This window comes from Dyadobacter sp. CY312 (assembly GCF_021390535.1).
GTDB lineage: Bacteria > Bacteroidota > Bacteroidia > Cytophagales > Spirosomataceae > Dyadobacter.
The window spans coordinates 173,014-230,684 of sequence record NZ_JAJUXG010000008.1 but is presented as its reverse complement, the minus strand read 5'-3'; the positions used below and the strand labels follow the sequence as shown (position 1 = coordinate 230,684).

At 42.6% G+C, this 57,671-nt stretch carries 60 protein-coding genes (2 of these 60 only partly in view); 22 read left to right on the top strand and 38 right to left on the bottom strand.

The features are described from left to right. On the bottom strand, nt 1-582 hold the 5' portion of the coding sequence (gene mazG, locus LZG71_RS12385; RefSeq protein ID WP_233820834.1) for a nucleoside triphosphate pyrophosphohydrolase. Its footprint begins 249 nt before the window's first position; only the first 582 of its 831 coding nucleotides appear in the window; its start codon is at nt 580-582; the stop codon falls past the left edge of the window. A gap of 120 nt (nt 583-702) precedes the next feature. Between mazG and LZG71_RS12380 the strand changes: the two genes are divergently transcribed. Continuing rightward, nucleotides 703-2,550, top strand: coding sequence for an ABC transporter ATP-binding protein (locus tag LZG71_RS12380; RefSeq protein WP_233820833.1), 1,848 nt, complete (start codon nt 703-705; stop codon nt 2,548-2,550). Here the strand turns inward: LZG71_RS12380 and LZG71_RS12375 are convergent, their stop codons facing one another. Further along, nucleotides 2,551-3,021: a PaaI family thioesterase gene (locus tag LZG71_RS12375; protein ID WP_233820832.1), complete on the bottom strand. Its 471-nt coding sequence runs from the start codon at nt 3,019-3,021 to the stop codon at nt 2,551-2,553. 171 nt (nt 3,022-3,192) lie between these two features. Between LZG71_RS12375 and LZG71_RS12370 the strand changes: the two genes are divergently transcribed. After that, the gene (locus LZG71_RS12370) at nt 3,193-3,999 is read left to right on the top strand and encodes a phosphosulfolactate synthase (protein WP_233820831.1); all 807 of its coding nucleotides are present in this window, start codon (nt 3,193-3,195) and stop codon (nt 3,997-3,999) included. Nucleotides 4,000-4,044: 45 nt separating this feature from the next. Further along, the gene (locus LZG71_RS12365; protein ID WP_233820830.1) at nt 4,045-4,701 is read left to right on the top strand and encodes a DedA family protein; all 657 of its coding nucleotides are present in this window, start codon (nt 4,045-4,047) and stop codon (nt 4,699-4,701) included. A 139-nt stretch (nt 4,702-4,840) separates the two neighbouring features. Here LZG71_RS12365 and guaB read toward each other — a convergent pair whose 3' ends face one another. From guaB to mutY, 6 genes are all read right to left on the bottom strand, one after another. Then, the gene (guaB, locus tag LZG71_RS12360) at nt 4,841-6,316 is read right to left on the bottom strand and encodes an IMP dehydrogenase (protein ID WP_233820829.1); all 1,476 of its coding nucleotides are present in this window, start codon (nt 6,314-6,316) and stop codon (nt 4,841-4,843) included. 135 nt (nt 6,317-6,451) lie between these two features. Next, complete coding sequence (locus LZG71_RS30605; RefSeq protein ID WP_233820828.1) at nt 6,452-7,834, bottom strand: transporter associated domain-containing protein; 1,383 nt, start codon at nt 7,832-7,834, stop codon at nt 6,452-6,454. Nucleotides 7,835-8,059: 225 nt separating this feature from the next. Beyond that, the gene (locus tag LZG71_RS12350) at nt 8,060-8,524 is read right to left on the bottom strand and encodes a single-stranded DNA-binding protein (protein WP_233820826.1); all 465 of its coding nucleotides are present in this window, start codon (nt 8,522-8,524) and stop codon (nt 8,060-8,062) included. Nucleotides 8,525-8,590: 66 nt separating this feature from the next. After that, entirely contained in the window at nt 8,591-9,781 is a 1,191-nt protein-coding gene (locus tag LZG71_RS12345) for a Gfo/Idh/MocA family protein (protein WP_233820824.1), read from the bottom strand. 149 nt (nt 9,782-9,930) lie between these two features. Next, entirely contained in the window at nt 9,931-10,803 is an 873-nt protein-coding gene (locus tag LZG71_RS12340; RefSeq protein ID WP_233820822.1) for a phytanoyl-CoA dioxygenase family protein, read from the bottom strand. Between the two features lie 108 nt (nt 10,804-10,911). Continuing rightward, nucleotides 10,912-11,991 (bottom strand): A/G-specific adenine glycosylase, encoded by a 1,080-nt coding sequence (gene mutY / locus LZG71_RS12335; protein WP_233820820.1) that lies wholly within the window; start codon nt 11,989-11,991, stop codon nt 10,912-10,914. 159 nt (nt 11,992-12,150) lie between these two features. Between mutY and LZG71_RS12330 the strand changes: the two genes are divergently transcribed. The 3 genes from LZG71_RS12330 to LZG71_RS12320 all read left to right on the top strand — a co-directional run bounded on the left by LZG71_RS12330 (nt 12,151) and on the right by LZG71_RS12320 (nt 15,166). Next, on the top strand, nt 12,151-12,456 hold the full coding sequence (locus LZG71_RS12330) for an HU family DNA-binding protein (protein WP_015813879.1): 306 nt from the start codon (nt 12,151-12,153) through the stop codon (nt 12,454-12,456). Between the two features lie 30 nt (nt 12,457-12,486). Continuing rightward, nucleotides 12,487-13,332, top strand: a complete 846-nt coding sequence (locus tag LZG71_RS12325) for a tetratricopeptide repeat protein (RefSeq protein WP_233820818.1) — start codon at nt 12,487-12,489, stop codon at nt 13,330-13,332. A 271-nt stretch (nt 13,333-13,603) separates the two neighbouring features. After that, nucleotides 13,604-15,166 carry an Rne/Rng family ribonuclease gene (locus LZG71_RS12320; RefSeq protein ID WP_233820816.1) on the top strand — a complete coding sequence of 521 codons (1,563 nt, stop codon included), beginning with the start codon at nt 13,604-13,606 and terminating at the stop codon, nt 15,164-15,166. Nucleotides 15,167-15,289: 123 nt separating this feature from the next. Here LZG71_RS12320 and LZG71_RS12315 read toward each other — a convergent pair whose 3' ends face one another. The 5 genes from LZG71_RS12315 to aat all read right to left on the bottom strand — a co-directional run bounded on the left by LZG71_RS12315 (nt 15,290) and on the right by aat (nt 20,408). After that, nucleotides 15,290-16,117 carry an enoyl-CoA hydratase/isomerase family protein gene (locus tag LZG71_RS12315; protein WP_233820814.1) on the bottom strand — a complete coding sequence of 276 codons (828 nt, stop codon included), beginning with the start codon at nt 16,115-16,117 and terminating at the stop codon, nt 15,290-15,292. Nucleotides 16,118-16,195: 78 nt separating this feature from the next. Next, nucleotides 16,196-17,281 (bottom strand): M20 family metallo-hydrolase, encoded by a 1,086-nt coding sequence (locus LZG71_RS12310; RefSeq protein WP_233820812.1) that lies wholly within the window; start codon nt 17,279-17,281, stop codon nt 16,196-16,198. Between the two features lie 98 nt (nt 17,282-17,379). Beyond that, nucleotides 17,380-18,630 carry a glutamate-5-semialdehyde dehydrogenase gene (locus LZG71_RS12305; RefSeq protein WP_233820810.1) on the bottom strand — a complete coding sequence of 417 codons (1,251 nt, stop codon included), beginning with the start codon at nt 18,628-18,630 and terminating at the stop codon, nt 17,380-17,382. Next, entirely contained in the window at nt 18,630-19,661 is a 1,032-nt protein-coding gene (gene proB / locus LZG71_RS12300) for a glutamate 5-kinase (protein WP_233820808.1), read from the bottom strand. The genes LZG71_RS12305 and proB overlap by 1 nt, the downstream gene beginning before the upstream one ends. A 126-nt stretch (nt 19,662-19,787) precedes the next feature. Beyond that, entirely contained in the window at nt 19,788-20,408 is a 621-nt protein-coding gene (gene aat, locus LZG71_RS12295; RefSeq protein WP_233820807.1) for a leucyl/phenylalanyl-tRNA--protein transferase, read from the bottom strand. 379 nt (nt 20,409-20,787) lie between these two features. Between aat and LZG71_RS12290 the strand changes: the two genes are divergently transcribed. The 8 genes from LZG71_RS12290 (at nt 20,788) to hemH (ending at nt 28,085) form a co-directional block, all read left to right on the top strand. Further along, nucleotides 20,788-21,498: a GNAT family N-acetyltransferase gene (locus LZG71_RS12290; protein ID WP_233820806.1), complete on the top strand. Its 711-nt coding sequence runs from the start codon at nt 20,788-20,790 to the stop codon at nt 21,496-21,498. Nucleotides 21,499-21,634: 136 nt separating this feature from the next. Continuing rightward, entirely contained in the window at nt 21,635-22,834 is a 1,200-nt protein-coding gene (gene argG / locus LZG71_RS12285) for an argininosuccinate synthase (protein ID WP_233820805.1), read from the top strand. 78 nt (nt 22,835-22,912) lie between these two features. Beyond that, on the top strand, nt 22,913-23,149 hold the full coding sequence (locus LZG71_RS12280; RefSeq protein WP_233820804.1) for a DUF2281 domain-containing protein: 237 nt from the start codon (nt 22,913-22,915) through the stop codon (nt 23,147-23,149). Then, the gene (locus LZG71_RS12275) at nt 23,146-23,544 is read left to right on the top strand and encodes a type II toxin-antitoxin system VapC family toxin (protein WP_233820803.1); all 399 of its coding nucleotides are present in this window, start codon (nt 23,146-23,148) and stop codon (nt 23,542-23,544) included. Before LZG71_RS12280 ends, LZG71_RS12275 begins: the two co-directional genes overlap by 4 nt. 1 nt (nt 23,545) lies before the next feature. Then, nucleotides 23,546-24,529, top strand: coding sequence for an N-acetyl-gamma-glutamyl-phosphate reductase (gene argC, locus LZG71_RS12270; RefSeq protein ID WP_233820802.1), 984 nt, complete (start codon nt 23,546-23,548; stop codon nt 24,527-24,529). A 125-nt stretch (nt 24,530-24,654) separates the two neighbouring features. Continuing rightward, entirely contained in the window at nt 24,655-25,797 is a 1,143-nt protein-coding gene (locus LZG71_RS12265) for an aspartate aminotransferase family protein (RefSeq protein ID WP_233820801.1), read from the top strand. A 194-nt stretch (nt 25,798-25,991) separates the two neighbouring features. Beyond that, complete coding sequence (locus LZG71_RS12260) at nt 25,992-26,939, top strand: N-acetylornithine carbamoyltransferase (protein ID WP_233820799.1); 948 nt, start codon at nt 25,992-25,994, stop codon at nt 26,937-26,939. Between the two features lie 84 nt (nt 26,940-27,023). Beyond that, complete coding sequence (hemH, locus tag LZG71_RS12255) at nt 27,024-28,085, top strand: ferrochelatase (protein ID WP_233820797.1); 1,062 nt, start codon at nt 27,024-27,026, stop codon at nt 28,083-28,085. 53 nt (nt 28,086-28,138) lie between these two features. Here hemH and LZG71_RS12250 read toward each other — a convergent pair whose 3' ends face one another. The 5 genes from LZG71_RS12250 to LZG71_RS12230 form a co-directional block, all read right to left on the bottom strand. Further along, on the bottom strand, nt 28,139-29,287 hold the full coding sequence (locus LZG71_RS12250; RefSeq protein ID WP_233820795.1) for a cysteine desulfurase family protein: 1,149 nt from the start codon (nt 29,285-29,287) through the stop codon (nt 28,139-28,141). 2 nt (nt 29,288-29,289) lie between these two features. After that, entirely contained in the window at nt 29,290-30,693 is a 1,404-nt protein-coding gene (glmM, locus tag LZG71_RS12245) for a phosphoglucosamine mutase (protein WP_233821084.1), read from the bottom strand. Nucleotides 30,694-30,800: 107 nt separating this feature from the next. After that, nucleotides 30,801-31,643: a transglutaminase family protein gene (locus LZG71_RS12240; RefSeq protein ID WP_233820793.1), complete on the bottom strand. Its 843-nt coding sequence runs from the start codon at nt 31,641-31,643 to the stop codon at nt 30,801-30,803. Continuing rightward, complete coding sequence (locus LZG71_RS12235; protein ID WP_233820791.1) at nt 31,640-32,374, bottom strand: peptidase; 735 nt, start codon at nt 32,372-32,374, stop codon at nt 31,640-31,642. Before LZG71_RS12235 ends, LZG71_RS12240 begins: the two co-directional genes overlap by 4 nt. Before the next feature lie 52 nt (nt 32,375-32,426). Then, nucleotides 32,427-33,443 carry an alpha-E domain-containing protein gene (locus LZG71_RS12230; RefSeq protein WP_233820789.1) on the bottom strand — a complete coding sequence of 339 codons (1,017 nt, stop codon included), beginning with the start codon at nt 33,441-33,443 and terminating at the stop codon, nt 32,427-32,429. A 225-nt stretch (nt 33,444-33,668) separates the two neighbouring features. On the opposite strand from LZG71_RS12230, the gene LZG71_RS12225 reads away from it, so the two are divergent. Then, nucleotides 33,669-35,225, top strand: coding sequence for a helicase HerA-like domain-containing protein (locus LZG71_RS12225; RefSeq protein WP_233820787.1), 1,557 nt, complete (start codon nt 33,669-33,671; stop codon nt 35,223-35,225). Nucleotides 35,226-35,271: 46 nt separating this feature from the next. Here the strand turns inward: LZG71_RS12225 and LZG71_RS12220 are convergent, their stop codons facing one another. The 10 genes from LZG71_RS12220 to LZG71_RS12175 form a co-directional block, all read right to left on the bottom strand. Then, nucleotides 35,272-35,694 carry a DUF2141 domain-containing protein gene (locus LZG71_RS12220; RefSeq protein WP_233820785.1) on the bottom strand — a complete coding sequence of 141 codons (423 nt, stop codon included), beginning with the start codon at nt 35,692-35,694 and terminating at the stop codon, nt 35,272-35,274. Then, the gene (locus LZG71_RS12215) at nt 35,691-36,263 is read right to left on the bottom strand and encodes an acyl-CoA thioesterase (RefSeq protein ID WP_233820783.1); all 573 of its coding nucleotides are present in this window, start codon (nt 36,261-36,263) and stop codon (nt 35,691-35,693) included. The genes LZG71_RS12220 and LZG71_RS12215 overlap by 4 nt, the downstream gene beginning before the upstream one ends. 36 nt (nt 36,264-36,299) lie before the next feature. Beyond that, nucleotides 36,300-37,382: a Gfo/Idh/MocA family protein gene (locus LZG71_RS12210; RefSeq protein WP_233820781.1), complete on the bottom strand. Its 1,083-nt coding sequence runs from the start codon at nt 37,380-37,382 to the stop codon at nt 36,300-36,302. Nucleotides 37,383-37,499: 117 nt separating this feature from the next. Then, nucleotides 37,500-38,843: a neutral/alkaline non-lysosomal ceramidase N-terminal domain-containing protein gene (locus LZG71_RS12205; RefSeq protein WP_233820779.1), complete on the bottom strand. Its 1,344-nt coding sequence runs from the start codon at nt 38,841-38,843 to the stop codon at nt 37,500-37,502. A gap of 97 nt (nt 38,844-38,940) precedes the next feature. Continuing rightward, nucleotides 38,941-40,272 carry a DUF58 domain-containing protein gene (locus LZG71_RS12200; protein WP_233821083.1) on the bottom strand — a complete coding sequence of 444 codons (1,332 nt, stop codon included), beginning with the start codon at nt 40,270-40,272 and terminating at the stop codon, nt 38,941-38,943. A gap of 59 nt (nt 40,273-40,331) precedes the next feature. After that, a complete protein-coding gene (locus tag LZG71_RS12195) occupies nt 40,332-41,303 on the bottom strand; it encodes a MoxR family ATPase (protein ID WP_233820777.1) in 972 nt (323 codons plus the stop codon). A gap of 143 nt (nt 41,304-41,446) precedes the next feature. Next, nucleotides 41,447-42,634, bottom strand: coding sequence for a DUF4350 domain-containing protein (locus LZG71_RS12190; protein WP_233820775.1), 1,188 nt, complete (start codon nt 42,632-42,634; stop codon nt 41,447-41,449). A 38-nt stretch (nt 42,635-42,672) separates the two neighbouring features. After that, a complete protein-coding gene (locus LZG71_RS12185; protein ID WP_233820773.1) occupies nt 42,673-43,434 on the bottom strand; it encodes a DUF4129 domain-containing protein in 762 nt (253 codons plus the stop codon). A gap of 14 nt (nt 43,435-43,448) precedes the next feature. Continuing rightward, nucleotides 43,449-44,327, bottom strand: a complete 879-nt coding sequence (locus LZG71_RS12180; RefSeq protein ID WP_233820771.1) for a hypothetical protein — start codon at nt 44,325-44,327, stop codon at nt 43,449-43,451. 41 nt (nt 44,328-44,368) lie between these two features. After that, on the bottom strand, nt 44,369-45,328 hold the full coding sequence (locus LZG71_RS12175) for a stage II sporulation protein M (protein ID WP_233820770.1): 960 nt from the start codon (nt 45,326-45,328) through the stop codon (nt 44,369-44,371). A gap of 92 nt (nt 45,329-45,420) precedes the next feature. On the opposite strand from LZG71_RS12175, the gene LZG71_RS12170 reads away from it, so the two are divergent. Continuing rightward, on the top strand, nt 45,421-46,131 hold the full coding sequence (locus LZG71_RS12170) for an RDD family protein (protein ID WP_233820769.1): 711 nt from the start codon (nt 45,421-45,423) through the stop codon (nt 46,129-46,131). Nucleotides 46,132-46,159: 28 nt separating this feature from the next. Here LZG71_RS12170 and LZG71_RS12165 read toward each other — a convergent pair whose 3' ends face one another. The 3 genes from LZG71_RS12165 to LZG71_RS12155 form a co-directional block, all read right to left on the bottom strand. Further along, the gene (locus LZG71_RS12165; RefSeq protein WP_233820768.1) at nt 46,160-46,567 is read right to left on the bottom strand and encodes an HNH endonuclease; all 408 of its coding nucleotides are present in this window, start codon (nt 46,565-46,567) and stop codon (nt 46,160-46,162) included. Continuing rightward, nucleotides 46,564-46,797, bottom strand: coding sequence for a hypothetical protein (locus LZG71_RS12160; protein ID WP_233820767.1), 234 nt, complete (start codon nt 46,795-46,797; stop codon nt 46,564-46,566). The genes LZG71_RS12165 and LZG71_RS12160 overlap by 4 nt, the downstream gene beginning before the upstream one ends. Before the next feature lie 69 nt (nt 46,798-46,866). Then, a complete protein-coding gene (locus tag LZG71_RS12155; RefSeq protein ID WP_233820766.1) occupies nt 46,867-49,932 on the bottom strand; it encodes an efflux RND transporter permease subunit in 3,066 nt (1,021 codons plus the stop codon). 35 nt (nt 49,933-49,967) lie between these two features. On the opposite strand from LZG71_RS12155, the gene LZG71_RS12150 reads away from it, so the two are divergent. Next, on the top strand, nt 49,968-50,159 hold the full coding sequence (locus LZG71_RS12150) for a hypothetical protein (RefSeq protein ID WP_233820765.1): 192 nt from the start codon (nt 49,968-49,970) through the stop codon (nt 50,157-50,159). A gap of 4 nt (nt 50,160-50,163) precedes the next feature. Then, entirely contained in the window at nt 50,164-50,502 is a 339-nt protein-coding gene (locus LZG71_RS12145) for a type II toxin-antitoxin system PemK/MazF family toxin (RefSeq protein WP_233820764.1), read from the top strand. Between the two features lie 5 nt (nt 50,503-50,507). Here the strand turns inward: LZG71_RS12145 and LZG71_RS12140 are convergent, their stop codons facing one another. Genes LZG71_RS12140 through LZG71_RS12115 form a run of 6 tightly spaced genes read right to left on the bottom strand, consistent with a single transcriptional unit; the run spans nt 50,508 to nt 54,975 of the window. After that, on the bottom strand, nt 50,508-51,566 hold the full coding sequence (locus LZG71_RS12140) for an efflux RND transporter periplasmic adaptor subunit (protein WP_233820762.1): 1,059 nt from the start codon (nt 51,564-51,566) through the stop codon (nt 50,508-50,510). A 19-nt stretch (nt 51,567-51,585) separates the two neighbouring features. Continuing rightward, a complete protein-coding gene (locus LZG71_RS12135) occupies nt 51,586-52,002 on the bottom strand; it encodes a DUF3995 domain-containing protein (protein WP_233820760.1) in 417 nt (138 codons plus the stop codon). A 7-nt stretch (nt 52,003-52,009) separates the two neighbouring features. Continuing rightward, complete coding sequence (locus tag LZG71_RS12130) at nt 52,010-52,588, bottom strand: NAD(P)H-dependent oxidoreductase (protein WP_233820758.1); 579 nt, start codon at nt 52,586-52,588, stop codon at nt 52,010-52,012. Further along, nucleotides 52,585-53,949 (bottom strand): TolC family protein, encoded by a 1,365-nt coding sequence (locus LZG71_RS12125; protein WP_233820756.1) that lies wholly within the window; start codon nt 53,947-53,949, stop codon nt 52,585-52,587. Before LZG71_RS12125 ends, LZG71_RS12130 begins: the two co-directional genes overlap by 4 nt. 43 nt (nt 53,950-53,992) lie before the next feature. Further along, complete coding sequence (locus LZG71_RS12120; protein WP_233820754.1) at nt 53,993-54,346, bottom strand: DUF4260 domain-containing protein; 354 nt, start codon at nt 54,344-54,346, stop codon at nt 53,993-53,995. 5 nt (nt 54,347-54,351) lie between these two features. Continuing rightward, nucleotides 54,352-54,975 carry a TetR/AcrR family transcriptional regulator gene (locus tag LZG71_RS12115; RefSeq protein WP_233820752.1) on the bottom strand — a complete coding sequence of 208 codons (624 nt, stop codon included), beginning with the start codon at nt 54,973-54,975 and terminating at the stop codon, nt 54,352-54,354. 157 nt (nt 54,976-55,132) lie between these two features. Between LZG71_RS12115 and LZG71_RS12110 the strand changes: the two genes are divergently transcribed. Genes LZG71_RS12110 through LZG71_RS12100 form a run of 3 tightly spaced genes read left to right on the top strand, consistent with a single transcriptional unit; the run spans nt 55,133 to nt 56,355 of the window. Further along, entirely contained in the window at nt 55,133-55,315 is a 183-nt protein-coding gene (locus LZG71_RS12110; RefSeq protein ID WP_233820750.1) for a hypothetical protein, read from the top strand. Further along, nucleotides 55,305-55,778 carry an RNA polymerase sigma factor gene (locus LZG71_RS12105; RefSeq protein ID WP_233820748.1) on the top strand — a complete coding sequence of 158 codons (474 nt, stop codon included), beginning with the start codon at nt 55,305-55,307 and terminating at the stop codon, nt 55,776-55,778. The genes LZG71_RS12110 and LZG71_RS12105 overlap by 11 nt, the downstream gene beginning before the upstream one ends. Further along, a complete protein-coding gene (locus LZG71_RS12100) occupies nt 55,765-56,355 on the top strand; it encodes a hypothetical protein (RefSeq protein WP_233820746.1) in 591 nt (196 codons plus the stop codon). The genes LZG71_RS12105 and LZG71_RS12100 overlap by 14 nt, the downstream gene beginning before the upstream one ends. 69 nt (nt 56,356-56,424) lie before the next feature. Here the strand turns inward: LZG71_RS12100 and LZG71_RS12095 are convergent, their stop codons facing one another. Next, nucleotides 56,425-56,958 carry a YceI family protein gene (locus LZG71_RS12095; protein WP_233820744.1) on the bottom strand — a complete coding sequence of 178 codons (534 nt, stop codon included), beginning with the start codon at nt 56,956-56,958 and terminating at the stop codon, nt 56,425-56,427. 285 nt (nt 56,959-57,243) lie between these two features. Here LZG71_RS12095 and LZG71_RS12090 point away from each other — a divergent pair, with 285 nt between their 5' ends. Continuing rightward, nucleotides 57,244-57,671 carry the 5' portion of a transglutaminase family protein gene (locus LZG71_RS12090; RefSeq protein ID WP_233820742.1) on the top strand. The gene runs 373 nt beyond the window's last position, so the window shows 428 of its 801 coding nt (coding positions 1-428); it begins with the start codon at nt 57,244-57,246; the stop codon falls past the right edge of the window.

Below are 57,671 nucleotides of genomic sequence, written 5' to 3'. Positions count from 1 at the left end.
TATATCGAAATTGGCTTTAAATTCCTGCAATTCTTCTTCAACCTTTTCCCAAACCTGCTGCTTTTCATCCCAATCAAATCCTGCACCCCGGGCTTTTTCCTGAATGCGCATGGCTTTCACCAAAGCAGGCAACGAAGCAGGTACACCAGACAGTACTGACTTGTTACCTTCCTTCAATTTTAGTTTTTCCCAGTTTTGTTTTACAGCCTCTTCGGTATCCGCAACTGCATCTCCGTAAATATGTGGATGACGGGAAACCAGTTTGTCACAGATTGCATGCAGCACATCTTTTATATCAAATTGAATCTGATTCTCCTTCGGCTCCGAAGCTATTTTGGCATAGAAAACAATATGAAGCAGAACATCACCCAATTCCTTTTTGATTTCGGGCAGATCATTTTCCAAAATTGCATCTGACAATTCGTAAGTCTCTTCAATCGTCAAATGTCTCAGACTTTCCAGCGTTTGTTTACGATCCCAGGGACACTGCTCACGAAGCTCATCCATAATTGTCAAAAGCCTGTCAAACGCCATCAATTGCTGCTGTCTGCTTTCCGGTAAGGTATCAAAATTCTTTTCCATGGCGCAAAGATAAGAATCGGGCAAAGCATATTACCTCACTCCACATTTTCCATCAAAGAATTGGCGAACTTTTTAGACCAGAAAATCATTTATCAAACAACACTAATCAACATAATATCCTTGGGTAAAAAACCATTTAAAGAAACTACAAAAAACAACACTTCTAACCAGCAAACATTCCAAAAACGCTTCTCTGCGTTACAGAATCTCCCCCGTTTTTTCCGCCTGGTGTGGGAAACCAACAAACTTCTCACTGCCGGCAATGTCATTTTCAGGTTAATAAAGTCAGGGCTTCCTTTGCTCATGCTTTATGTAGGCAAAGAGATTATTGACGAAGTAATCCATATTATCGAAAACCCTCAGACATCACAGCAATATTTATGGATATTGGTAGGCGCCGAATTGGGTCTTGCTGTTTTATCTGATCTTCTGAATCGCTGTATCAATCTTTTCGACAGCCTGCTTGGCGATCTTGTCGCGAATAAAACCTCAGTGGAATTGGTTCATCACGCAGCAAAGCTGGATTTATACCAATTCGAAAATCCCGTGTTTTATGATAAACTGGAACGTGCCCGCCGGCAAACGTCAGGCCGAACCGTACTGCTCTCGCAAACATTGGCGCAGATGCAGGATATTGTCACCATCATTTCTCTGGGAGCTGGTCTGGTAATATTCAATCCTTGGTTAATTTTAATCCTGATCATAGCAGTGATCCCTTCTTTTCTTGGGGAAACGCATTTTAATGAGAAAACCTATTCGCTGACCCGCAGCTGGACACCCGAAAGAAGGGAGCTTGATTATCTCCGTTATCTTGGATCAAGTGCCGAAACGGCAAAAGAGGTGAAAGTCTTTGGTTTAGAAAACTACCTGGCTTCGCGTTTTAAAACACTTTCGGAAGAGTATTATCTCGCAAACCGAAAAATATCAATAAGCAGGGCTTCCTGGGGTTACCTCTTGTCAGCTATCGGGACTGTTGCGTATTACGGCGCTTATGTGTTTGTACTTACTCAAACCTTAATCGGGCTGATCACTGTGGGTACAATGACCTTCCTGTCAGGTTCATTTCAAAGGATGCACGGAATGCTGCAAAGTATTATGAGCCGCTTTTCGGGTATTGCCGAAAGTGCTTTGTACTTGCAGGATTTGTTTGACTTTTTCGAAATACAACCAACCATTCTGGCAAATGAAACGGGGAGAAACATTCCAAATCCTGTTTTGAAAGGAATAACATTTGAAAATGTTGGTTTCAAATACCCCGACAATGATTTCTGGGCATTACGCAACCTTTCCTTTTCTATTGCTCCCGGAGAGAAACTGGCACTTGTAGGAGAGAATGGTGCAGGAAAGACGACTTTGGTAAAATTGCTTGCCTGTTTGTACAAACCAACGGAGGGCAGGATTTTAATTGATGGAATTGATATTCAGGATTACAAACTCGCCGACCTTCGTGCCAATATTGGTATCATTTTCCAGGATTTTATACGCTACGAAATGTCGGTATCCGATAACATTGCCATGGGCGATGTAGCACATCTGGAAGACGCTGCTGCCATAGAAAATGCTGCCAATATGAGCATGGCAACCGAAGTGATTACCAAACTACCTAATAAATTTCAACAAGTTCTGGGCAAGAGATTTAAAGATGGCACCGAGCTGTCTGGTGGGCAGTGGCAAAAAATTGCGCTTGCTCGGGCCTACATGCGTTCGGCTCAACTCATTGTATTGGACGAACCTACGTCAGCATTGGATGCGCGGGCTGAGCACGAAGTTTTCAAACGTTTCACCGAACTGATTGAAGGTAAAATGGCAGTGCTTATCTCCCACCGTTTTTCCACAGTAAGAATGGCCGACAAAATACTCTTCCTCGAAAATGGAAAATTATTGGAACACGGATCCCACGATACACTTTTACGGCAAGATGGCAAGTATGCCGAGCTTTTCAACTTACAGGCAATCGGTTATCAATAATCACGAAGGAATTTTGAGGCTGGTTTGAATCAGATTACTGGTGCACTTGGCAATAATTTTGCCTTCGGCATTGGTAATCAATCCTTCCACGTGGATTATGTTCTTACCAGCCCTTATCACATTTGCGCTGGCTACAATAACATCATTGAGTCTGGCTGCATGTAAAAAATCGCAGTTCAGATTCACAGATGTATAGGCAAAATCACGTCCCAGAGCATACACCATTGTGCCTACGACATCGTCGAGTATGGTAGATGCGATTCCCCCGTGTAACACGCCCATTGGGTTCGTCATATCCTCGCGGACCACAAATTCAGCTTTCATATACCCCTCACTGATTTCTAACAATTTGCCATTGAGCCAGCGACCAACCGGAGAAATACTTTGTGTCGTATTGGCTCCGATATACTTTTTCAGAAAGGTAAGCCGCTTGTTTTCATTAGTTTGTTCTGTACTCCTCGAATCACTCATTTTAGTAGATATCGGTTATTTGTGGATGACGACAGGTATTAACATCGAAAAATAGTAATTATCATAGATATACCTATCAATTTGTGTCATTTATATGGATTTTATTACTATGTATCGTGGGAATTGCTACCTTTGCCCGAGTTTTTGCCAGAGATAAACGTTTACGCATATATGAATTTTACGCTGTCACAAGTTCCTTCCCGTACAGAAAAACCACGTGAAAAGGGAGTAACCATGGTTATGGATAAGGGACTAAGCATCAGGGAGACGGAAGATATGATTTCTACTGCCTCAGGTTTTATCGATATCGTAAAGCTTGGCTGGGCCACTTCTTATGTCAGTCAAAACCTTGATGCAAAGCTTGCAATATATAAAAATGCCAATATTCCGGTTTATTTCGGAGGAACACTTTTCGAAGCATTTGTGGTTAGAAATCAGTTTGACGACTACCGCAGGCTGCTTGATAAATACGATCTTAAATTCGCAGAAGTATCCGACGGATCCATCGAGATGCCACAGGATATGAAGTGTGAATATATCCGTACACTCGCCCAGCAGGTAACTGTTTTGTCAGAAGTTGGTTCGAAAGATGAAAATAAAATCATCCCTCCCTACAAATGGATTCAACTTATTAAATCTGAGTTGCAGGCAGGTGCGTGGAAGGTAATTGGAGAAGCGCGTGAGTCGGGGAATGTTGGACTTTTCAGAGCCAGCGGCGAAGTTCGCCAGGGACTGGTTGAAGAAATTTTAACAGAAATAGCCTTCGAGGATATGCTCTGGGAGGCACCGCAAAAATCTCAGCAAGTTTGGTTTGTTAAACTATTGGGAGCCAACGTTAATTTGGGAAATATTGCACCTTCTGAGCTTATTCCACTGGAAACCATTCGTTTAGGACTACGAGGCGATACTTTCAATCACTTCCTGAATGCCAAAACTAAACAGAAATGGAAAATTGACCCCAATAGAGTGAATTCGTAACGGGATTTCACACCTTAAGCAAGTTATCTACATTTAAAATTAGTTATGGAATTAATAAAGCAGTTTATTGACATCTTCCTTCATCTGGACAAGCATTTGTTTGACATCGTACAGGAATATGGAACACTCACTTATGTGATCCTTTTTCTGATCGTTTTCACAGAAACCGGACTAGTAATTATGCCACTGCTTCCTGGCGATTCACTGCTCTTCGCAGCTGGCGCCATCGCTGCCAACGAATCTACTGGTCTTAATGTCTGGCTAATCATCATCATTTTGATCATTGCTGCCCTGCTTGGCGATAACGTCAATTACTTTATGGGTAAAAAGTTTGGGGGTGAGATCAAGAAACGAGAACGGATACTTTTCCTTAAAAGGGAATATCTTGAAAAAACCGAGGCATTCTATGAGAAACATGGTGGTAGCACTGTGATTATGGCTCGTTTCATTCCAATTGTGCGTACTGTTGCCCCGTTCGTTGCAGGAGCCGGAAGTATGACCTATTCGAAATACATCACTTTCTGTGTAATCGGCGCTCTTCTTTGGGTTCCTTCTCTTACACTTTTGGGGTATTTCTTTGGAAACATGGACATCGTTAAAAAGAATTTCGAACTGGTTATCTTCGGTATTATAGGTTTTTCTATTCTGCCAATGCTTTTTGGTTATCTGAAAAGTAAATTCTCAAAACCAAGCGCAGCGTAATTGGCGATTAGCCGTTAGCTCTCAGCTGCACCAGATCAAATCTTTCACCAATAGAAAATGCCTTGCATAAGCGAGGCATTTTCTATTGGTAGTGCTTTTTACGCCGCAGTTTGTGTCCTCACAAACTGCTTACAGCCAATCAAGCTCTCGAACTATAATTTGGCGCTTCCTTCTGAATCATGATATCGTGCGGATGGCTTTCGCGAACTCCCGCAGAAGTTATTTTTACAAATTCCGCCTTTTGTAGGGAAGTAATATCCGATGCTCCGCAGTAACCCATCCCTGCTTTCAACCCGCCCACCATCTGGTAGACAATTTCTGAAACCTTTCCTTTAAAAGGCACACGGCCTACGATTCCTTCCGGAACCAGCTTTTTTACATCGTCCTCTGCATCCTGAAAATACCGATCTTTCGACCCTTCTCCCATTGCCTCTACGGACCCCATCCCGCGATAAGACTTAAACTTCCTGCCTTCATAAATCACAATTTCTCCCGGCGCCTCGTCACTTCCCGCAAGCATAGATCCGATCATAATCGTACTTGCTCCTCCTGCCAGTGCCTTTGTCATATCTCCTGAAAAACGTATACCTCCATCGGCAATGACCGGAACATCTGTACCCTGCAAAGCCTTTGCCGCCCACATGACGGCGGTAAGCTGAGGCACCCCAATTCCTGCAATGATACGTGTTGTGCAAATACTACCAGGACCTACTCCCACTTTCACTGCGTCCGCTCCGGCGTTTGCCAAAGCAATCGCCGCTTCACCGGTGGCTATATTTCCCGCGATCACATCCATTTTTGGAAAACGTTCTTTCACAGATCTCAACGCGTCGATTACTCCTTTAGAATGACCATGTGCGGTATCGAGACTAATCACATCTACCCCAGCTTTAGCAAGCGCTTCAACCCGTTTCAATAGGTCCGCAGTAACACCAACGGCAGCACCTACACGGAGCCTGCCATATTCATCCTTACAGGCATTCGGATGCGATTTTCGTTTCAGAATATCCCGGTAAGTAATCAATCCGGTTAATCGGTATTCGCCATCTACAATTGGTAATTTCTCAATTTTATATTCCTGAAGAATCTTTTCAGCATCCTCCATGGATAAACCATCAGAAGCCGTGATCAGGTTTTCCTTCGTCATGATTTCTGTAACAGGCTTGGACATTTCGCGCTCAAAACGAAGATCCCGATTGGTTAGAATGCCGATCAGTTTATGGGAATGATCAATAACGGGAATGCCTCCAATTTTGAATTCACGCATGATCTGATGTGCATCACCAAGTGTTGCGTCATCCAGCAATGTGATAGGATCTATGATCATCCCGCTTTCGGAGCGCTTCACTTTCCGAACCTGCTCAGCTTGAGCTTCGATGCTCATGTTTTTGTGAATAATACCAATTCCACCTTCCTGCGCCATGGCTATGGCAAGGTCAAACTCCGTAACAGTGTCCATTGCAGCAGAAACAAGGGGAATGTTCAGCTCAATGTTGCGTGTAAGTTTGGTTTTTGTGGATGTGTCTCGGGGCAGTATTTCTGAATAACCGGGGATCAGAAGAACATCATCGTAGGTGAGTGCTTCGGGGAGACTGTGGGATGGGGATGTGCTCATAGCAAATAATTTATAGTTATTTGCCGGGTAAAATTAACAGGAAGTTTTGGATAAATAAAAATCAGAAGGCGTGCCTGTCAGAAATTTCAAGCAAAATTCTATCAAAAACTACCAAAAGTAAGCATCTACATGAGCTTATGAAACCAACACACGAACCTTCTTAATTCGCTTTTTATCAGCCGATTGAACTTTAAAAGTAATTTCTCTGTGCGTGGCTATTTCTCCCGTACGAGGTAATCTTGAAAATAATTCTAAAAGCAAGCCTGCAAGAGATTCGCTATTGCCCCGAACTTCGTCAAAATAATCTGTTTCCAGATCAAGAAGTCTGCATAGATCATTGATGAGCACCTTCCCCTCGAACACATAAGTGTTTTCATCTACCTGCGTATAATTCACTTCTTCATCCTCATCATATTCGTCATTAATATCGCCGAAAATCTCCTCAATGATATCCTCTAGCGTGATAAGTCCACTCGTTCCCCCATATTCATCTACCACAATAGCCATGTGTACTCTACGACTTTGAAAGTCTTTCATCAAGTCGTCGAGCCGTTTGCTTTCCGGAATAAAATAGACCGGCCTCAGCAACTTCTGCCAATTGTAATGCTCGTTCAGATGAAGATGCGGAAGCAAATCTTTCACGTTCAAAATACCTTCCACGTGATCCAGATCTTCCCTGAAAACCGGGACACGGGAATAGCCCGATTTATTGATCTTGTCCATCAATTCATGGAAATTAAGCTCAATATCAAAGGCGGTAATGTGCAGGCGCGCCTGCATTGCCTTTTTGGCGTTGGTTTGTCTGAAATTAGCCAGTCCACGTAAAAGGTCCGTTTCTTCTTCACTTTCGGCTTTGGCTTCCAGCCGTTCTGTCGATATTTCAGAACCTTCGGGTGTAAGAATTCCGAAAGCATAACCAAGTTTCATCACCGGTTTGGTTAATGGTCCGCAAACTTTGACTAAAACCCTGGTAATACCTGCAATTTTAGGAATGAATTCCAAGGCTTTTCTCGCACTGTTAAATCGCACAACTGCATCCAGCCAAATCCATAGGCATAGTAATCCAACAGCAACCCATTGCATGACTGCATTTTCAGTTCCCTGTAAATGAAACCATACCAAACGAGCCGCCAACAGTAAAGCCAAAAGGGTAACTGTTCGCTGTATGAGCGATAATGTAAGCTGTTGAATTCGGTTGGGAAGAATGTGATCGGAGTCCGTTTTTCGCTCCCAGGGGTTTTCCATGAAGCCGGCAGCAGAATATGCAGCCCTTATTCCTGAGAAAAAAAGTGAAAGTGCAAAAAGAAAAATGACAAAACTGAGGTCGTAAACCAGGTACTTGTCCACCGGAATTTCTATACCGAAAATGAGTGGAATGGCTTTCAGCCAATTATTTGATGATAAGCTTGCGGGGTTTCCCTGCGCATTGCCATTCGCCAAATCAGTTGTTTTTTGGGGGATAGATGTCCCCCAACGCTTTCGGGGAAGAGGGTCTTCACTGTCAATTTTTTCTTTCACAGAAAGTTAGAAAACGTTCGTAATAGGCACTTGGTTGTATAAATATAACGATTCTAACCATAAATGCTCAGAAATCGAACACTGATCCAACAAAAATTTAGTGTTGTAAGTTTTTATCCAACTTTGAATATGAAGATGATCATCAAAAAAATCAGGATCAACAAGGGCATTTCAAGCAAATTGCCCGCATTTCTACGGGCAATTTACTCTTAAAATATTTTTTGACTAGAATGGCAGATCATCATCATCACTCCCAGCTGCCATAGATGGCGGAACAGGATCCGATGGTCTTGGTGCCTGACTTGATCCTTGCTGTGCATATCCCTGATTACCCTCTCCACCGGAACCTGAACCCGGCGCGGCGCCCAGCATTGTCAAAGTATTAGCGCGGATTGTAACACCTGAGCGTTGTTGCCCTTCCTTGTCCGTCCAATTATCAGTTCGGATACGTCCTTCAATATATACCTGATTTCCTTTTTTTAAATATTTTTCGGCGACCTTCGCAAGCCCTTCCCAGAGCTCAATCCGGTGCCACTCTGTGTTATCAACACGTTCACCACTTTTGTTGGTATAGCTTTCCGTTGTAGCGATACTAAACTTTGCAACAGCAGAGCCGCTTTCCAAATATCTGACCTCAGGATCACTGCCCAGGTTTCCGATCAATATCACCTTATTAACACTTCCTGCCATGATTTCTATTTATTATATCTTTATATATTCCAGATTTAAATATAGCAGATAATGCCGGATATTTCTCTAAACATCCTGCTCCGTTATCTTTCCAGTCACCTTATCTTTCAAGATCAGTTTATTGCGTCCGTCGTGGGTCACTTCTTTTTTGATCAGGTAATGATTTTCGTCGAAATCCACATAATTAGAAGGCTTTGTTACACCCTCCTGTCCACGCCAAACGGGTAATTCAACCTTTTCCCACAACTTGGTTTTCGCCGATTTGTAGGCAGCATCTATAATGGCATTTACTACATAACCGTCATAAAAAGTTTCTGCCGGCTCTATTCCCTTCTCCACTGAATTGAACATATCCGTAAACATGTGGTTGTATCCCAATTCGTTTACTTCGTCACCTACCGGAAACAGCCATCCACTTTTACTTTCTGCTTTTTCGGCTACATAATCGCCTCCACTTCCGGATGTGTACATTTCAAAACCGGTTCTTAAAAAGTTATTGATCCAGATTGTTCCTTCTGTTCCCATTACTTCATCTCTGAGATCCATTCCACCGCGGAATGTCCAGCTTACTTCAAATTGCCCTATGGCACCATTTTCGTACTTCACCAAAGCAATAGCATGATCCTCAGCATCAATAGGTTTAACCTGTGTATCTGCCCAGCAAATAACTTCCACAGGTCTTATGTCTTTGCCAATAAAATTCCTGGATATTTCAATGCAATGGCAACCCAAATCCAGAATACAGCCTCCGCCAGCCTGCTCTATATCCCAAAACCATTCACTATGCGGCCCGGGATGTGCTTCACGTGATTTGGCCCAAATGATTCTTCCCAAAGCGCCGCTCTTTACACTTTCCAGCGATTTCAAGAATTTAGGTGTATAACAAAGATCTTCCAGATATCCGGCAAAAATCCCTGCTTCCTCCACTGCCTTCATCATTCTCAGGGCCTCTTCCCCATTTCTCCCAAGAGGTTTGGTGGAGACTACTGCCTTTTTATGTTTTGCACAAAGCATCACAGCATGTTCATGCACATTGTTGGGCAACGCAATACAGACCATGTTCACATCCGGGTGGGCAATAATTTCTTCCATATCCGACGACCATATATCACAACCGTAATCGTCGGCAAACTTCTTCGCGCTTTCCTCTCTTCTCGCATATATTGCCACTACCTTATCTCTTCCGCGTTGGCCATGAATTGATTCCGCGTAAAATCTACCTATAAAACCGGAGCCCAGCATTGCTATCTTCTGCATAAAATAATTAAATCAAAGGTTTTTGGATGTTGAAATGTGTAGTTAAAAACTACCTCTTGTGGTCAGACATTGTCAAGGCTGGTCAAGTATTGTGAACGACGACACCTGACCAAAAATGACCACGTTTGACTATAAATGACTACTCCTGACTATTTTGTACTCACCGCACTTTCCCAGCCAGTTGTTTTCAACGCCGGGTCATCTTCCTTTTTCAGGAAATCAGCATCTTCGAAAGATGAAGCCTGCCATCCCAGAATCGCGCGATCCGGAACGACGTCGACAGGTACTTTCCAGGAAGTGGAAGTCTCGCTGTAAGCGATATTAGACTGTGAGTTATAACATGAAATGAGCGACCAGCGCGGATGCTCCGACAAATTGGCCTCGGAACGATGTAGCAAATTACTGTGGAAGAAAAGGGTATCGCCTGCTTCCAGTTCGCAATAAACAAGTTCCATGGTTTTCAGTGAGTGATTCACCATTTCCATATCTGCACCAACCTGTTCACCTGCAAAACCATGATTCACCCGTCCCATTTTATGTGAACCTTTGATTACCTGAAGACAACCGTTTTCCTTATTTGCAGGAGTAAGCGCAACCATCACACTCATCAACTGATCCGGGAACATAAATTGGTTTTTATACCAGTATCCATAGTCCTGATGCCATTCCCAGGCACCGCCAACCCGAGGCTCTTTTTGCATCAATTTTGTGTGAAAATGGCAGACTGCGCTATCTTCTCCCAGAAGCTGATGAACAGAATTCACCATTCTTTCGCTTCTGATCAAATAGCCAAACACGTCGTCACCAGGAGTGAACCACAATGTCAGCTTGGTCTTTTTCCCGGTCTGATCATTCAGATCCATCGCATTTTTCTGCATCGTCGAATTTTCGATAGCAGCAGAATATAGTTTACCGGTTTCTTCCTGACTAAAAAGGCCCTTTACAACCAGATATCCATCTCTATTGTACGCCTCTTGCTGTTCAATACTCAGATTCAAATTAACAGATTGTTGTGCTTCCATATCCACTTGTTTATATGTATAGTGCAAATTTATATTTATTATAGCACATATAACAAAGTGATTTCAAAGAATAATCGGCACGACTAAAAGTCCCCGAGTCCTTACTTTCTAAATGTATCCTTCCTCCCGCAGTACTGTGTCTACAAGAATTGGCTTTGGAAGTTCGTGAACCTGATCGGGTGTATAAAAAAAAAGATGTGGCGGCAAATTGATCAACACTGATTCAGAGATATCTACCCACCAAAAACGAACATTGAGTCGCTGATGCGTGAGCAAGTGTGTATACAGTTTAGGAATTTCACGAATTATGCCCTTTTGTAAAATACCGCTAACAAACTCATTTCCCATGAAGTCATCGGGAGACTCCACATGATCTGCTGATTCGATCAGTGGAAAATCGTATAGTCCTTTCCAGATGTCCTTAGCATTTCGCTCCTGCATGGCAATTCGGTCGCCCTGCTTAAATATGAAATAGTTGAAATATCTTTTCCTTACGGCGGCCTTTTTAGCCTTAACGGGAAGTTTGCTTTGCAATCCAAATTCATAGGCGTAACACATGTCCGTGAAAGGGCATACCGCACAATTGGGAGAAACGGGTACACATTGCAAAGCACCAAACTCAATCATAGCCTGATTATATGTCCCGGGATCTTCCTGAGAAATCAACCGAGAAGCCAGAAGGGTAAATTCCTTTTTACCCTCGTTGCTCAGGATATCTGTAAACACTCCAAACAAACGAGACAGAACTCTGTATACATTTCCATCCACAGCGGGAACAATCTCTCCAAACGAAAATGATGCAATGGCCGCAGCCGTATAGTTCCCCAGACCTTTGAGTTTACTTAGCTGGATGGCGGTTTCGGGGAATTTTCCTTCGAAATCCCCTACAATTTGCTTCGCAGTAAAATGCATGTTTCTTGCCCGGGAATAATATCCAAGTCCTTGCCACAGCCGGAGGACATCCCGCTCGTCGGCAGCAGCCAGATCAAAAACTGTTGGGTATTCAGCTACAAACCTTTCATAATATGGTGTTCCCTGTGCAACTCTGGTTTGCTGCAAAATAATTTCCGAGAGCCATATTTTATACGGGTCCCTCGTTTGCCTCCATAGCAACGGACGGTGATTTTGAAGATACCAGGATTTGAGTTTTTTGTTAAAATCAATGACCTGTAAATGATCAGATAGCATATTGTTTTTACTTATGTACGCTGTTTTTTAACCGATTATAAAAAAAATGAAAAAGCCATCCTTTTAAATTCAGGTAAAAATAGCGTACCTTTGTGTTCCCAAAATTTAGAGGAGCAAGTAAATAAATGAAATAATATCCACTTAAAGTAAACAATCAAAGTGACTAAGGCAGACGTAATCGCACAAATTTCTGAGAAAACAGGCGTAGACAAGGGCGATGTTCAACAAACGCTAGAATCGTTTTTCACCGTGGTAAAGGACTCACTTTCTGATGGTGAGAATCTTTATGTTAGAGGTTTTGGTAGCTTCATTAATAAAAAGCGTGCACGTAAAGTTGCCCGTAACATTTCGAAGGGAACTTCAATGATCATTGACGAGCATTTTGTACCAAGCTTCAAACCTGCCAAAGTTTTTGTTGAGCAGGTAAAAGAAAGTGACAAACTTAAAGCTGTTGCTGAAAAGTAATTCACCTTATACAGGTTTGGTTATAACAGTATGAAAAAATCCATTCTTCTTTCTTGTTTTTTTGCCGTTGCGTTAGTTGGGACACTTTTTAGCCTGCCTAAGGTGGTGGTCAATAATAAGGGAAAAGAAGTGGATACTGAGAAATCGCAGACTGCCGAGGCATCTACTGCACCGGCGGAGTCCGATACACCTGCCAATTCGCACGATGGGGCCACTTTATCTCCTGATCAACAAAAAATTGTAGATCAGCTTAGGAGTGGCTTCATTCTTGCAAATGATAAAGATAAGGCTGCTGCCGGCCTGAAACTTTCCAATAAATTTGCTGAGCTTCAAAAATTCGACAGTGCGGCCTTTTATGCTGAAAAAGTAGCTCTTTTGGCTCCAACGCTTGAAAACTGGGTTCGGGCGGGAGATCGTTACTATGAAGCGTATGGATTTGCGGTTGATGACCAGAAGGCTAAAAACCTTGGTATCAAAACCCGTGAATACTACCAGAAAGCAATTGACCAAAACCCTGCCCTATTGGCTGTAAAAGCGAATATGGCAATGACATACGTAAACACAGAAAACCCAATGCAGGGTATTATGATGTTGAGAGATGTGATTGAAACAGATCCAACCAATGAGTTGGCGCTGTTCAATATGGGTATTTTGTCGATGCGTTCTAACCAGTATTCCAAAGCTGCTGATCGTTTCAAACAAATTCTTACAAACAATCCGGCGAACACAAAGGCTAAATTCTATTTGGGATTGACCCTTGTTGAGCTTGGCAAGAATGATGAAGCAAGAAAAGTACTTGCAGAAGTGAAGAAGGAAGAAAAAGATCCGATCATCCAGCAAGCTATCGGAGAACTGGAAGGACGTCTTAACAATTAATTGACCTAGTTACACGAATACAATTATTTATATTATAAACGAATAGATTTATGCCTTGCGGAAAAAAAAGAAAGAGACATAAGATTTCCACTCACAAGAGAAAGAAACGCCTTAGAAAAAACAGACATAAGAAGAAATAATTGGTAAATGACCGGATTCATACTATATTGATCCGGTCATACCATCTTCACCGTTGTGTATTACCCCATTGATATCTCAAATTGGGGAGGTTAAGTATTAACATTAATTGCGCCATTCAGTTGGTTGAACATTGAGTAACGAATTACTAATCAATTCTACTCAAAAGGGAGAACGTATTGCCCTTTTGCAGGATAAACGTCTTTTAGAATATCACGTAGAAACCCCAGACCAAAGCTTTACCGTAGGTGATATCTACCTTGGTACAGTAAGGAAACTGGTGGCAGGGCTTAATGCTGCCTTTGTAGATGTGGGATTTGAAAAAGATGCATTTCTGCATTATCTTGATTTAGGGCCTAATATCAACTCTCTTAATAAACTGACGAAGGATGTAATCTCCAAGCGTACCAATTCAGGCAAATTGAATAACTTCAAGATGGAGCCTGAAATTGAAAAACTTGGTAAAATTGACAAGGTTCTTTCCAAGAATCAACCAATTCTGGTTCAGATTGTAAAAGAACCAATCTCCACAAAAGGTCCGCGTTTGTCTTGCGACATCTCCATTGCCGGCCGTTACATTGTACTTGTACCGTTTTCAAACTCTGTAAACCTTTCAAAAAAGATTACAGACAAACAGGAAAGAAATCGCCTTCAGCGTCTGATGTCTTCCATCAAGCCTGCCAATTTTGGAGTGATCATTCGTACTGTGGCTACGGGCAAAGATGTTGACGAACTGAATAAAGACCTTCAAGACTGTCTGGACAAATGGGAAAATGGCATAAAAGCACTTCGCGATGCCAAACCACGCGACCGCGTTATAGGTGAAATGAATCGCGCTTCTTCGATTATCCGCGATATGCTGAACGAGTCATTCGACAGTATTACCGTTGATTCGAAAGAAGTTTACGATGACATTAAGGCCTATATCCACAACATTGCTCCGGATAAGGAAAACATTCTCAAGCTGCACAATGGCAAAAACAAGCTATTCGAACAGTTTGGTTTGGAAAAGCAAATCAAAGGACTATTCGGACGTTCTGTAAGCTTGCCAAACGGTGGTTATCTGATCATCGAGCATACAGAAGCACTACATGTTATTGACGTTAACAGCGGCAACAAGTCTAATTCCGAGGAAGATCAGGAAGCAACTGCTTTGAGTGTCAATTTGGAAGCAGCCAAAGAAGTAGCACGCCAATTGCGTTTACGCGATATGGGTGGCATTATCGTGGTGGATTTTATCGATATGAAGAAGGCGGAAAATAAACGCGTTCTGTTCGATACCATGCGTGACGAAATGAAAGGAGATCGTTCAAAATACACCGTTCTTCCTCTTTCTAAATTTGGTTTGTTGCAAATTACACGCCAACGTGTAAGGCCGGAAATGAATATTGTAACCCGAGAAACATGTCCTACATGCGGCGGAACAGGTACAATTCAGGCCAGTATACTTGTATCAGATGTGATTGAGAACAACCTCGATTACATGCTATCCAAGCAAAATGAGCGGGGTATCACCATTCTCCTGCATCCATTCCTTCATTCCTATTTCACGAAAGGCATTATTTCCCGTCAGGTAAAATGGTTCTTCCAATATAAAACCTGGGTGAAACTGATCAAAGATTCCTCATTGGGTGTTACGGACTTCAAGTTCCATAACCAGTACGGAGAAGAAATTGAGATTGTTCCTGGAAACTGAGGAGATTAGCTTATGGCTATTAGCACTTAGCTTATAGTTGCAACAAATTATGTCTGTAAGTTGATAAATGTGTTTGCTGAAAAGCAAATTGGCAATCTCATACCTTTTCCCCACGCTCGCGGCCTACCTCCCTTTCCAAACAGGATTTCTTTTTTCTTTGAAGGCTATTGTCCCTTCTTTGGCATCCTCCGATTCAAGCAGTTTATTCAATTGCTTTTTCAAAAACGTTTGCTGTTCACTCTGGGGAATTTCGGCAAGATTTTGCAATGCTTTCATCCCAACAGAAATGGCATAAGGCGCATTTGAAGATATTAATGAAGCCAGCTTTTGAGCTTCATCTTTAATGGTGTCTTTCCCGAAAATTTCAGTAACTAAACCAAGATTCACTGCTTCCTGTGCAGAATAGCTCTTGCCAGTTATTGACATTTCCAGTACTTTCCTGGGAGGCATGATCTGAAGTAAAGACGCCATTACCTGCATAGGCCAGATTCCCCGCTTCACTTCCGGCAAACTAAAAGTTGAGGACTCAACACCAAGCACAAAAGTACAACCACATATCATTAGAAAACCACCTGCCAAAACAGGACCTTCCACAACGGCAATGCTTGGTTTCAGCAACTGAGCAAAAGCATCGCCTAACTTCACCTCCTCCCGAATTGCAGGAAGCGTTTCATTTTTCAAATCCACATCAGGATTGTGAAACGCGATCAAATCCGCTCCTGCGCAGAATACCGTTCCGTTGGCATTCAATATTACACAACGAACCTCTGGATTATAGTGAGCAAACGTCAATGCAAAAGTAATTTCCTCTGCCATGGTTGGCGTGAAGGCATTACGTTTTTCAGGTCGGTTTAAAGTAATATGAAAGACATGACCTTTTAGCTCCGTTTGTATAAACAGAAATTCAACTTTGTCATACAACTCTGAATCTTTTCTGGAATAAAAATGCATCGCTGATTGTGAGTTAACAGTAAAAAGTTCAGAGTGGACAGAATCTTGAAATTGATTATGAGCTACTTCATTCAATCATTAACTAACCACCGCTTCCAGCATAGTGATATACTGGAGAATGCCTTCCCCAATTTCATGTAGATAAATAAACTCATCAGCGCTGTGCGAACGACCGGAATGCCCCGGCCCCATTTTCAAAGACGGACAGTCCAGCAATGCCTGGTCTGATGTTGTTGGCGATCCGTATGAATTCCTTCCAAGAGCCAAGCCTGCTTTTACGATCGGATGATCCATTGGAATACTCGAAGGTCTCAATCGGATTGACCTTGCGCTAACCTCCGACTGGATATTGGCCTGAATGATATCTATAATTTCTTCGAGGGTATACTGATCCGTAGCCCTCACATCAATTGTGAAGTTACACACATCCGGAACCACGTTATGCTGCGTTCCCGCATTGATAATCGTTACCGACATCTTAACCGGGCCCAGTGTTGGCGATACCTTAGGAAACTGATAGGAATTGATCCAGCTGATGTCTTTCAATGCCTTATATATCGCATTGTCGCCCTCTTCTCTTGCCGCATGTCCAGACTTTCCTTTCGCAGTACAATCCAGAACCAGAAGCCCCTTTTCAGCTACTGCCAGATGCATTTCCGTAGGCTCTCCTACAATAGCAAACGAAATTTCAGGCAATTCTGGGACAACAATTTCCAAACCTTCTTTTCCTGATATTTCCTCTTCGGCGGTTGCTGCAATGGCGATATTGTAGGTTAAATCCTGCCGATCATAGAAATAAGAAAACGTTGCCATCAATGATACCAGACAACCGCCTGCGTCATTACTCCCTAATCCATATAATTTCCCGTCTTCCACTTTTGCTTCCAGTGGATTGAGAGTCCAGGACTTATTCGGTTTTACGGTATCATGGTGAGAATTGAGCAACAATGTAGGTTTTGACCCGTCATAATATTGATTGAAAGCCCATATATTGTTTTTCTTTCTCTGAAACGGAATATTTCTTTCTTTAAAAAAAGCTTCAATTAATAGAGCCGTATTCTCTTCTTCCTTGCTGAAAGATTGTGTTTCTATAAGCTGTTTTAAAAGCGAAATAGCCTCACTGCTCAGTGTTTCTATATTTTCAATGGCCTCGGTTTTGTCCATAACGCACTGGGTTACTCTCGAATAATTTTCGGCAAAGGTATAAAAAAAGGGAGTCGTACCCGACAGTACCACTCCCTTAGAATTCCATTAGAGACAGTTTACCACCTCACCTGACCATCGCCTCTCACCACCCATTTTTCTGTAACCAGTTTTTCGAGGGCAAAAGGACCACGTGCATGCAATTTCTGTGTAGAAATACCGATTTCGGCTCCCAAAGCAAAAACACCACCATCTGTAAATCTTGTTGAAGCGTTGGCATAAACCGCTGCCGCATCTACTTCTTTCAGAAAACTTTCAATAAAATCGCTGTTCTGCGAAATAATCGCTTCCGAATGGCGTGAAGAATGTGCTCTGATATGATCCAGGGCTTCCTCCAATCCGTCAACCACTTTCACAGAACATTTGTAATCAAGAAATTCTCTTCCGAAATCTTCCGGCTCTGCCTTTTGTAAAAATGGGTAATCGATACCTTTAAATATGTCGTACGAAGTTTCGTCGGCAAAAACTTCAACATTCCACTTTATAAATTCTTCTTTCAATTTTGGCAGGAAAGTATTGGCAACTTCTTTATCGACCAATACTGTATCCAGCGAATTACATACCGATGGACGAGAAACCTTAGCATTCACTACAATGTTGGCCGCTTTATCCAAATCGCCGGTTTTTTCGACATAAGTATGGCAAACACCAGCACCTGTTTCTATGGTTGGTACAAGTGAATTCTGACGTACAAACTTGATCAGCCCCTCGGAGCCCCTTGGAATAATAATGTCAACGTATTTGGTCGCAGTAAGCAATTCCATCACAAACTCCCGACCGGTTGGCAATAGCATTACAGCATCTGCCGGTACACCAAATTCCACCAAAGTCTCGTGAATAAGACTCACTAAAATGGTATTGGAAAGATGGGCCTCTTTTCCGCCTTTGAGCACACATGCATTTCCTGAACGTAAACAAAGCGAAGCAACATCCAGCGTCACATTGGGGCGGGATTCATATATTACACCAACAACACCGAGCGGAACAGCTATTTTTTTCAATGAAAGTCCTTGCTCAATGGTGCGTTCCAATAAGACCTCTCCTGTGGGATCTGGCAAAGCAGCAACATCACGAAGACTTTTTGCAAGATCAGCGATCCGATTTTCATTGAGTAAAAGACGGTCCTTTTTAGGGTCAGCATCATCCACCAAATCAAGATCCTTTTGGTTCTCCGCCACTATTTGGGCAGAATTTGCAATCACTTTTTCAGCCAGTGAAAGAAGCAGATCTGCACGTTGTTTGTCGCTCAGCTTCCGTACCGAAACGGCGGCGTCCTGAGTCGCCTTTAAAAGAGGTAAAATAGATTCCATTATAACAATACGATATCATTGGCATGCGCCACTTCAAAATTCAGTGTTTTCAAATTCTCCTTAATCGCCCCGGAAGTTTCCCTTGCCCGTGCAACTGCAATCATTTCCCGATCAGGAGCGTATATTTCAATAATCTCACCCGCTTCAAATTCGCCGGTAACTTCCGTAACTCCCACTGCAAGCAAACTTTTACGTTTTAAAACTGCCTTAGAAGCTCCCTCGTCGATATGCAAAGTTCCGGAAACCAGTCCTCCGCTACCCAACCAGCGATTCCTCGCCGATAGTGTGCTTTTTCCTGCACCAATTACCGTTCCCGCTTTTCCTTCAAGTGCAAGAAGTAATTCATCCGTTTGATTCATTCCAAAAATTACTACCCGTATTGCCATACGCGCTGCAAGTTTGGCGAATGTAAGCTTCGATGCCATACCTCCCAAGCCCAGAAACGACTTGTCGGTCCGTACAAATTTAAAAACCTCGTTTACGTTGGTAACGTTCCTGAGAATTTTTCCCTGCTCGTCCAGCAAACCTCCGACCGATGTGCAGAACATCAGCGATTCGGCTCCAAAACCAACGGCCAGTAAAGTGGCGAGTTCATCATTATCCGAAAATTTCAGCTCACGATCACTCACAACATCGTTTTCGTTTACGATCGGAATAATGTTGTTTTGCCAGAGCTCTTCAAAGGTTTCTTTCAGTTGCAAAAACTTATGGCGGTTTGCAAAATGCTGCCTTTCGCAAAGACTTTGGGCTATGTAAATATTGTTTGGAGCAAAATAACTGGCATACAGACCTACAAGCAGCGGATTGCCCACCGAAGCTGCTGCCTTCCGCTGGGTCATTGTTCCTTTGTAATCCTGGATATACGCTTTACCCGCACCGACCGCACCAGACGACACGATGATGATACGATAATCGGCATGTATTTGAGAAACCTGCCTTGCTATTTCAGAAATGATCCTGACATCAGGTTCGCCGGAAGGCAATGTAATGGAAGCAGTTCCGAACTTTATTACTAGAATTGGTTTTGACACTTTGAATTACCTATAAAACCGGCCAATGCAGAAATCACGGCCTGTGAATCAATTTTGGATCAAAAATAATTGATTTAGTTATGAAAAGAAGCGAATAATTAACAGAACGCTGCAAAGTACCAACATTTACTGAACCAATGCCCGACCATTAAATTTCCGCTTTGCTGCCAATCCTTTTTGCAATCGCTTCATGTAATCATCTCTGGGAATTTCAATTGCACCATAACGAAGCACATTGTCATTCATAAACTGTGTATCAAGAAGCTTAAAATCGTTTGCTTGCAAAATCTGAATCAGGTAGTGAAAAGCTACTTTTGAAGAATTACTTTCTTTTGAAAACATAGACTCTCCAAAGAACACACTATTAATCGAAACACCATACAAACCACCAACAAGTTCGTTTTCCCGCCAGGCTTCTACACTGTGCGCGTAGCCCATTTTGTGCAGTGCCACATAAGCTTCAATGATATCTTCCGAAATCCATGTACTTTCTTCCGACTCTTCTTTTCCCAAAATCCTGATTCCTGCACATCCGCGCATCACTCCTTCAAAATCTGAATTGACGCGAACTTCAAAAAGCTTTTTGTTGATCACCGGTCTCAGCGACTTGCTTGGTTTATAGCTGTCAATGGGAATGATGGCTCTGGGGTCGGGAGAATACCAATATATGGTTCCGTCTGGCTCCGCCATGGGAAAAATCCCATTCATGTATCCGTAAAGAAGGTCTTCGGTGGTAATTTCAGGCATTATTCTAACTGGCTTTTCCTGGTTATAGCTTTGAATTATTCTATGTAATTAACAATTATTATCAACTTGTCAGGACATAAATTATAGCATAACATTGAACCATAAAAATATATCCACTGTTTCTTTGTCATAATAATATTTTTTGCAAAATTTGCAACCTCTTAGACGACCAACAAAGTAAATGAATAGCAACGGCATACATACTGTTCTTCATACTACACCTTTCAGGTTTAGGTCCCCCCGGACCGTCTAACTCTATTTTGCCTACGTGGTAAAACTTTTATCCCCGCCATTTTATTAAATTTTTGAAACGTCCCATCGTAATTTTCTGGGAATCAGTTTTTTTGTTTCGAACATTTTTTGTCTGTAATAGTCATCAATGAAAAATACCGAAGTAGTGGGCAGTAAGTTTATTGTACAAACTGCCAATGAAAATCATCTCCATTATGCCGAAACAATTTGTGCGGAAATGGAAGAGAGCGCCAAAAAGCGTGGTACGGGTATAGCCAAACGTTCTCCTGTTTACATCATGGAGAAAATGGTGGAGGGAAAAGCGATCATCGCAACCACTGATACCGGCGAATGGGTAGGTTTTTGCTACATTGAAACATGGGAACATGGTAAATTTGTAGCCAACTCCGGACTTATCGTACATCCTGATTTCAGAAATAGCGGAATGGCAAAAGCGATCAAACAAAAAGCTTTTGAACTTTCACGCAAAAAATATCCTGATGCCAAAATTATTGGTATCACTACGAGCCTTCCGGTGATGAAAATCAACTCGGATCTTGGCTACGAACCCGTTACTTTCAGTGAGTTACCCGCAGACGATGCTTTCTGGAAAGGCTGCGCCAGCTGCGTGAATTATGATGTACTTTCCCGTACCGGCAGAAAACACTGCCTATGCACTGGCATGATGTACAATCCTGAGGATCATAAAAAAACAGAAGTGCAGTCCGAAGCAGACACCTGGGATTTCCTTAAGGAGTCCAGCCTTTATGAGCGTTGGATGCGTATTAAACAACGCATTTTATTGCGAAGGGAAGAACGTGCTAAAAAGAAAAATGCCGAGGCGATGCTTGTACATTAATGTACTGGCATTCATTTACAGATTATTAATATCTTTTAAATACCTCGCCCGGCCGCCCGAAAAGCCCGATGCGAGGTATTTTTTTGTTACTTTGTAGTTCAATTTTAAAAGTCAATAAGAACATATATTTCCAGTAATGTCACAGCCAAAAGTAGTATTAGCGTTTAGCGGAGGATTGGATACCTCGTTTTGTGTAAAATATTTAGCCGAAGACAAGGGCTACGAAGTTCATTCTGTGTTGGTTGATACAGGCGGTTTTTCGGATGAAGATCTTAAAACAATTGAGGCAAATGCTTATTCATTAGGTGTAAAAAATCACGCTACTATTTCCAAAACAGCAGATTACTATAATGATTGTATCAAATATCTGATCTTTGGAAACGTACTTAAAAACAACACTTACCCACTTTCTGTAAGTGCTGAGCGCGTGTTTCAGGCTGTTGCCGTTGCTGAATATGCGAAAGAAATTGGCGCAAGTGCAATTGCTCACGGGAGTACAGGCGCAGGAAATGATCAGGTTCGTTTCGACATGGCCTTCCGCATTATCATTCCGGAAGCGGAAATTATCACGCCAATCCGGGACCTAAAACTTTCGCGCGAAGCTGAAATTGAATATCTGACTAAAAAAGGTGTTGGTCGCGAATGGGCCAAAGCAGCATATAGCATAAACAAAGGACTTTGGGGAACATCTGTTGGCGGAAAAGAAACGCTTACATCGGAGCAATATCTTCCGGAATCGGCGTGGCCTACACAGGTTTCTAAAACCGAACCTGAAAGAATTACACTGGATTTTGTTGAAGGTGAATTAAAAGGAGTTGCCGGCGAAAAATTTGAGAATCCTGTTGAGGCTATTCAGAAGCTGGCCGCAATTGCGCAGCCTTTCGGAATAGGCCGTGATATTCACGTTGGGGATACGATCATTGGGATAAAAGGACGCGTTGGCTTTGAAGCAGCCGCACCGTTGATCATTATCAAAGCGCACCACACTTTGGAAAAACATGTATTGAGCGAACAACAGCTTTACTGGAAAGAACAACTTTCTAACTGGTACGGAAGTTTGCTCCACAAAGGTCAGTTTGTGGAGCCGGTGATGCGTAACATTGAGACATTCCTGTCGGATACTCAAACGCATGTAACAGGACAAGTACATGTGCATCTTGCCCCATACCGTTTCCATGTTGAAGGAATTGAGTCACCATTTGACCTGATGTCTTCTAAATTTGGCAGCTACGGTGAAATGAACAATGCCTGGACAGGTGATGATGTACGCGGCTTCTCGAAAGTTGCTTCGAACCAGGTGATGATTTATCAGAAAGTGAGTGAATCTAATGATTAATTATTAGGGGTTATGGCCGGTTCACTGGCGCGATTAATTGTTGTTGGTAGGTATTAATGAATTCTAAAGATTTCGATCATGACAATAACGGAACTTCAAAATCAAATTCAACAAAAAGCGTTGGAGTTACCTCCTGACCTACTGCAAGAGGTATATGACTATATGGAATTTATTGTTGTCAAGAGTAAGAAAAGAGAAGATGCACAAGATCAAAGCCTGGAAAAATGGTGGGGAAATTTGTCCAACTTTTCTGATGATTACATGAAAGATCGGATTCAACCTCCGTTAGATAAATCGGAAAATCTTTTTGAATGAAATATCTACTTGATACCAACATAGTCTCATACATAATCAAAGAAAAACCAACTGAGGTACTGAACAGATTTCGTTTAACTACCTTAAGTGAGATATCAATTTCTTCCATAGTGGTTGCTGAACTTTGGTTTGGAGTCGCCAAAAGCCAGCATAAGATCCGAAACAAAGCCGCTCTGGAAGATTTTCTGTCACCTATTACTATCATCGATTTTGACAGTAAAGCCGCAGAATTTTATGCGTTGATTAGGGCAGATCTTGAAAGTAAAGGGACAATAATTGGTGCGAACGACTTATTTATTGCTGCCCACACTCTCAGCCTTGATCTCACATTGGTAACAAATAATGTGAGAGAATTCGAAAGAGTGAATGGATTAAAAATTGAAAACTGGATTTAGAATGCAAAATATCAATATAGGAATAATAGGTGCGGCGGGATATACGGGTGGAGAACTCCTTAGAATTGTGATCAACCACCCTCATCTGAAGGTTGCATTTGCACATAGTAAGAGTCAGGTTGGAAAGCCGGTTTATTCCACACATACGGACTTGTTGGGTGATACAGACCTGGTATTTTCAGGAGAAGATATTCAAAAACTGCTGAATCAGGAAGATTTACAAGCTATTTTCCTATGCTCAGGTCACGGTGAATCGAAGAAGTTTCTTACTGAATATAGTCTACCTGAAACGGTAAAAGTTATTGATTTGAGTACCGATTTCCGTGATGAATCAAATGGATTCACATACGGATTACCGGAACTTCAAAAGGAGAAAATAAAGCAGGCAACCAAAATTGCCAATCCGGGTTGTTTTGCAACAAGTATAGAATTGGCAATTCTCCCATTGGCAAAAGCGGGCTTGTTGAAAGAAGATGTACATGTGAGCGCAGTAACTGGCAGTACAGGTGCAGGACAGGCGCTGAGTGCGACGACACATTTTTCGTGGCGAAACAATAACCTGTCGATTTACAAGGCATTTACGCACCAACATTTGACTGAGATCAAAATGAGTCTGAGAAAATTGCAGGCTGGTTTTGAAAAAGCTGTTCATTTTGTTCCGTATCGTGGCGATTTCACTCGGGGGATTATGGCAAATGTGTATACTCCATTTTCAGGCACATTGGAAGAAGCAAACGAATTGTACAAAAGTTACTATTCAGAACATCCTTTCACGCACATAAGTGAGGCTCCGATTGATCTGAAACAGGTGGTGAATACAAATAAATGCCTCATTCATCTTGAAGTACACGACGGTCAATTATTGATTTCGAGTATCATTGACAATCTAACAAAAGGTGCATCCGGACAAGCCGTTCAGAATTTGAACTTAGCGTTCGGATTACCGGAAGACGCCGGTTTGAGGTTAAAGGCGCCTTCGTTCTGATTTTTGTTTAAATGTAGAGTTTAAGGAGCGGCCGCCGCTCGGTATGGCGCAGAGGACGCTGATAACTTTTACTCTGTGTCCTCTGCTAAAACTCTATTTCTTCTGCTTTTCAAAACAATACCAACATGTCACATTTATTTGATGTATACCCACTTTACGATATAGAGCCTGTAAAAGCTGAGGGCAGTTACTTATGGGATTCAAATGGCACAAAGTACCTGGATCTTTACGGCGGGCATGCTGTAATATCCGTGGGTCACTGTCATCAGTATTATGTTGAAATGCTCAGCAAACAGCTTCATGCCATCAACTTTTACTCCAACTCCGTAAAAATATCGTTGCAGGAAGAACTGGCAGAAAAACTGGGAGACCTTTCGGGTTACCCTGATTACAAACTTTTCCTTGTCAATTCAGGAGCAGAAGCGAACGAAAATGCTCTAAAACTGGCATCGTTTCATACTGGACGCTCGAAGGTGGTTGCTTTTACAAAGGCATTTCACGGGCGTACTGCCGGTGCTGTGGCTGCAACAGACAATCCATCCATTGTAGCTCCTGTTAATTACAACAAACACGTGACATTCCTTCCTTTTAATGATATAGACGCATTGGAAGAGGGTATTACTGACGAAGTGTGCGCGGTGATTGTGGAAGGCATCCAAGGTGTAGGTGGTATTCAGGTAAGTTCTGATGCATTTTTACAAGCTTTACGCAAGAGATGTGACGAGACAGGAGCAGTGCTGATTCTGGATAGCGTACAGTGCGGATATGGCCGTACCGGCAAATTTTTCTCTCATCAATTTAGCGGAATCCATCCTGACCTGATGACGATGGCGAAAGGCATGGGCAACGGTTTTCCAATTGGCGGTGTTTTGATTTCACCCAAATTCAAGGCAAGTTATGGTTTGCTTGGGACCACTTTCGGTGGAAATCACATGGCTTGTGCTGCCGGAATAGCGGTACTAGACATCATAAAAAACGAAAATCTGTTGGATAACGCAACCGAGATCGGGAACTATCTGCTTAAAGGAATTGAAGAAATAGGTGGATACAAAGAGCTACGCGGACGTGGCCTGATGATCGGTATCGAATACGATTTCCCGGTTAAAGACCTGAGAAATAAACTACTTTTTGAACACAAGATGTTTACAGGCGTTGCGGGAGCACATACAATCAGACTATTACCGTCGCTGGCATTGGGTAAAGAGGAGGCTGATGCGTTCCTTGAGGCGTTGCGTGTCTGTTTAAACGCTGAATTAAAAGAGGTTTAGCGCTGAGTTATGTCAGATCTTAACTTGATGAATCGACATCATTACTTTTATATTCGACTTCACTTGTTGGCTTACTTATTAACTTTAATGTAGTTTCGCTAAAAAATGGCATTAAGCGAATCGTAAATAAATATTAACTCCGCGAAACACAGCGTATACCTCACTAAACTCTGCGTTTAAATAGAGCACATAAAATGAAACATTTCCTTTCCATAAACGACGTTACAGACCTTAATCAGCTTATTACGAGCGGTATTATTTCCAAGCGGAATCCATTTGGTGATGCGGATCTTGGCAAAAACAAAACCATTGGGCTTTTGTTCTTTAATTCGAGTTTGCGAACACGCCTCAGCACACAAAAAGCAGCTCAGAATCTTGGCTTAAATGTCATTATGATGAACGTGGGCCAGGATGGCTGGGGTTTGGAAATGGAAGAAGGTGTGATCATGAATGGCGATAAAGCGGAGCATGTGAAAGAAGCGGCTGCGGTAATTGGTCGCTACTGCGACATTATTGGAATTCGTTCTTTCGCTGGTTTGCAGGATCGTGAAAAGGATTATCGGGAAATCGTATTTGAGCAGTTCAAAAAATATGCTGAGGTGCCGATTGTCAACCTGGAATCGGCTACACGCCATCCGTTGCAATCTCTGGCCGATTGCATTACCATAGAAGAATTCAGAGTAAAGGAGCGCCCGAAAGTTGTGCTGACCTGGCTGCCCCATTTCAAAGCATTGCCGCAAGCTGTTGCCAATTCGTTCTGTGAATGGATGAATCCAATGAATGTGGAACTGGTAATAACCCACCCGGAAGGATATGATCTGGCTCCTGAATTTGTAGGAAAAGGGCAGGTTATTTACGACCAGGATAAGGCTCTTGAAGGTGCTGATTTTGTTTACGGCAAAAACTGGTCTTCCTACAATAATTATGGACAGGTACTGACCAGCGACCCATCCTGGATGATCACCGAAGCTAAAATGAGCCTTACAGACAACGGAAAGTTTATGCACTGTCTGCCTTTGAGAAGAAACATGAAAGTTGCTGACGAAGTGCTGGACGGTCCACGCTCTCTTGTAATTGAGCAAGCTGCGAACCGCGAATGGTCGGCGCAAGCTGCACTTCGTGAGATATTAATAGGAATGTAACAATAGAATCAGGCCGAACTTTTAACATTTAACTGGCCGTTACTATTCTGACAGTTCTTCACCGTGAATTAAATATTACTGGTAATGCATACCGAATCATTGACATACCCATCTAACGCAACCGAAAAACAGATAAAAAAAACGGGGGTTCTGATTGTAAATCTGGGGACACCGGATAGTCCGTCTGTTCCTGACGTAAGAAAATACCTGAGAGAATTTTTAATGGACGAGCGGGTTATCGATATTCCGTATCTTAACCGCTGGTTGCTGATCAATCTGATCATTGCTCCTTTCCGCGCTCCTAAGTCAGCCAAGATTTATAAAGAATTATGGACACCCGAAGGTTCTCCTCTGAAAATATACGGGTATTCGGTTGAGGAAAAGTTACAAAAAGTGCTGGGTGACGATTACGTGGTTAAGCTTGCCATGCGCTATCAAAATCCCAGTATAGAAAAGGGACTTGCCGAGTTAAGGAAAGAATGTCTTTCTGAAATCATTGTAGTACCATTTTTCCCGCAATATGCTTCGGCCTCGACCGGCTCTGTTTACAAAAAAGTGATGGAGGTTGTGAAAGACTGGGAAGTTTTACCGGAAATTAAGTTTGTAAATCGTTTCCTGGATCATCCCAAGTTCGTAGAGGCATTCGTGAATCTTGGTAAAAAATACATCGCTACACGCGATTATGACCATTATGTTTTCAGCTACCACGGTATTCCGGAAAGGCAGATTACAAAAGGCGATGTCGCCAATGTTTGTAGCTTCGGGAGCTGCTGCGACACGCTCACTACACAAAACCAGCACTGTTACCGTGCACAATGTTATGAAACGACCAGATTGTTTGTAAAAGGAATGGGAATTCCGGAAGGAAAATACACTGTTGCATTTCAATCGCGTCTGGGTAAAACGCCCTGGATTAAACCCTATACAGATGAGCTGATACCTGAATTGGCTAAAAAAGGAGTTAAATCGGTCTTGGCATTCTCTCCTGCATTTGTAGCCGACTGCCTTGAAACAACCATTGAGGTAGGCGAAGAATACAAAGAGATTTTTGAAAAGGAAGGTGGAGAACACTGGCAGCTTGTAGAAAGTCTGAATGACAGTGATATCTGGATTGAAACGCTGGAAGATCTGGTTAAAAAAGCATAATAGGATCTTTAAAACTGAAAGCGGTCGATTTGAACAAATCGACCGCTTTCAGTTTATATCGCTACCGATTCTTTTCGATACAACTCTGCAAGTGCATTCACTGCATAGTCAACTTCCTCGAAAGTATTGTATTTACCAAAAGAGAATCGAACGTTTGCTCTTTCTGAATCTATGTTAAGTTCGTTCAAAACATGCGAACCAATGTCCGTTCCACTGGAACATGCACTTCCTCCTGAAACCGATATACCGGCAATATCAAGATTAAAAAGTAACATGTCGCTCATGTCTGATGGTGGCAAACTCACATTCAAAACGGTGTAAAGGCTTTTATCCAATTGTCCCGACTGACCGTTAAACCGAATTCCTTCAATGCGTTCGCTCAATGCGGCAATCATGCGGCTCTTTAATGCTTCGATGTGGCTGCAGTGCGCATCCATATCACGGTAAGCAATTTCTAGTGCCTTAGCCAAACCTACAATCCCATAAACATTTTCGGTGCCTCCACGCATGTTTCGCTCCTGCGCTCCTCCATGAACAAACGGATAAATTTTTGTACCCGGACGTACATACAGAAAACCAATTCCCTTTGGTCCATGAAACTTGTGAGCTGCACCTACTATGAAATTCGCTTTCAATTTCTGCAAATCATGACGGTAATGTCCCATGGTTTGAACCGTATCGGTATGAAAAACAGCATTGTATTTTTCACACAAATCACCAGTAAGTTCAATATCAAGCAAATTACCTATCTCATTATTGCCATGCATCAACGACACCAAAGATCTTGGTTTTGATTGCAAAAGCGCTTCCAGATGCTGCAAGTCTACAACTCCTTCTTCGTTTAAGTTAACGTAACTTAATTCGATAAGTCCCTGCTTCGCCAGGTGCTCCAAAGTGTGAAGCACGGCATGGTGTTCTATACGGGAAGTAATGGCATGTTTAAGACCAAGTGTTTCAATACTAGAGCGAATGGCGGTATTATCTGCCTCGGTACCACCAGATGTAAAGAATATCTCTGCCGGAGCTGCATTCAGGATACCGGCAATGCTTTTTCTCGCTCTTTCGATTAACGATCTTGCTGCCCTACCGTTGGAATGTATCGAAGAAGGGTTACCGTATTGCTCAGCCATTACGGGTATCATCACCTCCATCACTTCCGGATCAAGGCGTGTTGTGGCAGCGTTATCCAAATAAACCTTCATGACTATTTCTTAGGTTCTGAAATTATTTCTTTAATGTCAGAAATAATTTTGTTGGCAAGATTAATAGCAGTAGTCTGCGTTTCTGACTCAGAATATATCCTGATAATTGGTTCTGTATTTGATTTACGCAAATGAACCCATTCTCTGTCGAATTCAATTCTCACACCATCAATGGTACTCAATGGTTGTTTCGAATATTTCGTCTGAATTCGACTCAGGATATTATCAACATTAATATCAGGCGTTAGTTCAATCTTATTCTTTGATATATAATAACCAGGATAAGACTTTCTCAGTACTGAGGCTGTTTTACCAAATTTCGCCAAATGCGTCAAAAACAAGGCAATTCCAACCAAAGCATCCCGACCATAGTGACTTTCAGGATAGATAACTCCTCCGTTACCTTCTCCGCCGATGATTGCGTTGTTGGCTTTCATCATTGTAACAACATTCACCTCTCCTACTGCCGAAGCAAAATATTGTCCGCCCGCTTTTATCGTAACATCGCGAAGTGCAGCTGTTGACGAAAGGTTTGAAACAGTGTTACCCGGTGTATTTTTCAACACAAAGTCGGCTACTGCAACCAATGTATATTCTTCACCAAATGGAGAACCGTCTTCGCACATCAGTGCCAGTCTGTCTACATCCGGATCTACAACGATTCCCAGATTATAGGCTCCGTCGTTCAATTCTTTACTGATCTCACGCAAATGTTCCGGCAATGGCTCAGGATTATGAGCAAAATTACCAGTCGGTTCACAATTGAGTTTTTTGATATTTTTAACAGGTACACCCAGTGCTTCCAGCAATGCAGGAACAAATATGCCACCTGTCGAATTAACGGCATCAACAACAATACGGAAATTTGCAGCCTTGATAGCTTCCACATTTACCAAAGGCAAAGCCAGAATATGGTCTATATGCTTCTGGAGATAGGTATCATCGGTACTGTAAGATCCAAGCTTTTTGACGTCAACAAAAATAAAATCTTCTTCATCGGCAATCCGCAGCACTTCTTCTCCTTCTTTCTCCGAAATAAACTCGCCTTCATGGTTGAGCAATTTAAGCGCATTCCACTGGATCGGGTTATGGCTTGCGGTAAGAATAATACCTCCGCCAGCCTTTTCCATCACCACTGCAATTTCCACAGTAGGCGTTGTAGAAAGCCCTAAATCCACGACATCCAGTCCAACTCCCTGCAAAGTAGCGGCTACAAGACGGCTCACCATTTCACCGGAAAGGCGGGCATCCCGACCAATTACTACCTTCAAATTGTGTGGATTAGCTCTTCGCAGCCATGTACCATATGCTGCCGCAAATTTTACAACATCAATAGGAGTCAGCGCTTCGCCGGATTTTCCACCCACAATCCCTCTGATCCCTGATATAGATTTTATTAACGTCACGATCTTAAATTCCTCTGTTTGTTTGGGCACAAAAATACTAAATTTCCACTCCCATAAATGGTTTTTTCTGAAACAAAAGTTTCTATTAATTAAACGGGATTTCAGAATCAGGTTATCTCGATGTCCACCTGTGTCAGAAGCGAGGCATTTGCAAAACCTCTGAAAGATCCCATAACCGGCGCCAGTTGATCAAAATCAGCTGATGCGCCCAAGCTGATGTGGTTGTTAATAATCGCCTTTCCTTCCGTCGGATCAAAACCACGCCAACCCGCACCCGGCAAATACACTTCCACCCAGGCATGAAGCTCGTGTGCCTGCATAGGATTTCCATATAAATATCCGCTCACAAAACGCGCTGCAATGCCCAAACTACGGCAGGCACTGATAAAAAGACGGGAATAATCGCGACAAGATCCGATGCGGTCCCGCAAGGTATCGTCGGGTGGATAAGCCATGCCGAACTCCCTATTTTGATATAGAAAATTCTCCTGAATGTATTTACTCAGCTCCACCAGAAATGGCACCGTTTCCCAATTGACACCAGCTGCAATTTTTCTTGCGAACTGCTCCACATTGTTGGTTACATCGTTACGACTCAGATACGGAATCAGGTATTTATAAATCCTGTCTTCGTACAAAAAGGGGAATTTTTTGGTGGAAAAAGGAAATAAAACGAAGTCAAAAACATTGACAGGATCCGAACAAACCGTCATCACCGCACTAACACTCAACTGCGTTACCGGATTGCTAAAAAAGTAGGCAACCTGCTGAGCATTACCCTCTGCGTCCACATTTCTGACAATTTTGGATGGCTGAGGGTTAATGATGAGCGAATATTCCAAAACCCGCTGATGCGGATAAGGTTTCGGAAAAATGTATAACGTGTGCGGATCCAGCACAACCGGCGCATTATAATTGTAGTATAGCGAGTGCTGAACTTTCAGGTTCATGAGGTTTCTTCCGATTTAGCAAAAAGAGGATCCATCCATTCCACCGGAAGTTTTTGAACCGAATTATTCAATAACGCACTCCACTGTTTTCCCACATAATCCAGATCATCTTTTTCAAATCGGTGCTCTATAAGTTGAAAGGAGTTTTTTTCATAAATCACGGCATCCAGCGGATAATCCACATCGTTGGAACTAACTCTGGTAGAATCAAACGAGAGAAATCCGATTTTCATAGCATCCTGCATGGACGAAGTGAATTTCAGACTTCGGTACAAAAGTGGCTTCCCGTAACCCGAATTTCCAATGATGATGAACGGCGAACCGTCCCCTACTTCCACCCAGTTCCCTTCGGGATAGAGCAAAAACAACTTATGTTCGTCGTCTTTTTCAAGCTGACCGCCCACAATCGCAAATAGGTTAAATGAGAGACCAGCCTCGGACAGCGACCTTCTGTCTTCGTCGGCCACCCGCCTCACCTGCGTTCCGAATGCATTCACTGCCTTGTATAGCTTATCAAATGACGAATCTCGTTCTTCCAGAACCTCCTTAAAATAGGTGATGGCTTTATCACGAACCGACCTGAGACCGGATGTCATGATAAACATCGAATGCTTTTCCAGTTGATGAACAGATACTTTTTTATTCGTTGATACCTCCGTGCCCGATGTCAGGCGGGTATCTGCAATGGCAACCAAACCAGTTGCCACTTTAATCCCTAAACAATATGTCATGAAAGTGCGGCTCTAACAATTTTTATAGGTTGCTAAGGTATAAAAACTTTTGTCAGTTCATCCACTGGCTGGCAGACCGCCCCAGACCCTGGCTCATCGACTGTCCTTGTCTTTTTTCTGTTTCAAGCCCAAAATACATATCGAAAATGGCGTTGTCGATCTCATTGTTCCTGGTCTGAAACTTGTCGAGGTACTCGTGAAGCCCCATCTTAAATACATCCTCAACCTCCGTAAATTCCAGCTCACTGCGAAGTTTACTCAAAGCTCTTTCAGCCGGATCTGTATGTCCCCTTTCAGGAATGGCTCCGCGAATGGCGTAAAGTGAAAGCTCTGCCTGACGCACGCTGTATGCAATTGAACGGGGAAATAATTTATCAAGAATCAAAAAGGCAACGATATTCATCGGCGTAAGCGCGCGGTGCGTCTGTCTGTACATGTTGTACGCGCTCACCGATTTCAGTACAGCCGTCCACATCATCAGATCCAGCGTGGAGCCGGATGCACTGGTGTCCTGCGCGAGTGTAAAATATTTCACATCCAAAAACCGGGAACATTTGTCGGCACGTTCTATATGACGTCCTAAACGGCCAAAATGCCAGGCTTCGTTTCTTGTTATGGATGAATCCACCACACCATGAAACTGCTGGCAGCTTTTACGGATATCAGTAAAATACGACTGCATGTGATCCATATTTCTAAAATCGTCGGCCGAAGTACCCTTGATGGTGAGATAAAAAGTATTGATACTTTCCCACATTTCTTTCGAAATGGTTTCACGTATTGTACGCGCATTTTCACGCGCTTCGTAGAGGCAGCTGATGATAGAATTGGGATTACGCTTATCAAAAGTCATAAAGTGGATCACGTCCTCCTTCGTTGGCTTTTCGTAATATTTGTAAAAAGTGTAATGATCTGCGGTAGCGATGAGCAAAGGCTCCCATTGTTCATCCACGTCAGGAGGAAGGTCCAGGGCAAGATTAAAATTAACTCCAACGAACCGGGAGTAGTTTTCTACCCGTTCCATGTATCGATTCATCCAGTAAATTGAATTGGCAACTCTACTAAGCATACGCGGCAAATATTGTGGTTTTGTGAAATGAAGTCAGAATAATTACATAGTGAATTTACCAAAATACCTAATAATATTTTGCAAATACAAACTACTACGAAAAATAATATAAGTTCTAAAAAGAGTATTATTATACCCTAATTCTTGAATGAACAGTACAGAATCTTTCCAAAACGTATAAATTTGGTAAATTAAGCCGTCATTAACAATAACAATCATAAGCCTGTGTCTAAAAGAGATTTATTCGTAGCCGCCATTCAAAAATCATATCAGACCACCCAGCCAACCATTCACCTAGGATCGGCCATTTTGGATGGGGAAATTATCACTGATGCAAGGGTGAACCTCCCCCTGCGAATGATGAACCGCCACGGGCTGGTTGCCGGAGCTACGGGCTCCGGAAAAACCCGGACTTTACAGGTATTGGCTGAGCAGCTGTCGGCTGCGGGTGTTCCTGTGTTCATGTCAGATATTAAGGGCGATCTTTCAGGTATTGCGCAGCCTGGCAAGTCAAACGGCGCCATTGAAGAACGGTCTCAGGCACTTGGAACTGTGTTCGACCCAAAAGGATATCCTGTTGAGCTATATTCACTTAGCGGGCAAAAAGGTGCTCAGATGCGTGCTACAGTTCTTGAATTTGGACCTATACTGCTATCAAAGATATTTGAGCTAAACGATACGCAATCAGGTGTATTGGCCATTTTGTTCAAATATGCCGATGATAAGGATTTACCAATGGTTGATTTGAACGACCTGAAAAAGGTACTGAGCTATTTATCAGAAGGACCGGGCGCGGCCGAAATCAAATCAGATTATGGCTCCATTTCAACTTCAACCGCAGGAACGATTTTACGAAAAATAGTAGCACTCGAGCAGCAGGGAGTGGGTACTATATTTGGTGAAAAATCATTTGATATCAGTGACCTGATCAATCGTGTTGATGGACAGGGTGTTATTAGTCTTCTCAATATCTCCGATGTTCAGGACAAGCCGGCATTGTTTTCCACCTTCATGCTCAGTCTGCTTGCCGAGCTCTATCAGAAATTACCTGAAGCTGGTGATCTGGACAAGCCCAAACTGGTTTTCTTTCTGGATGAAGCACACCTTTTATTTAAAGACGCGCCAAAAGCGTTTCTGGATCAGATTGAACAGGTTATTCGCCTGATACGCTCAAAAGGAGTTGGTATTTTCTTCTGCACCCAAATGGCACAGGATATTCCTGTGTCAGTGTTGGGTCAACTTGGAAACCGGGTTCAGCATGTATTGCGGGCATTCACTCCAAAAGATGCCGACGCGCTGAAACAGACTGTTAAAACCTATCCAAAATCTGATTACTATGAGATTGATCAGATACTGACAACGCTGGGTATTGGTCAGGCACTCATTACGGTTTTGAACGAAAAAGGCATTCCTACCGAAGTTGCAGCAACACATTTGCTTCCGCCAACTTCCATTATGGGACCAATGATGCAAGCCGATTATGAAAATCACGTGCGGCAATCTGACTTGTACCTGAAATATAAAGATCCAATCGATCCTGAAAGTGCCTACGAAATGCTTACCCGCAGAATGGAGGAACAGGCGGAGGTAGAAGCGAAGGCAAAGGAAGAAGTGGTACAGGCCAAAAATCAGAAAGAAGAAAAAGGAATGATCACCGAGGTGCTTACTTCACCTCTGGCAAAACAAATAGGGAGAGAAGTTGTGAGAGGTGTATTTGGTATGTTATTTGGAAAAAAAACAACCACAACAAGAAAGAAAACCGGTGGCTTTTTTGGGTTTTAAAAGCAACTTAAAATCCGAACCCGGAGCAGATTCCGGGTTCGGATTTTTAATTCGTAAGCTTCACAGAAATTTGTTGTGAACCTGTTCCCGTGACTTCAAATGCACAATCTTCAAATGAAGGTGCGGAAAATTTCGGTCTAAAATCTTTACTAAATCCGTAAGGCTCTTTCGGTAACCCCACAAAATTTTTATCCAGCTCGCCATTTCCATTCAAATCGTGAAATAGTGCTAAGGCATATTTACCGGGTTCCAGATCGAAAGGTACCGTTTTGCTTCCTATGGATTTCACTTCCTCAATACCAGATATTGCAGGTACGCCTTCGCCAAATTTCTCATCGGGCTTGTAAATTGCAATCATCAGTTTGCCTTGCGCCTTTTTCACGTTGGTGATCTCTACTTTGAGTGTAACGGGCGCCGCTCTACTTGCAGTACCGAACAATAGCAACAGATTTAAGAAAATAGTACTCATTTGGGTAAATCGTTGGTTTCCCATCCGATTACACATCTTTGCTCGGATAGCTTTTTGATATTCTTCTCCACATCCATAATACTTTTTGCATTGTCAAATGCATCACGATAAGTCTCCTTCAATTCCTTCCTTTTCATGGCTTCCAGAAAACGGCGGGCGTCATCCTCATTTTCCAGCAGCAACGGTGGAACCAAGGCCGGTTTATCATCATCGCCTTTTGCTACCATGGTTACATAAGATGTATTGGTATGCCGCTGAATGCCATCCCGCACATTCTCGGCGATCACCTTTATTCCGATTACCAGCGACGTTCTGCCCACATAATTCACCGATGCCATTAACGATAAAAGATCCCCTACTTCCACCGGTTTTAGAAAATCAACAGCGTCGACTGATACGGTCACACAATAGGTAGATGCATGGCGTGAGGCACATGCGTAAGCCACTTTATCGATCAAGGAAAGCAGAATCCCTCCATGTATTTTCCCTCCAAAATTGGCATAGGAAGGAATCATCAATTCCGTTAATGTTGTTTCCGAAAACCGTACCGAGCGTGCAGCTAATTCCATCTCATCTATTATTTAGTAGCGGAGGACATTTCCGCTTTATTTCAAACTTACCGTTTTGCCGGTTTGGGCTGATCGTTTCGCTGCTTCCAGAATCTCTACCACGGTCACATTTATGGGCAATCCGTACAAATCATTTTCGTCCAGTTTCAATTTACCCGTCACCACATCTGCAAGTACAGAAAACGGATCCGTAAATGGAGCAGGTCTTGGGTCAATTTTTATTGTTTCTTCCGGAGATTTCTCCTGTAACCGTTGCCGGATTGTGGCTGGATTCACAGCCACCGCGTATCCCTTTGTACCAAACACCTCCATGTCTTTCCTCGCAAAAGTCCAGTTCCATGAAGCCTGAATCACACATTGCGCTTTGGGATATTGTAAAATAATTGTGGCTTCGTCGTCTACCTTTTTATAAATATCCGGTTTATTCTGGTGTGTAACAGCTGTAACCGTAAGCGGTTTTTCTCCTTTCAGTAACCAAGTCATCAGGTTTGCTCCGTAACAGCCAAAATCATTCAGTGCACCTGCCCCGTTTTTAACAGGGTCGGTCAAAAAATCCAGAAACTCTTTCCCGACACCAATTTCCTTTGGTCCCTGATGCCCATCATTCACCATCACTTTTCTGATCTCGCCCAGTTTGCCATCCTGCAACAGTTCATTTACATACTGATTACTGGCATACCAGGAAGTTTCAAAATTTGTAAGCACCTGAATCGAATTCTGTTTCGCCAGTTTCTCGATTTCACGGGCATCGGCCAATGTTGTTGCCAAAGGCTTTTCAACCATCACATGTATTTTCCGAGGAGCACAAGCCCGAACGACCGTAATATGCTCATTGATAGGCCCAAAAGCAGAAACCGCATCTGGTTTTGCCTGGTCCAGCATTTTATTCAAGTCATTAAAAAACAGACCTTTATCCAGTTTGTATTTTTCAGCAAACCGATCTACCAACTCCTGATTGGTTTCGTAAATCCCCACCAGTTGGGTATCCTTTTTATCATTTCTATTAAAAGCCCAACCCACATGCCCGTGACTTAACCCTGCAATAGCAAGCCTCACCGGTTTTTGGGCAAAAATTTGAGAAGTAATCAGAATACAAAGCAGCAGAATGACAGTTTTCATACAGGTTCAGGATAAGTGATCAAATTAAGATACTTGATCACAAAGCGGCAAAAGCAGTAAGTTTAATTACCCTTCACAGAAAAGAAGTTGATATGAACAATTACGGATCGCCAATACCTACATGCGATCAATAATATCACGGGTTACTTCCTGCAAATATGTACCGTTGTAAGGGCCATACCAGCTCATGGTTTTGGTTTCGTAAAGATCACGGTCAAAATACTTATCGTGGGTAATGTAGCCAATATACGCGCCATTGAAACTGGTTACCATCAGGTCAAGTCCTTTTGTTTTTGCATAGGCATCAAGCCCGCCTACCAGTTCGCCAGAAAAATCACAGGGCATTCCCACCATAAGAATGTTACCAATGCGAAGCGCTTTTACAAATACAGGATATTCGCCAAAAGCCTTTTTAAAGGCCCAGGGACGCAGTACAATATCCATGGTAAGCCGTGGTGAGGGCTCTCTTAAAGGCAATGGAATTGTGATAGCCTGCAATATGGCTTTGTCATTTTGAGGAACTGTATCAGAAGCCAGAAGTGCCTGTTGCACCCCAAATGCCTGATTTTTCATTTCGTCAAAATCGTCTGTTCCCTTTTCTATCGGGCCCATACTGCCTACCGCTCCTGCCATGTACATTGCAAAATTGTATCGTCCGTTTTCCAATGAATCCACAAGCACACCGGGGTAATCGCGCGACAATGCCATGTTTTTGGATTGCATGATGGTGGAATGTGCGCCATAGGAACTCAACACCGCTTTTTTTCCGCTTTCCGTTACAAATCCAATCGATCGTACTTCGGGATCCACACCGCCTTCATCACCGACCAAACGATTTCTGATGTCTAGCGTATCTTTGGATTCCATGTAAGTTAACCGGGCAGGTTCCATCTGCGATTTGGCTTTCACGATAGCCTGAAATATGGCATCGGCAAGTCGCTCTGCTACTTTTGGATCATGTTTTCCCGAAAAAAACAATCCGGAAATCCCCGTCCCCCAACCTCCTACGCTATTGTGCGTATGTGTTGCTCCGAAAAACACCTTCTCAAATGGTATCTCCTTTTCAGTTAATTTGGTCTGTAATATTCGGGTAACAGTCGGAGGAATAATCAGCAGATCCGCAGACACGATCGCTGCCTGACTAATTCCATTGTCAATTACAATTGCCCGGACATATACGGAATCGTGCACGGAAGTATATTCCCTTCCTCGACGGTTGCCATATCCCGCCATTGGTGTTGGCGCAGCTGGGGTAATGTTCACCTTTGACCACCCTACTCTGAATGTTGATGATGATGTTGTGTCCTTCTTTATCTTGCTAATTAACCCCTTCCATTCCTTGTAATATGACATTTGCTGATATGGCGTCTTGTCCATCGTGGTGATCATGGTGGCAATGGCAAGCAGCAGGATCAGGAAAAGGGCGCCGATTAGTTTCAGGAGGATTTTAAAGAATTTCATCTGAGCATTGGATATAGGATAAGGTCGTAAAGATAAAGAAGGAATTTTTATAACCGGGCCAATTGTAGTACCATATACGAAGTTTGCCTGCCGCAGGTTACAAGGCTCCGCGGTCTTTCAATTCAAGATATTTATTGATGGTATTGACAGAAAGCTGTTGCGGGGATGTCAGTATAGACTGGATCCCGTAGCGGGTAAGTTCAGCGGCTATTCTCTTTTTTTCATAGAAAAACCGTTGCGCGATTGTTTTCAGATAAACCTGTTCGAGATCTGTCGCCGGGTGATTGAGTAACTGTTTTGTCTCCGTATTTTCAAAGATAATTACCACAAGCAGATGGTCCTTTGCAAGCCTCCGCAAATAGGGAAGTTGCCGTTGTAATGCTTCAAGTGTTTCAAAATTGGTAAAGAGCAATAACAAACTCCGCTGACGGATGTGCTGTCTTGCTACAATACAAAGTCGTTCATAATCCGTTTCAAGAAACCTCGTTTTTTGTCTGTACAACACTTCCAGTATCTTTTGCAAATGCCCCGTTCTTCTATCTGCGGGCACAACTTGTCCGGATGTATCCGAGAATGTGATTAAGCCCGCCTTATCTTCTTTCAATAAAGCGATATTACTCAACACCAAAGTCGCGTTGATGGCGTAATCCAACAAGGTAAGCCCTTCAAAAGGCGACTGCATCACACGTCCTTTATCGATCAGGCAAAATACGGTTTGCTGTTTTTCGTCCTGAAAAGCATTCACCATCACATCGCCCCGCCTTGCGGTAGCTTTCCAGTTAACCGACCGCCTGTCGTCGCCCGGAACATAATTCCGTACCTGATCAAACTCCATCGAATGTCCTACTTTTCTGATCCGCTTCACACCGGCCTCACTCAGGCGATTGGCCACTGCAAGCAGAGCATATTGTCGCATTTGAAGATAGGAAGGATAAACTGATGTTGTTTTGCTGTCTTCAAACTGGAATCTTCGTTTGATTAATTTCAGAGGTGTTAATGCGAAAACATTGATATGCCCGAATTCATATTCCCCACGTTTCACCGGACGAAGTGTATAATGAATCTGCTTCTCTGAAAATGCAGGCAATTTTGCTTCAAACACAATATCACGTCTTTGAAACTGGTGCGGCACTTCATCGATGGCCTCAACATGAACCTGAAAAGAATAACGGTTTTCAAGATAAATCGTCACCGGATTTTCGTCTCCGTTAGAAAGCCGGTCGGCAACGTTTCTTCTTGCAAAAAGTCCTGTTTTGGTTTTATACAGAACAAAAACATCCGCAGCTACCAACAAAATCACGATCGCCAAAAGCACATTGAACACCGGTAACAGCCATGGAAAAATGTAGGCAATTACAAAACCGGCGATCAGGGCAGTCCAGACTACCCAAAACGTTTTGGTGAAATACAGTGATTTTAAAAACCGGATCAGAATCATTTTGAGAATAGCGGTAAGCTATTGTAAACCATTGACGTTATATCTAAAACTTACCTGGGCACCTCAGCTTTTTCGAGGATCAGGCGGATCATATCATCGGGAGTTGCACCCTCCATTTCCCGCTCAGGAGTGAGAATAATGCGATGGCGTAACACGGGATATGCAAGTTCCTGTACATCGTCAGGCGTGATAAAATCCCTCCCCCGCAAGGCTGCAAGCGCTTTACAACTATTGAGCAAAGCCACCGAAGCACGGGGTGATGCTCCCAGAAATAAGGAGGGATGAGACCGGGTTGCTCCAACGATTTTGACGATGTATTCCAGCAATTTTTCTTCTACATGCACTTGCAGAATAATATTTCTCAATGCCGACAATTGCTCCGAAGAAATAACCGCAACCACAGCATTAACCGCGTCACCCAATCTTCTGCGTTCATTGTGACCTTTCAGGATTTCGGTTTCCTCTGTTGCTGATGGATATCCAATATTGAGTTTAAAAAGGAATCGGTCCAGCTGCGCCTCAGGCAAACGGTATGTCCCTTCGTGCTCCACCGGATTTTGCGTTGCCAATATCAGGAAAGGTTCAGCCATTGGATATGTAACCCCATCCACCGTTACCTGCCGTTCTTCCATCACTTCAAACAGAGCAGATTGCGTTTTGGCAGGAGCCCGGTTCACTTCATCTACCAAAAGGATGTTAGCAAATACTGGTCCTTTTTTAAACTCAAATTCGGTATTTTTTGAATTGTAAAGCGACGTTCCCAATACATCCGAAGGCATCAAATCCGGCGTAAATTGTATCCTGCCAAAATCAACATCTATCGTTTTTGCGATCACCTTCGCCATCAGAGTTTTGGCTACGCCGGGTACACCTTCCAGCAAAATATGACCATCAGCGAGCAAAGCTGCCAACATGTATTCTATCGTAGCCTGCTGGCCAATTACGATCTGCCCGATTTCGGCTTTAATTTTCTTTACGGCTGCTTCCAGCTCTGCAAGTTCTATCCTGTTTGTGAATTCCATATGCTGTGATGTCTGTAAATCGTCTGTCTCATATCATCCGTCATTTTTCATCGGGTAAATAACCCGATGGTGAAGGATGAATGCCCTTTGGGCAAGCTATTGTCTTCTTCCGTTCAGACCGCTAAATAGCGTTCAGACCGGGATTACCTTGTTCGTTCGTAAAAATCTTCGAGAGATTGATTTAATTCCACCAGTCTTTTCCCTGTCCATTTGCTATTCTCGTCATTAAGCTCTCCAACCAATGCCTCGGTTTCGGACTGAGACAATCCACTTTTCCCGGAAATTGTTTCTATCAATTCATTTTCCTCAAATCTCGCCGAATTGATACCAAATCTTTCACGGATATATATCCAGAAATGCTGAGCCAGTTTTCCCGCCATGTTGGCATGATCACCTTTTCGGTAATACATGTTACCAATGGTTTTGACAAATTCAAGCGAAACATTTTTCGGAGCATTCACGATCGGAATTACTCTTTGACGGCGCTTCCCGGAAAATACCGCGTACAGCACCAAACCGACCAATGCGAGAACATAGGCTGTTTTGAGCCCGGGCGTAGTTACAATGTATCTGAACACAGAATGTTCATTTTCGCCAAAACGTCCCTGTTTTTGGTATTCATCCCAATAAACCGGTTGTTTTGGCAAATAGGAAAGTGCCTGGAAAGCATGTTTGTTCGTCTTGGGATTGAGTACGTAATAATTGGTGAATGCCAACGCCAGATTGTGAATATAGAATTGTCCTTTACCCCTATCCAACCTGATAAAAACGGGTTCTTTATCCTCATTTACCGCAAGAACAGTAGCGTTGGCCGATTTGGCCATTTCGAGATAATTACTGCCGTCATCTTTTGAGAAAATGAAACCTCTTTTATCCCTCAATAAAGGATTTACAAAATGCACATATTTGGCTGTATCCTTCAACGAAGGCTTGTGTCGGGGAGCTTTTATCCCCAACGTATCCAGAAAATCGGATGGAAAATCATAAGCAGAGATGAACACCACATTCCCTTTCTCAACATATTTCAGCAATGCATTTTGGTCGTTTTTATCAATTTTAAATTCTGGTTTGATAAAAACGTAACTGCTTTTCTCCGTGCTTTTATTTTTTTCAAGATGGTTGTAAGGCGGTATTCTCAGGCTTTCTATTTTTTGCCCGCCTACGAGTTCAGGTAGCAAGTCGTATATCACCTCAGCTCCGTAAGGAATTTTATCCTTATTGGAATAGGAATCCCGCCAGTCGACCGGTTTGGGACGGTAGTATTCAAACAGCCCGTAACTCAGGACTATCAGAAACAAAAAAAGCCAATACCGGTTGAGATTAAAAAACATATTATCTACACAAATTCAATCTAAAACATCCTGCGTAATCAGGCTCCTACCTTGCTCACAAACGAATCTGAAAACTCCTTCATTTCTTTAAAACCTGCCTCGCTAACGTCAAAATCGCCATACCAGGCAAACTCAAAATATCTTGTAATTTCTGTAAAATCATGGTGGTGCAGTGTTTTTTCGAGCTCCTGCACATAGCTCTGGTTGGTCAGGTTGGGCTTCCAGTGAATGAGCTCTTTTACAGTTAACAGTTTGAGTATTTTCAAATATTGAAGCCGTATGGCAAGCCGAAAGTCACCTTGCCCCAGTGCATTGCCAATTGCCTCTTCGAAGTTAATCTCGTGAATATTTTCCTGGCCAACTATATACTCCGTCGATTCACCCGCGTTTTTTGAAGGGAAAACATAATCCAGCACTTTGGCTTTGTACAGCAGGTAAAGAACCAGAGAGGCCGTTGCAGCCATGATGATATACTGCCAAAAGTTATCGTAAGACTTCGAAGTAAAAAAGGCATTAATTTTCCGCATCAGCCAGTCAATCCATTTTTGAAGCGGATTTGTTGCTGGCGCAGAGATATCCTCATAATTGTAGGCTCGATCGTTCCTGTATTTTTCCAGACTTGCGGGCGCGGGATATGTCGGCACAATCCTGCTCTGATCCTCCTTATAGGTTTTCAGAGAATCCTTTTGAGCAAAAATAGGGGAATGGGTGCCAAATACCAGAAATGCCAACAGTAGCTGTAAACTTCTGTTGGAGTGAAACCATTTCAATATGGAAATTCGACCGAAATCCACCGTCATCACTTTCTCAATTTTTAGAATTCTTCGCCTGGTCTCTGAACTTCACCACTACCTAGCGATTCGATTTCTGATCTCAGCCCCGATCCATCACGTCTTTCAACCAGATTATAGTATTGAAAACCAACGGCGATCCATACCAGCCCATTTACAAAATTGGCCCCCACAATTGAAATGATGCTGGCGATGATCAACACAACGGGAGAACCGGCAATACCGTTTCCTAATCCAAGAGTAGTCAGGATGGTTGCAAGCAGTACGGGAAATTGAAACACAATGGAGATGATACCTGCAATAATGGACATGATCATCACCAGCCCAAATGTAGACCACCACTTTCCATCCACGAGTTTACGGCTACGACTCAGTGAATCTGTGGCTGACGATTTTTCACGAATAACAACCATCAGATAAAGCTGAAAACAAACTGCCAGGTAGATTCCCGGTATAATAAAAAATACCAAACCGATCAGAATTGCAAACAGAGCCAGTATCGAAGAGGTGATTGACACTGAAAGATTCTCAACAATTTTTTGCCAAACATCACCGGGAGTAATTTTTGATCCTAACCCTTTTTCTTCGTACAAAACCATGAAAGAACTTACCGCCGCATAGCAGAGAAAGTAGGTTACCGAACTTAACAATACCACTAAAAAATATTCCAGCGTCAGATACTGATACAGCGATTCCATTGAATTTTTCTGAATTCCGGCTGTCAGTAATCGGGACTGATACATTCCCTGCGCAATACCTGACAAAAGTGCGGGAGGACCTGCGATGAACATGATACTTTTGGCCAATGGCCCGAGGTTCTTAATCGCAAAATCGAAAGATGCATTGATCTTTTGTCCAAAATCCCTTTGTTGCAGCAGTACAATAGGTTGATCAGTTGTCATGTGGATGTGGTAAATGATGTAATCAATTCGTTTACAAATATTTAGATATTCTCTTCAGAATCGTTTTGGTCGCCATAAAGCCTTTGCGGGTAAATGACGAAATACCAAATGATGAAAATCGCAGATATGCCTATGATGGAGCAGCTCGCCCAGACTGGCAAAGTGAGCCGGGTTACAAAGCTTTCCAAAAAACCAGCTGTAACAAAAACAGGCACAAGCCCAACTGCAAGTTTCAATCCTTTTTTTGCTCCTGCTTTAAATGACTCCAGACGAGAAAATGTACCCGGAAAAAGCAGACTATTCCCTATGAGCAAACCTGCCGCTCCGGCAATAATAATTGCTGAAATTTCCAGCGTTCCATGAATCCATATTTTAAGTACGGATTGCATCAGAAGTCCTTTTTCAAAAAAGAAGTACTGAAAAGCGCCCAGCATGATGCCATTTTGAACCATTACATACAATGTGCCGGCAGAAAAGAGCAATCCGGCGGCAAATGCCATAAACGATACACGAATGTTATTGACGGTAATGGCAAGAAACATATCGGCCTGCGAAGCTGACTTGTAGATAGCCAGCGGATCGCCCTGTTTTATGTTCTCCAAAGTCTGGTTTACATAGCCATCACCCAAAATCAGTCTTACAAAAGTTTCGTCATTTGCGGCAGAGACACTGCCAATAGAAAACGCGATTGTGAAGAACAGAAAGGCATAAAGCAGATTGTATCTTGCCTGAAAAGCAACATACGGTAATTCGTACATCCAGAAGCTTTTGATCCTTCCCCTATCCTCCCGCTGATTGCTGTACAATTTACGATGCAGCTGCGAAGCGAGTCCGTTGAGGTATTTCAATACCGGCGAACCAGGATAAAATGTTCTCGCGTAAGACAGATCGTCGGTAAGGGAAACGAAGCGGGAAGTAAGCTCGTCGGGATCTTCGGTAACATGCTCTTCATAAGATTTCCAACGTTCCGAATTACGTTTCACAAAAACTGCTTCTTTCATAAGGCGGCTACTGCGGAATTGGAAAGTAAGAAGGATTACACTATTTTTCTTGCAAGATATAGGAATTTTTCTCCTGACAAACTTTTGCGTGAATGAGTTTACAGATTGATACCGCCCAAAATGTTGGGGTCGACTATGAGATTGCAAGTATAGGTGATCGTATTCTGGCACAGCTGGTGGACTACGCCGTGTACTTTGGCTGGATTCTTACCGTGGTAGGCATAAAAGGCATCATCGGTAATGGAGGAGCCTTTTCCGAAACCTGGCTATTTACCGGAGCCATGTTGTTACCCATTATGCTTTGCCCGTTACTTTGCGAGTATTTTCTGGATGGACAAACAGTAGGAAAAATGGCGCTTAAAATAAAAGTGATCCGCTTGGATGGCAGCAAAGCCACACTGAGCTCCTACCTACTGCGCTGGCTTTTATCAATTGTAGACATCAGTATTTTTTCAGGAATTATAGCCATACTCACCATCGCAATCAACGGAAAAGGGCAACGTGTGGGAGATATTGCCGGGGGAACGGCGGTTATAAAAACGCAGCCAACCATCAAACTTGAACACATCCTCACGCCTGATCAGGACGAAAATTATCAACCCAAATACCCGGCTGTGGTAGAGCTTACTGATAAAGACATCCGCACGATTCGCAAAGTACTTGCAAGTAACAACGAAGAGCTGATTGAAACGACCATGCATAAAATCGAAGCGATTCTTGGTGTAAACAGCCTCGAACATGGGAGGGACTTTTTATGGCAGGTTGTGAATGATTACAATTTTTATGCTAATTCTGAGGAGTGAGGTCTCTATATCTAAATTTTAAAAAAAATCACATTTTGGGATAATGTCCAATCTTTTGAAGTTCTTCTCTTTCTATTTTCCTTTCACCGTCATTAAATCGGAAAATTTTTACGGTAACCTTCCCAATTTCCGTTAGCGGAATTATCTCGTTATTTTCAATGTAAAAATGGTCATTCCAAAGATGCTTTCTCGGATTAAAAAATCCTATTAAATTCCCGTCAGCGGACAAACTTCCTAAATCACTGCCCTTAAACCTATTGCATGTCATACATGCGAATGCAAGGTTTTCCAAAGTAGAATCCCCTTGGTGTTTCAAACTTATAATATGATCTATCTCACAACCAAAATAAGTATCATCTTCGTGAATAAGACAGTACTCACATCTATGTTTAGCAAGTTCAGCTACTTGCTTTCTAATTAAGTAGGGAATACTCATTGATGCCTAACATAGCTATGGGCACGAGCTTTGGTCAAACGCATTAAATGCTCCAATTGAAAATAGCTCTCCAATTCCGAACGCTCATCATCATTCAATTTATCTATTTTTTCCTTTTGGATCAGTTCACGAACGCGTAGAGATGATTCATTAGATGGCTTAAACATCAAAACCCTTTCCGGGGTTGTTCCGGCAGCCAGAAAATCCACTAGCTCATCATATGCTTTCATATTTATCCTATTTTAAGAATTAAATATAAGTAGGAAAGTAACACTTTACAACATCTCCATTTTCTAAATTCACAAGGTATCGTTCACCTCCACCCTCGGCGGCAGCAACTTATACAAAACCGGCGTTACGATCCGGGATAAAAGTGTGGAGCTGATCAAACCTCCGATCAACACCCAGGCCAGCGGAGAATAGAGCGGGTTACCTTCAATAGCCAGTGGAATAAGGCCACCGATGGCAGTTAACGAAGTCAATACAATCGGTACAAACCGTATTTCACCTGCTTCCTGTATCGCATCAATCAGCGACATACCTTCTGCCCTGAGCTGATTGGTAAAATCTACCAGCAATATGGAGTTTTTCACTTCAATACCAATAAGCGCTATAAGTCCGATAATTGCTACGAACGACAACGGATAACCAACCAAAAACAAAGCTGAAAGTGCGCCAATGATGCCTAACGGAATGACGGATAACACAATCAACGAGCTTTTGAAAGTCCCGAATTCCAAAACGAGTACACCCAGGAAACCGAATGCTGTAATGAGAATAATGGTACCCAATCCGCCAAACGACTTTTCACGCGCTTCAAGCTCACCGGCTGCTTTGTACGTAAAACCTTCGGGGAACTGATATTTATCCAGCTTGGCAATGATCTGATTATAAACATTATCCACCAAAAAGCCTTTTTTCACATAAGCCGAAACCGTCACATAGCGATCCTGATCGTAATGGCGGATCTGGCTTACTGCACTTTCAAATTGCAGATCAGCGATCTGTTTCAGTGGTACCGAAGTTCCCGTCAGCGTATTCACATATAGGTTATTCAAAACACTTTGGTCCGCTACTTTTCCTTTTGGCATGGTGAGATTAATGGCATAATCATCGCCTTCTTCATCTTTAAAAATACCGATATTTAGCCCGGCCACCGCCAGCCTGATCGTTCGGTTTACCTCGGCAACCGAAATACCCAGCAGGCTCGCCTTCTCTTTGTTTATTTTCACCCGAATATCCGTTTTTCTGTTTGCAATCGGGTTGTTCACGTAAATCGTCCCGGCTGTGCCTTTCAGCACTTTTTCCACCCCTGCCGCAGCGGTTCGCAGCTTATCCAGATCCTCGCCGAATATTCGTATGGCAACAGGCGCTTCCGTATTTGGCCCTTGTTCAAAATCCTTAACTTCAACTTTTGCGTTCACTACATTAGCAAACCGCGTTCTGAGATTTTCAATGATCAATTCCTTTTCAGAAGGCTTCATGTCCTGCAACTGCACAAAAAACTCGGCGTAATTTGTAGCGTCCGAACGCTGTATCACGTTGTAGTAAATTCTCGGATTGCCCTTTCCAACATTGGTTGTGATGTAGCGAATCTCCGGCAGCTTTTTTACTTCCTGCTCCACAAACCTGGCCACACGATCCGTCTCCGACAATGCTGTTCCATCCGGTGTTTCCATCGTGATCAGGAACATTGGTTTTTCTGATTTTGGGAAAAGTGAAAAGCCGATCACTTTGGTAAGGCCCAAAGAACCCACGAACAATACAACCGCAAGGCCCAAGGTTGGGAAAGGATTAATCAGTGCCCAATGCAGCAACTTGCTATACGAACCGCTGATCACCTTTTTAAGAGATCGCATAAAGATATTGCCTTCCGGATTGTGCGATTCTTTCAACAAACGGCTGCTCAGAAACGGAACAATGGTAAGTGAAACAATCATGGATGCAATGATGGTCATACTCACTGCCATAGGTAAGCTGCGGATGAAATCTCCTGATGCTTCTGGCAAAAAATTGAGTGGCAAGAATGCCAGAACCAGTGTAACCGTACAGCCAATCACAGCCAGAGTGATCTGCTTCGTAGCTTTCACAGCCGCTTCCCGTTTCGGATAACCGTCCCGCATCCAGCGTTCGATGTTTTCCACCACCACAATGGAGTCGTCAACCAGAATTCCCAGCGAAACGATCAACCCTACAATACTCAGCTGATTGATACTAAAACCGAGATAATCGATAGCCGCCAAACCCATAGCGAGTGAAAACGGAATGGAGATCATTACCACCAGCGCCGCCCGGAAACCCAGCGGAAGTAAGGTGAGCGAAACCAGGAAAATGGCAATGGCAAAATCCTTGGCAAAACGCCCCAGCCTTTTACTTACACTTTCCGACTGGTCAAAACTCTTGATCAATTTGATATGAGAGGGAAGTGTTTTTTCAAATTTGGTGATAACCGGATTCAGCATTTTACCGACCTGTTCTATATTCTGCCCTTCTTTTTGCGCAGCCGTTACAAGCACGCTCCGATGTCCGTTTAGTCTTGTAATGTGCGATTCCTCTGCTTCATCATAATCCACGGTAGCCACATCGGATAAATAAATGATCTTTTGAGAAGGTGTACCAAAGCCCGTACTGGCTACAATGGTTTTCCTGATTTCGCCGAGCGACTTGTAATCTCCCGATGTTTTTACGTTAAATTTTCGGGTATTTGCCTGAATGCTTCCACCCGGAATGTTATAGTTTTCAGCCTGCAACGCCTGTATAATCTGGTTGACCGGCACACCTTCAAGGGCGATTTTTTCAAGATTCAATGAAATACGAACCGTCCGGGCTGGATAACCCCAGTTTTCTACGCTTTTCAGACTTTTAATTTTCGAAAGCTCATCTTTCAGATCATCGGCTTTATCTCCCAATTCTTTGTTTGACGCCGTTTCCGACACCAACGCAACCTGTACAATGTTTACATCCGTTGGAGAAAACCTGCGTATTTCTGTACGGAAAATATCCTTGGGCAATTCGGCTGCAAGCGCTCCCACTTCCCTGATCAGTTCCTGATATTTCTCATCGGGATCTTCGCTGTAATCGTATTCGATCACCACCACCGCCAGACCATCATCCACGTTGGTTTTGATGTTATTTACGTTTTCAAGCGCTGTCAGTTTTTTCTCAACTTTGTCCACCACCAGCTCTTCCATATCCAGTGCATCAGTCCCCGGATATACATACACGATGGCAAATGAAGGTGCGAAAAACTCGGGATCTTCACCTCTTGGCATATTGAAAAGTGAGTTCAACCCAAGCGCCACAACCCCAATAAACATCACCAGCATAAACTGCCAGTTCTTGACCGAAAATTCAGAAATATTCATTTTCTTTTTGTATTATTGTTAAAATCCCAATTGAGATGGAAACTTTGTTAGTTACTGTTCGTGAGAACGTTGATATCGAAACAATAGAAAAACAGCTTCATAAGATCGATGGAATTTCTATTGTGAAACGGTTAATAAAAATCGATGAAACCAGCATGCTTTCTGAACCTGCACTTTCTGAGGAATGGGAAAGCGAAGAGGATCAGCGTTGGGATAAATTGATCTAATCTCATGGCACTATATCAGCGTGGAGATATTGTAGCCGTACAATTCCCATTTACCGACATTTCCCAAACCAAAAAAAGACCTGCACTTGTTATTTCCAATGACACTATAAATGCCACAGGAGATTATCTTTTGGTTCAAATCACAAGTCAGGTTAAGGGCGACCATCTCTCCATTCCAATTAATGATTCCGATTTTGTGGGCAATCCGTTGCCGCTCAAAAGCTTCGTTCGTGTGCACAAAGTGTTTTTGTTAAATGAATCTCTGATCATCAGCCGCATCACTTCTGTCAACCCTCCATTTCTAAAATCATTGGCCGACGCCCTGTTGAAACTTATCAGCTAAAATTCTTACTTTTTAATGCTCAGAGAGGACGAATCTGTTAAGAAAGCTGAACCAGACGTAATCACTTCTTTTACATTTTCCAATCCTTGTAAAACCAACACCTTATCGCCGTCCAGATAACCTATTGTGATTGGTATTCGCTTTGCTTTTCCATTTTCATTGACAAAAACGAATCCTTTATTTCCGTTTCCTTCAATCACCGCCTCAACGGGAATGACTGCGTATTGACGATTTTGGGATGATACCAACTCGGCTTTTCCATACAATCCCGTTGCAAATCGTTTTCCGGCAGGATCTATTTTTACTTCTGCCTGGTACAATTTACTTACCGGATCAGCCGACTGTGCCAGATTGGTAACGGTGCCTGTAAAAGTTTCTTCGGGATAAGCATCCAGCTGTACATTGGCCTTGTCGCCCAGTTTCAATCTTGCCCAATCTTTATCCGAAATATTCACGCGCATCACCCAGTCATTCCTGCGGCTCGATGTGATGATCAAACCAGGCGTACCCGGTCCTGCAAACTCTCCTTCGTTGATCTGTTTGCGGGTAACCGTTCCGTCAATAGGAGAGATTATTTTGGCATAAGACTGATTGAATTGTGCTATTTTCAGGTTCTGCTGAGACACGTCAAAACCAGTGGTTGCATTTTGCAATTGCTCCAAAGTTGCTGCCGTATCTTTCAACATGTTTTGTACACGTTTCATATCACGCTCCGATTTCTCGGCCGAATACGTCGCCTGATTCACCTGCGCATCAATTTCGGTCATATCCAATACTGCGAGTAGCTGCCCTTTTCTCACGGTTTGCCCTTCTCTCACAAAAACCTTCGAAACAATACCTCCAACCTTAAACGACAGTCTTGCTTCTTCCGAAGAGGCAACTGTGCCCGCAACACGGATCGGTTCGGCTCTTGTTTCAGATTCAACGTTGGTGATTTTTACCGGAATGACCGTTTCGTCAGCTAGTTGCTGCTCTTCTGGCTTCTTCTCTCCACAGCTCCACATTAGCAACATCATCAGTGCTACCGCTTTATATTTGACAAACCTTTTAAACAAAATCTTCATCGTAACATCTGTTAAACGATTAATAATAAATAGCAACTAAAAATGAATTGAGCGCAAGTAATACACATAACGGTGAGTAATACCTGCTGTCAAGATTCGCAAATCGCGAACCCTCAATTTTCTTAAAAAAACCAACATAACGGAACTCACCAATGGCTCGAAAAAGAAATATCACCCCCAAAAACCAGGCTCCAAAATGGTCTATGATTATGGGCAAATCAACCTTTAAAACCGATACTTTAATCAAATAGAAAAAAGCCGCACAAGCCAAAAATAGGGCCACAAGCAAGGTTGCTACAATACCTGGTTGAAATAACGGAGCACCTTTATCATGAGGAACCGCAGCATTTATCCCGACTCTTCCACCAGCGGCCCAATAAAAATGGATGGCACTGATACTTAGTAAAAACAAAGAATTGATCATTGCAAATAGCATGACACTACTATTTAAATTGACTTCCTAACTTCTCTATTTTCTGTAACCACTTCGCACGGGTTGCATCAGTTGAATTCCGCACCGGACCAAAAAACGTGGTACGTACAGGCTTGATACCGGAAAATTCAAGCACCATTTTTTTCATTGCATGATATCCCGGTCTGCCATTGATAAGCCAATAATACCAGGGTGGCTGGTCGAGCGTATTGATCACATGTCCGCTCCTACCTGCAAGCAACTTATCCCACCAAACCGAATTTTCGCGGTATTTATATGCAAAACCTGGTAAGAAAACCCTGTCTATGAATCCTTTGAGCAAAGCAGGCCAGCCACCCCACCAAATGGGATACACCCAAACCAGATGTTCTGCCCAAAGAATTTTCTCCCTTGCTTCAAGTAAGTCGGGTTCCAGTTCCACGCGTTGGCGGTATCCATATTGCAGATTAGGATTGAAACTTAATTCTGCGATGGCAATTTCCCTTACCTCAGCTCCTGAAGCTAACGCTCCCTTCTTATACGCAGCTACCAGCGCGGAACTGTAACTTACCAGATCCGGATGTGCGTTGATGATCAATATCTTTTTCATGGTTCTACGGTTATTTTGTCAAGAACCGATCTTTTGATCAGTACATCGTATTTTGTAATCACCTGTTGCAAGCGGGCCGTCTGCACGTCGTTTTGCGCTTTAATGTATTCTATCAGCAACAAATTACCGTTTCGGTAGCGACTGTCGACTACCTTGAAATACTGCGAAGCATTCAACATGCCATCATGCGAAGCTTTTTGCGCTTCACCTGCGGATACAAAATCGTAGTAAGCCTGCGTGGTCTGCAATTCTATCTGTTTTTCTGTATCCGTTTTTTTCGTTTGAAGTAAATCAGCCTGTATTTTAGCCTGCTGAATTTTTGATTTTCTCTCAAACCCTTTGAAAATATCCCACTGCAAACCGGCCTGCATGATCATATAAGCCTGGTTTTTGAATGTATATCCATAGCCCTGGAAACCGGCATTACCACCGACGAACAGAGAAGGAAGCGAAGCCGCTTTTTGCTGCAATGTAATGGCGTGGCGCGCTGCTTCTATCGACATATCGAATTGCTTTAATTCACCTCTGCCTGCTTTTGCTTTCTCTTTTAACTCTGTCAACTGATCCCCCCCACCAAAATCTATCATGTCCGCATTAATCAATGTGGAATCTATGATGATGTCATTAGCGAGGTCCCGATTCAGTAAAAAATTAAAGTATGCTCTTGCGACACGGGAATTATTCCCGGCTTCTATTTTTTGTTGTACAAGTTTGCTTGCTTCGTATTCCGAAGAAAACACCACATCCTTTGTAGCCGTATTGTTGGCGACCAGCTTTTTGTTCAGCTTCACGAGTTCACCCAATACCGCAGCGCTGTTATCCAGAATTTTGACAGCTTCCAGTGATTGCAGATATTGGTAATAAGCCGTTTCTATGTTGTATCTCAATTCATTCTCCACCACCTTTTTCTTCGCTTCCTGAGCTGACAAGAGGCTTTTTTGAATCAGATAGTTATATTTTATTTCCGGATTATAGATCGAATACTGGACATTTACTTTGGTGTCATGGAAGTTGGTTGGAGCCAGCAGTTCGTTTACGTTTTCGATGTTGGTGGGAAACTGATTGGTACCCGTCAGTTCATTTAGTGACTTATATGCAGGATTTAACAAATCGCCTACCGGGAAATTCAACCGACGTCCACCAGCTGCATAGGAATAAGTCGGATTGAAGGAAAGCCTTGGATAAAAAAGTGCCTTCGCCTGACGAATCACCTCCATGGCCTTTTTAATTTCCAGCGATTCCTGATGCAGTGAGAGGTTGTTCTGCAAACCCTCCTCCACATAATTCTCCAAAACATCAGACTTCTGAGCCTGAGCGAAAAGAGGTAGAATAGTGATTAGAAGTAATATTTTATTAATCATGACTAATTTAATGAACAGCGTTTAGTGCTACTGCAAATTTTTTTTAAGACTTCCCAATTTCTCCTAAATGAGTGTTCTTGAAACTGTCGGAGTATTTCAGGCCGTAACCGAAACATCTGTCCATGGCAGAATGACCAAAGAGAACGGTTCCTGCTAACATCAGTTGTTGATTACCTACCATGAAACCGGCTATACCCACTGCAATTCCCAAACCTTTGTGGTGAAAAAAGTTATACAGGGTTGCGCCTACTTTTGTGTTGACTGCATAACCGATCATGCTTAAATCCGGCACAAGAAGCAATGCCGGGAACCACCACCATGCGAAATCGAGATATGAAAAAACGAAAATGGCAAGCAGCAGCTCAGCAAATTCTTCCAGTTTAAGCAGCAGTTTCATATTTTTTATTTTAAAGAAACTTTCATCATTTCAACAAACAACTGAAACGATTCCTGCATGCGCTCCATCTGTCGGTTATCTTCAAACATATCCATTCTTTTTTTAAGGTATATTGTGATGAGCCCGTGCATGAAACTCCAGATAGTCAGACAGACTGTGTCCAAATCCAGTTCCGGTCTGAAATATCCTGCACCTACACAATCAGCGTAAACTAACCTCAGAAAATCGAATGACTTCATCCCGTCTTCCCACACCTCATCTTTGCAGGTAAGTGCCTCAATGGGTGCCTGCATAATAAACATGAGATCGTATAACTCAGGATTTCCAACAGCAAATTTAATGTACTGGCTTCCCAACGAGGTCAATCTTTCAAAGGGATCTTCAATAGTGGTAACCATTGCAAATTCCTCCATCATTTTCTCAAACGCCTTCACATGTAAGGCAAGCAGCAATTCATTTTTGTCTTTGTAATACAGGTATATCGTTGCCGGGCTGTATTCGATCGTATCGGCAATTCCACGTATGCTTGTTTTCTCATAACCGTTTTCTAAAAACAGTTTCTGCGCTCCCTGCAAAATCAGTTCACGCATTTCCTCCCGCTCTCTTTCCTTCCTCTCTGTAATTCCCATGTTGCTTTTTATTAACATGGCAAATATAATAAACAGTGTTTAATAAAAACAAACCGTTCATCACATTTCTTATCTTAAAGGAGAAATATTGAAATTAATTTTCAGAGATGTGTAACATTTTGGACCCAGAAGTATCCAATACGAAAAAACATACATCATGAAGACAATACTCACTGCCCTATTCATCATTTTTGTTTCATTTTGGTCGGTAGTCATAAGATTATACAAGAGCCAACCTGACAAAAGCAATCTTCATAACCTTGGCCTGACCAAAGAGTTAAATATGATTGCATTCACCAGCAGTCAGGAAACAATTACATTCCCGCCATATGACTTTTGAAGAAATATATAAAAGCTACTGGAACAAGATATTCCGGGTTTGCATGGGATATGTAAATGACCGGGATCTGGCTCAGGATATTGCACAGGAAACATTTATCACGGTTTGGCAGCAGTTACCAAAATTCAGGAATGAATCATCCATCGGAACCTGGATGTACCGCATCGCAGCCAATCATTGTCTGCGCCAGATTGAGAAAACAAAGCGACTTCGACGAGATGATTTCCCTGCTCAATTAGCCGTAAAAGAAGAACCGGCACCAGATGAAAATGTGCAGTTGCTCTATCAATACATTTCAGAATTACAGGAGATAGACCGCCTCATTATTTCCATGGAACTGGAAGAATTACCACAGGCAGAAATAGCGAGAGTGGTCGGGATGACTGATGCAAATGTCAGAGTAAGAGTACATCGTATCAAAGAAAAACTAATATTAAAATTCAGTTCTCATGGACGCAGATAACTTAAAAAACCTGTGGAACAAGCAAGTACCCGTTCCACAGCCTGATACTGAACTGCTGTTAAAATCAGCATTAAAAATTAAAAATAAGAGTCGTAATCAATTGTTGCTGGCGATGTTTTTGGGTCTGGCAACCATTATTGTCATTGCTACCATTGGTTATTACATAAAACCCGAACTCCCCACAACCAGAATTGGTGTTGCGTTTATCATCCTGTCTATTGTGTTTTTTCTTATCTCTTCCAGCGGGCTGCTGCGGTTGTTACTGAAAGATGCCGACAGCTCTTTGGATACCGCTCATTATTTGTCTTTGCTTATTGAAGTAAAAGAAAAGCAACTTAAAATCGGAACCAGCATTATGACCCTGTATTTCATTGCACTGGGTGCGGGCATATTGCTTCACATGATTGAATACACCAGAAAAATGTCACTGACAGCCGGAATAATTACCTATATCGTTACTTTTACCTGGATATTGTTCAACTGGGTGTATCTGAAACCGAGAATCGTTCGGAAGCAACAGGAGAAAATAAGTGCGATCATCAAAAATCTCGAAAAGGTAACGGGGCAACTTTCATAAAAAAATACTTCCCCAAAACTACCGAAGTTCATGGGGAAGTATTCTTGACAACTCAATCTTCAAAACCTCTTATTCATGCCTCACAAGCTGGATGTTGGCAATAAGCTTCACATCTTCACCAATGAGCAATTCGCCCGAATCGGTGAGTTGACGGTAGTTTAAACCAAATTCCTGGCGGCTAAGGCGACCTTCTACTTCAAAACCTACACGGATGTTCCCTTCCGCATCACGCTGTGCCCCACCATATTCCGCATCCAGCTCGATCGGTTGGGTTATGCCTTTTAAAGTCAGTAAACCAGCCAGCTTATAATTGTCACCTTTTACCTTATGAAAATAATTGGACTGAAAAGTAATATGTGGAAACTGTTCTGCGTCAAAAAAGTCTGCTGATTTCAAGTGCGTATCTCTCATTTCCACGTTGGTGTCTATACTCTTCACGTCAAGAGAAAAATGTATTTCTGCGTTTTCAAAATTATTTTGGTCAGACGTTGCGCCTCCTTCAAAATTCTTGAAAGAACCGGTAATTGTCGAGATCACTAAATGTCTGATCTTAAACTGAACATCGGAGTGTGCCGGATCTACGGCCCATTTTGTAATTGCCATATGAATTGAAATTTGAACCTAAAACGATTAATTTTTAAAAATTAGGTAAAAAATTCGTTCCGAGCAAATTCAACACAGATGATCGCTGAGAAATAAATAACCCAGTTTTGATCATAAAAAACGAAGGATTTTATAACAATAGAAATATTCAATAGCCTATAAAAAAGAATCGATGCAGTGAGCCACATACCCCCTCTGAAAACCAAATCGTTAAATTATTGGCACGTGATTTTTAGGACACAAAGCATGCTTATATTTACCAAACTTTACTAAATCAACGACTACATGAAGATGCAGGGAAGAAGCGTATTCACTTACGATGTATATGCCCCCACTACTATTACTACGATGCTGCGCCCACGCCGTCAGGAAGGACAATCCATTATACAGGAAGGTTTTAACATTGAGCCATCTGTTCCATTTTCGGAATATATCGACTTGTATGGTAATCCCTGCCAGCGCACCATTTTACCTGTGGGCCAGGTTAAGATTACGACCGAAGTTCAGGCTCAGGTAAATAAGACTAAAGAAATTCCAAATCCGCCACCTGCCTACATGCTTGTGGGGGATTTACCCGACGATATCATGCATTACATCCTGCCAAGCCGGTATTGTGAGTCGGATTTACACGAAATAAACATGCTTGCCATGAATATCGCGGGGAACCTTACGCCCGGGTATGATCAGGTTGAAGCAATCAGAACCTGGATTCA

Excerpts from the sequence above, each read along its gene's own strand:
- LZG71_RS12375 (WP_233820832.1), bottom strand. The coding sequence starts at position 3,021 with ATGAGTGATTCGAGGAGTACAGAACAAACTAATGAAAACAAGCGGCTT.
- LZG71_RS12370 (WP_233820831.1), top strand. The coding sequence starts at position 3,193 with ATGAATTTTACGCTGTCACAAGTTCCTTCCCGTACAGAAAAACCACGT.
- LZG71_RS12365 (WP_233820830.1), top strand. The coding sequence starts at position 4,045 with ATGGAATTAATAAAGCAGTTTATTGACATCTTCCTTCATCTGGACAAG.
- guaB (WP_233820829.1), bottom strand. The coding sequence starts at position 6,316 with ATGAGCACATCCCCATCCCACAGTCTCCCCGAAGCACTCACCTACGAT.
- LZG71_RS12350 (WP_233820826.1), bottom strand. The coding sequence starts at position 8,524 with ATGGCAGGAAGTGTTAATAAGGTGATATTGATCGGAAACCTGGGCAGT.
- LZG71_RS12345 (WP_233820824.1), bottom strand. The coding sequence starts at position 9,781 with ATGCAGAAGATAGCAATGCTGGGCTCCGGTTTTATAGGTAGATTTTAC.
- LZG71_RS12340 (WP_233820822.1), bottom strand. The coding sequence starts at position 10,803 with ATGGAAGCACAACAATCTGTTAATTTGAATCTGAGTATTGAACAGCAA.
- mutY (WP_233820820.1), bottom strand. The coding sequence starts at position 11,991 with ATGCTATCTGATCATTTACAGGTCATTGATTTTAACAAAAAACTCAAA.
- LZG71_RS12325 (WP_233820818.1), top strand. The coding sequence starts at position 12,487 with ATGAAAAAATCCATTCTTCTTTCTTGTTTTTTTGCCGTTGCGTTAGTT.
- LZG71_RS12315 (WP_233820814.1), bottom strand. The coding sequence starts at position 16,117 with ATGCATTTTTATTCCAGAAAAGATTCAGAGTTGTATGACAAAGTTGAA.
- LZG71_RS12310 (WP_233820812.1), bottom strand. The coding sequence starts at position 17,281 with ATGGACAAAACCGAGGCCATTGAAAATATAGAAACACTGAGCAGTGAG.
- LZG71_RS12305 (WP_233820810.1), bottom strand. The coding sequence starts at position 18,630 with ATGGAATCTATTTTACCTCTTTTAAAGGCGACTCAGGACGCCGCCGTT.
- aat (WP_233820807.1), bottom strand. The coding sequence starts at position 20,408 with ATGCCTGAAATTACCACCGAAGACCTTCTTTACGGATACATGAATGGG.
- LZG71_RS12290 (WP_233820806.1), top strand. The coding sequence starts at position 20,788 with ATGAAAAATACCGAAGTAGTGGGCAGTAAGTTTATTGTACAAACTGCC.
- argG (WP_233820805.1), top strand. The coding sequence starts at position 21,635 with ATGTCACAGCCAAAAGTAGTATTAGCGTTTAGCGGAGGATTGGATACC.
- LZG71_RS12280 (WP_233820804.1), top strand. The coding sequence starts at position 22,913 with ATGACAATAACGGAACTTCAAAATCAAATTCAACAAAAAGCGTTGGAG.
- LZG71_RS12275 (WP_233820803.1), top strand. The coding sequence starts at position 23,146 with ATGAAATATCTACTTGATACCAACATAGTCTCATACATAATCAAAGAA.
- argC (WP_233820802.1), top strand. The coding sequence starts at position 23,546 with ATGCAAAATATCAATATAGGAATAATAGGTGCGGCGGGATATACGGGT.
- LZG71_RS12265 (WP_233820801.1), top strand. The coding sequence starts at position 24,655 with ATGTCACATTTATTTGATGTATACCCACTTTACGATATAGAGCCTGTA.
- LZG71_RS12260 (WP_233820799.1), top strand. The coding sequence starts at position 25,992 with ATGAAACATTTCCTTTCCATAAACGACGTTACAGACCTTAATCAGCTT.
- hemH (WP_233820797.1), top strand. The coding sequence starts at position 27,024 with ATGCATACCGAATCATTGACATACCCATCTAACGCAACCGAAAAACAG.
- LZG71_RS12250 (WP_233820795.1), bottom strand. The coding sequence starts at position 29,287 with ATGAAGGTTTATTTGGATAACGCTGCCACAACACGCCTTGATCCGGAA.
- LZG71_RS12240 (WP_233820793.1), bottom strand. The coding sequence starts at position 31,643 with ATGAACCTGAAAGTTCAGCACTCGCTATACTACAATTATAATGCGCCG.
- LZG71_RS12235 (WP_233820791.1), bottom strand. The coding sequence starts at position 32,374 with ATGACATATTGTTTAGGGATTAAAGTGGCAACTGGTTTGGTTGCCATT.
- LZG71_RS12230 (WP_233820789.1), bottom strand. The coding sequence starts at position 33,443 with ATGCTTAGTAGAGTTGCCAATTCAATTTACTGGATGAATCGATACATG.
- LZG71_RS12220 (WP_233820785.1), bottom strand. The coding sequence starts at position 35,694 with ATGAGTACTATTTTCTTAAATCTGTTGCTATTGTTCGGTACTGCAAGT.
- LZG71_RS12215 (WP_233820783.1), bottom strand. The coding sequence starts at position 36,263 with ATGGAATTAGCTGCACGCTCGGTACGGTTTTCGGAAACAACATTAACG.
- LZG71_RS12210 (WP_233820781.1), bottom strand. The coding sequence starts at position 37,382 with ATGAAAACTGTCATTCTGCTGCTTTGTATTCTGATTACTTCTCAAATT.
- LZG71_RS12205 (WP_233820779.1), bottom strand. The coding sequence starts at position 38,843 with ATGAAATTCTTTAAAATCCTCCTGAAACTAATCGGCGCCCTTTTCCTG.
- LZG71_RS12195 (WP_233820777.1), bottom strand. The coding sequence starts at position 41,303 with ATGGAATTCACAAACAGGATAGAACTTGCAGAGCTGGAAGCAGCCGTA.
- LZG71_RS12190 (WP_233820775.1), bottom strand. The coding sequence starts at position 42,634 with ATGTTTTTTAATCTCAACCGGTATTGGCTTTTTTTGTTTCTGATAGTC.
- LZG71_RS12185 (WP_233820773.1), bottom strand. The coding sequence starts at position 43,434 with ATGACGGTGGATTTCGGTCGAATTTCCATATTGAAATGGTTTCACTCC.
- LZG71_RS12180 (WP_233820771.1), bottom strand. The coding sequence starts at position 44,327 with ATGACAACTGATCAACCTATTGTACTGCTGCAACAAAGGGATTTTGGA.
- LZG71_RS12175 (WP_233820770.1), bottom strand. The coding sequence starts at position 45,328 with ATGAAAGAAGCAGTTTTTGTGAAACGTAATTCGGAACGTTGGAAATCT.
- LZG71_RS12170 (WP_233820769.1), top strand. The coding sequence starts at position 45,421 with ATGAGTTTACAGATTGATACCGCCCAAAATGTTGGGGTCGACTATGAG.
- LZG71_RS12165 (WP_233820768.1), bottom strand. The coding sequence starts at position 46,567 with ATGAGTATTCCCTACTTAATTAGAAAGCAAGTAGCTGAACTTGCTAAA.
- LZG71_RS12160 (WP_233820767.1), bottom strand. The coding sequence starts at position 46,797 with ATGAAAGCATATGATGAGCTAGTGGATTTTCTGGCTGCCGGAACAACC.
- LZG71_RS12155 (WP_233820766.1), bottom strand. The coding sequence starts at position 49,932 with ATGAATATTTCTGAATTTTCGGTCAAGAACTGGCAGTTTATGCTGGTG.
- LZG71_RS12150 (WP_233820765.1), top strand. The coding sequence starts at position 49,968 with ATGGAAACTTTGTTAGTTACTGTTCGTGAGAACGTTGATATCGAAACA.
- LZG71_RS12145 (WP_233820764.1), top strand. The coding sequence starts at position 50,164 with ATGGCACTATATCAGCGTGGAGATATTGTAGCCGTACAATTCCCATTT.
- LZG71_RS12140 (WP_233820762.1), bottom strand. The coding sequence starts at position 51,566 with ATGAAGATTTTGTTTAAAAGGTTTGTCAAATATAAAGCGGTAGCACTG.
- LZG71_RS12135 (WP_233820760.1), bottom strand. The coding sequence starts at position 52,002 with ATGCTATTTGCAATGATCAATTCTTTGTTTTTACTAAGTATCAGTGCC.
- LZG71_RS12130 (WP_233820758.1), bottom strand. The coding sequence starts at position 52,588 with ATGAAAAAGATATTGATCATCAACGCACATCCGGATCTGGTAAGTTAC.
- LZG71_RS12125 (WP_233820756.1), bottom strand. The coding sequence starts at position 53,949 with ATGATTAATAAAATATTACTTCTAATCACTATTCTACCTCTTTTCGCT.
- LZG71_RS12120 (WP_233820754.1), bottom strand. The coding sequence starts at position 54,346 with ATGAAACTGCTGCTTAAACTGGAAGAATTTGCTGAGCTGCTGCTTGCC.
- LZG71_RS12115 (WP_233820752.1), bottom strand. The coding sequence starts at position 54,975 with ATGGGAATTACAGAGAGGAAGGAAAGAGAGCGGGAGGAAATGCGTGAA.
- LZG71_RS12110 (WP_233820750.1), top strand. The coding sequence starts at position 55,133 with ATGAAGACAATACTCACTGCCCTATTCATCATTTTTGTTTCATTTTGG.
- LZG71_RS12105 (WP_233820748.1), top strand. The coding sequence starts at position 55,305 with ATGACTTTTGAAGAAATATATAAAAGCTACTGGAACAAGATATTCCGG.
- LZG71_RS12100 (WP_233820746.1), top strand. The coding sequence starts at position 55,765 with ATGGACGCAGATAACTTAAAAAACCTGTGGAACAAGCAAGTACCCGTT.
- LZG71_RS12095 (WP_233820744.1), bottom strand. The coding sequence starts at position 56,958 with ATGGCAATTACAAAATGGGCCGTAGATCCGGCACACTCCGATGTTCAG.